Origin of the sequence: Aporhodopirellula aestuarii (genome assembly GCF_023701485.1) — a bacterium.
In the GTDB taxonomy this organism is placed as follows: Bacteria; Planctomycetota; Planctomycetia; order Pirellulales; family Pirellulaceae; genus Rhodopirellula; species Rhodopirellula aestuarii.
This window is the reverse complement of record NZ_JAMQBK010000066.1, coordinates 1-46,237: the sequence shown is the minus strand read 5'-3', so window position 1 is coordinate 46,237 and position 46,237 is coordinate 1. Positions and strand designations below refer to the sequence as shown.

The 46,237-nt window shown below is 56.6% G+C and carries 39 protein-coding genes; 21 read left to right on the top strand and 18 right to left on the bottom strand.

Translation table 11 applies throughout. From position 1 onward, the window contains the following. Positions 1-489: 489 nt before the first annotated feature. The gene (locus NB063_RS24720) at positions 490-1,128 is read right to left on the bottom strand and encodes a superoxide dismutase family protein (RefSeq protein WP_250931711.1); all 639 of its coding nucleotides are present in this window, start codon (positions 1,126-1,128) and stop codon (positions 490-492) included. A gap of 182 nt (positions 1,129-1,310) precedes the next feature. Continuing rightward, positions 1,311-5,093 carry a circumsporozoite protein-membrane associated protein gene (locus NB063_RS24715; protein WP_250931710.1) on the bottom strand — a complete coding sequence of 1,261 codons (3,783 nt, stop codon included), beginning with the start codon at positions 5,091-5,093 and terminating at the stop codon, positions 1,311-1,313. Positions 5,094-5,719: 626 nt separating this feature from the next. On the opposite strand from NB063_RS24715, the gene NB063_RS24710 reads away from it, so the two are divergent. The 8 genes from NB063_RS24710 (at position 5,720) to NB063_RS24675 (ending at position 14,716) form a co-directional block, all read left to right on the top strand. Then, a complete protein-coding gene (locus NB063_RS24710) occupies positions 5,720-6,871 on the top strand; it encodes a helix-turn-helix domain-containing protein (RefSeq protein WP_250931709.1) in 1,152 nt (383 codons plus the stop codon). A 77-nt stretch (positions 6,872-6,948) separates the two neighbouring features. After that, on the top strand, positions 6,949-7,965 hold the full coding sequence (locus tag NB063_RS24705; protein WP_250931708.1) for an aspartate-semialdehyde dehydrogenase: 1,017 nt from the start codon (positions 6,949-6,951) through the stop codon (positions 7,963-7,965). An 11-nt stretch (positions 7,966-7,976) separates the two neighbouring features. Then, the gene (locus NB063_RS24700) at positions 7,977-8,279 is read left to right on the top strand and encodes a P-II family nitrogen regulator (protein WP_250931707.1); all 303 of its coding nucleotides are present in this window, start codon (positions 7,977-7,979) and stop codon (positions 8,277-8,279) included. Positions 8,280-8,416: 137 nt separating this feature from the next. Next, on the top strand, positions 8,417-9,355 hold the full coding sequence (locus NB063_RS24695; protein WP_250931706.1) for a hypothetical protein: 939 nt from the start codon (positions 8,417-8,419) through the stop codon (positions 9,353-9,355). After that, the gene (locus NB063_RS24690; protein ID WP_250931705.1) at positions 9,352-10,344 is read left to right on the top strand and encodes a hypothetical protein; all 993 of its coding nucleotides are present in this window, start codon (positions 9,352-9,354) and stop codon (positions 10,342-10,344) included. The genes NB063_RS24695 and NB063_RS24690 overlap by 4 nt, the downstream gene beginning before the upstream one ends. Positions 10,345-10,480: 136 nt before the next feature. Further along, positions 10,481-11,749, top strand: a complete 1,269-nt coding sequence (locus tag NB063_RS24685) for a 1-acyl-sn-glycerol-3-phosphate acyltransferase (protein WP_250931704.1) — start codon at positions 10,481-10,483, stop codon at positions 11,747-11,749. Positions 11,750-11,865: 116 nt separating this feature from the next. Further along, on the top strand, positions 11,866-13,287 hold the full coding sequence (locus tag NB063_RS24680) for a cytochrome c (RefSeq protein ID WP_250931703.1): 1,422 nt from the start codon (positions 11,866-11,868) through the stop codon (positions 13,285-13,287). A 112-nt stretch (positions 13,288-13,399) separates the two neighbouring features. After that, the gene (locus tag NB063_RS24675) at positions 13,400-14,716 is read left to right on the top strand and encodes an APC family permease (RefSeq protein ID WP_250931702.1); all 1,317 of its coding nucleotides are present in this window, start codon (positions 13,400-13,402) and stop codon (positions 14,714-14,716) included. Here the strand turns inward: NB063_RS24675 and NB063_RS24670 are convergent. The 3 genes from NB063_RS24670 to NB063_RS24660 all read right to left on the bottom strand — a co-directional run bounded on the left by NB063_RS24670 (position 14,691) and on the right by NB063_RS24660 (position 17,466). Continuing rightward, positions 14,691-15,686: an SMP-30/gluconolactonase/LRE family protein gene (locus NB063_RS24670; RefSeq protein WP_250931701.1), complete on the bottom strand. Its 996-nt coding sequence runs from the start codon at positions 15,684-15,686 to the stop codon at positions 14,691-14,693. The two genes, NB063_RS24675 and NB063_RS24670, sit on opposite strands and share 26 nt — an antisense overlap. Positions 15,687-15,766: 80 nt before the next feature. Next, entirely contained in the window at positions 15,767-16,456 is a 690-nt protein-coding gene (locus NB063_RS24665; protein WP_250931700.1) for a DUF2461 domain-containing protein, read from the bottom strand. Beyond that, positions 16,456-17,466 carry a DUF4261 domain-containing protein gene (locus tag NB063_RS24660; RefSeq protein ID WP_250931699.1) on the bottom strand — a complete coding sequence of 337 codons (1,011 nt, stop codon included), beginning with the start codon at positions 17,464-17,466 and terminating at the stop codon, positions 16,456-16,458. The genes NB063_RS24665 and NB063_RS24660 overlap by 1 nt, the downstream gene beginning before the upstream one ends. A 192-nt stretch (positions 17,467-17,658) precedes the next feature. On the opposite strand from NB063_RS24660, the gene NB063_RS24655 reads away from it, so the two are divergent. Then, on the top strand, positions 17,659-18,615 hold the full coding sequence (locus NB063_RS24655) for a YdcF family protein (protein ID WP_250931698.1): 957 nt from the start codon (positions 17,659-17,661) through the stop codon (positions 18,613-18,615). Here the strand turns inward: NB063_RS24655 and NB063_RS24650 are convergent. Continuing rightward, a complete protein-coding gene (locus NB063_RS24650; RefSeq protein WP_250931696.1) occupies positions 18,604-19,350 on the bottom strand; it encodes a hypothetical protein in 747 nt (248 codons plus the stop codon). The genes NB063_RS24655 and NB063_RS24650 overlap by 12 nt on opposite strands. 166 nt (positions 19,351-19,516) lie before the next feature. On the opposite strand from NB063_RS24650, the gene NB063_RS24645 reads away from it, so the two are divergent. Continuing rightward, positions 19,517-20,104: a hypothetical protein gene (locus NB063_RS24645; RefSeq protein ID WP_250931694.1), complete on the top strand. Its 588-nt coding sequence runs from the start codon at positions 19,517-19,519 to the stop codon at positions 20,102-20,104. A gap of 200 nt (positions 20,105-20,304) precedes the next feature. Here NB063_RS24645 and NB063_RS24640 read toward each other — a convergent pair whose 3' ends face one another. Beyond that, complete coding sequence (locus NB063_RS24640) at positions 20,305-21,198, bottom strand: cation diffusion facilitator family transporter (RefSeq protein WP_250931692.1); 894 nt, start codon at positions 21,196-21,198, stop codon at positions 20,305-20,307. A 338-nt stretch (positions 21,199-21,536) separates the two neighbouring features. Here NB063_RS24640 and NB063_RS24635 point away from each other — a divergent pair, with 338 nt between their 5' ends. Continuing rightward, complete coding sequence (locus tag NB063_RS24635) at positions 21,537-22,829, top strand: MgtC/SapB family protein (protein WP_250931690.1); 1,293 nt, start codon at positions 21,537-21,539, stop codon at positions 22,827-22,829. 36 nt (positions 22,830-22,865) lie between these two features. Here NB063_RS24635 and NB063_RS24630 read toward each other — a convergent pair whose 3' ends face one another. Then, positions 22,866-23,762: an alpha/beta hydrolase gene (locus tag NB063_RS24630; RefSeq protein WP_250931688.1), complete on the bottom strand. Its 897-nt coding sequence runs from the start codon at positions 23,760-23,762 to the stop codon at positions 22,866-22,868. Positions 23,763-23,884: 122 nt separating this feature from the next. Further along, the gene (locus NB063_RS24625; protein ID WP_250931686.1) at positions 23,885-25,681 is read right to left on the bottom strand and encodes an arylsulfatase; all 1,797 of its coding nucleotides are present in this window, start codon (positions 25,679-25,681) and stop codon (positions 23,885-23,887) included. A 396-nt stretch (positions 25,682-26,077) separates the two neighbouring features. Between NB063_RS24625 and NB063_RS24620 the strand changes: the two genes are divergently transcribed. Next, a complete protein-coding gene (locus NB063_RS24620; protein WP_250931685.1) occupies positions 26,078-27,538 on the top strand; it encodes a protein adenylyltransferase SelO in 1,461 nt (486 codons plus the stop codon). A 545-nt stretch (positions 27,539-28,083) separates the two neighbouring features. Further along, the gene (locus NB063_RS24615) at positions 28,084-29,571 is read left to right on the top strand and encodes a DUF1570 domain-containing protein (protein WP_250931684.1); all 1,488 of its coding nucleotides are present in this window, start codon (positions 28,084-28,086) and stop codon (positions 29,569-29,571) included. Positions 29,572-29,626: 55 nt separating this feature from the next. Here the strand turns inward: NB063_RS24615 and NB063_RS24610 are convergent, their stop codons facing one another. Then, positions 29,627-30,484, bottom strand: a complete 858-nt coding sequence (locus NB063_RS24610; RefSeq protein ID WP_250931683.1) for an SDR family oxidoreductase — start codon at positions 30,482-30,484, stop codon at positions 29,627-29,629. A gap of 675 nt (positions 30,485-31,159) precedes the next feature. On the opposite strand from NB063_RS24610, the gene NB063_RS24605 reads away from it, so the two are divergent. After that, complete coding sequence (locus NB063_RS24605; RefSeq protein WP_250931682.1) at positions 31,160-32,008, top strand: dienelactone hydrolase family protein; 849 nt, start codon at positions 31,160-31,162, stop codon at positions 32,006-32,008. 21 nt (positions 32,009-32,029) lie between these two features. On the opposite strand, the gene NB063_RS24600 is transcribed toward NB063_RS24605, so the two are convergent. The 4 genes from NB063_RS24600 to NB063_RS32335 form a co-directional block, all read right to left on the bottom strand. Next, a complete protein-coding gene (locus NB063_RS24600) occupies positions 32,030-32,185 on the bottom strand; it encodes a hypothetical protein (protein ID WP_250931681.1) in 156 nt (51 codons plus the stop codon). Between the two features lie 56 nt (positions 32,186-32,241). Next, positions 32,242-32,631 (bottom strand): hypothetical protein, encoded by a 390-nt coding sequence (locus tag NB063_RS24595; protein ID WP_250931680.1) that lies wholly within the window; start codon positions 32,629-32,631, stop codon positions 32,242-32,244. Positions 32,632-32,827: 196 nt separating this feature from the next. After that, entirely contained in the window at positions 32,828-33,808 is a 981-nt protein-coding gene (locus tag NB063_RS24590) for a ThuA domain-containing protein (protein ID WP_250931679.1), read from the bottom strand. A 196-nt stretch (positions 33,809-34,004) separates the two neighbouring features. Beyond that, positions 34,005-34,127: a hypothetical protein gene (locus tag NB063_RS32335; RefSeq protein WP_261367574.1), complete on the bottom strand. Its 123-nt coding sequence runs from the start codon at positions 34,125-34,127 to the stop codon at positions 34,005-34,007. A 339-nt stretch (positions 34,128-34,466) separates the two neighbouring features. On the opposite strand from NB063_RS32335, the gene NB063_RS24585 reads away from it, so the two are divergent. Next, the gene (locus NB063_RS24585; protein WP_250931678.1) at positions 34,467-35,000 is read left to right on the top strand and encodes a type 2 periplasmic-binding domain-containing protein; all 534 of its coding nucleotides are present in this window, start codon (positions 34,467-34,469) and stop codon (positions 34,998-35,000) included. A 34-nt stretch (positions 35,001-35,034) separates the two neighbouring features. Here the strand turns inward: NB063_RS24585 and NB063_RS24580 are convergent, their stop codons facing one another. After that, positions 35,035-38,268: a hypothetical protein gene (locus NB063_RS24580; RefSeq protein ID WP_250931677.1), complete on the bottom strand. Its 3,234-nt coding sequence runs from the start codon at positions 38,266-38,268 to the stop codon at positions 35,035-35,037. Between the two features lie 44 nt (positions 38,269-38,312). On the opposite strand from NB063_RS24580, the gene NB063_RS24575 reads away from it, so the two are divergent. The 5 genes from NB063_RS24575 to NB063_RS24555 all read left to right on the top strand — a co-directional run bounded on the left by NB063_RS24575 (position 38,313) and on the right by NB063_RS24555 (position 43,712). Continuing rightward, a complete protein-coding gene (locus NB063_RS24575; RefSeq protein WP_250931676.1) occupies positions 38,313-39,269 on the top strand; it encodes a sugar phosphate isomerase/epimerase family protein in 957 nt (318 codons plus the stop codon). 128 nt (positions 39,270-39,397) lie between these two features. Further along, on the top strand, positions 39,398-40,687 hold the full coding sequence (locus NB063_RS24570; protein ID WP_250931675.1) for a 6-phosphofructokinase: 1,290 nt from the start codon (positions 39,398-39,400) through the stop codon (positions 40,685-40,687). 387 nt (positions 40,688-41,074) lie between these two features. Further along, positions 41,075-41,842 (top strand): DUF726 domain-containing protein, encoded by a 768-nt coding sequence (locus NB063_RS24565; protein ID WP_250931674.1) that lies wholly within the window; start codon positions 41,075-41,077, stop codon positions 41,840-41,842. After that, a complete protein-coding gene (locus tag NB063_RS24560) occupies positions 41,839-43,503 on the top strand; it encodes an ATP-binding cassette domain-containing protein (protein ID WP_250931673.1) in 1,665 nt (554 codons plus the stop codon). Before NB063_RS24565 ends, NB063_RS24560 begins: the two co-directional genes overlap by 4 nt. A 35-nt stretch (positions 43,504-43,538) precedes the next feature. Continuing rightward, entirely contained in the window at positions 43,539-43,712 is a 174-nt protein-coding gene (locus tag NB063_RS24555; RefSeq protein WP_250931672.1) for a hypothetical protein, read from the top strand. Between the two features lie 264 nt (positions 43,713-43,976). Here NB063_RS24555 and NB063_RS24550 read toward each other — a convergent pair whose 3' ends face one another. From NB063_RS24550 to NB063_RS24540, 3 genes are all read right to left on the bottom strand, one after another. Then, entirely contained in the window at positions 43,977-44,375 is a 399-nt protein-coding gene (locus NB063_RS24550; RefSeq protein WP_250931671.1) for a thioredoxin domain-containing protein, read from the bottom strand. A 240-nt stretch (positions 44,376-44,615) separates the two neighbouring features. Continuing rightward, positions 44,616-45,206 carry a hypothetical protein gene (locus NB063_RS24545; RefSeq protein ID WP_250931670.1) on the bottom strand — a complete coding sequence of 197 codons (591 nt, stop codon included), beginning with the start codon at positions 45,204-45,206 and terminating at the stop codon, positions 44,616-44,618. A gap of 523 nt (positions 45,207-45,729) precedes the next feature. After that, positions 45,730-46,071: a DUF2004 domain-containing protein gene (locus NB063_RS24540; protein WP_250931669.1), complete on the bottom strand. Its 342-nt coding sequence runs from the start codon at positions 46,069-46,071 to the stop codon at positions 45,730-45,732. 2 nt (positions 46,072-46,073) lie between these two features. Between NB063_RS24540 and NB063_RS24535 the strand changes: the two genes are divergently transcribed. Continuing rightward, positions 46,074-46,223, top strand: a complete 150-nt coding sequence (locus NB063_RS24535) for a hypothetical protein (RefSeq protein WP_250931668.1) — start codon at positions 46,074-46,076, stop codon at positions 46,221-46,223. Positions 46,224-46,237: the final 14 nt, after the last annotated feature.

Genomic DNA, 46,237 nt, shown 5'->3' with positions numbered 1-46,237 from the left:
CTTAGGCACCTTGGTCCGGCCTACGCCTCTCCTCTTACCGGACGGCTTGCGGACTGTTGAGTTAGTCGTTTCGCAAACATGAGTGAGCCGACAGCGCTAGCTGCGGGCGTCCAATGCGCGCATCGTAGCCGTACGGCCCGCGGCTAGCGCCGACGGCTCACTAAATCAACAGCCCGCTTGCGCCGTTCCGCTACTTTTGAAATCCCGCACTAATTAAATCAAAGTCGCGATATCGACGGCATGCGATGGTCCCGGACGCCAGTCCGGGTTTGAGTGCGTGACAAGGCATTGGCGAAATATTGGATACAACCAAAAAAAGAGCCCACGGCGACTGCCGTGGGCTCCGGTTTGGGTGCGTGTGATTCCAGGGTTGGGCGAACCGTCGTGCTCGGCCATCCGACGATGGCTGTGCAGGATTCGCCGCTGAAAGAATCGCACGCCGCGACGGATGGATCATCCGTCGTTATTCAAAACGAGACTGTGTCTCGATTACTTGCTCTCGATCTTGCCGAACGCGACTCGTCCGCCCGCGTCGCCGCTCGGTTGCGTGAATTTGTCCTCTCCTTCGTGGATCATGAGCGATCGACCGATGATCGAGTTCTCGCCTCGCAACGAGATCACGTCATCCTGAATGTCGATTTTTGCAACTCCGTCCTCATTCGCTTCGATGTTTCCGAGGTCGCCGACGTGTCGTTCCTCATCAGAAGGTTTGCCGTGAGGTTCGTTGGTTGGGTTGAAGTGTCCGCCCGCGGATTTTCCTGTTTCAGTGTCAGATAGGTCACCTTTCTCGTGAATATGAAACCCATGCAATCCTGGTTTGAGACCGCGGACCTCGCCGGTGATTTTGACCGTGTTGTCTTCTTGGCGGAAATCGATCGTGCCTTCCACGCCGCTGTTGCCGATCGCGACCAGCGTCGTGGTAGCTTGGATCACTTCCGCCGAGCCGTCGATGTCTGAGGTGACGTCGGTGTGTGCGGTTGGATCGGCGTGCGGGGCGGTGTCGTGGGTAACGACGGGCGTCGTTGTGTCGTCGGTCAAACTGGTGTCGTCGGTGGCACTGTCGCATCCCGCCATCGCAACAACCACGAATGACGACGCGAGTAGGTGCAGCGGTTTTCGAAAGTTCATTTTGTATCCTCAGGTGCTTTGGTATCGAGATGTTCAGCACATCGAAGAATTGCTGAACGACACCTGTCTGAGTTGCAAAAGATATGCCAGTTCGTGTGCCGGCCAATGACCGCGAGCGTGATTCGATCGATCGAATCACGCTACGAGGTCAATGGTCTTGCACGGCCGCGGACCTTGTCGTGCTACGGCCGCGAGAGGCCACGTCGGAACGCTTCGAAAGCGTCGCGAATGTCGGCCGGGGCGGGGCGACGGTTGCCCGAATCGCGTAGGCCGCGAATGTCGTCGGATTGGTCGCGGCGATTGGATTGCGTTGACTCTGGTGGCCTCATGCCGAGGCTTCGAAGGGCTTCTTCGATTTCATTTGGCGGAGGTGTGTCCGCACGTGGTCCTTGATCGATCGGTTTGATCGATTCCCAGCGCTGACGGAAACGTTTGAGGTCTTGCTCGGTCCACTTCAAGCGATCAAGCAACTCCGGATCGGGATCGGCGCGGGTTTCATCGAGGTAGTCGAGCACCATGTCCGTGGCCGCTTTGGTGTACTCCAAATCGACAGGGTCGGGTAGCTCGTTTTCGATCGGGAGATCGTCGCCAGTTCCGCCGCCGGATCGTCCAGAGCCACCGCCTTGAGCGGATTCACTGCTCGATTCATCGCTGATATCGTTGTTGGATGGTGAAGACTGGCCGGGCTCGCCGCTACCGCTATTCGCGGTACTCGCGTCGCCAAATGGTTCGTCTTCACTGCCGGCTTGTGGGTCGGTGCCAGGATTTTGCTTGGATTGCGGGTTGGTGTCAGAGCCGTCGTTGGACTTCGAACGTGGATCGGATCGATTGCTGTTTCCTGCGTCAGGCTTCCCTCCATCCGTGTCGGCATCGCCGGTAGATTGGGCATCGTCGCTTGGATCTTGGTCGGCCTGGCCCTTGCCGTTTTCTCCTTGGTCGTTCTGTCCCGGATTGCCTTTCTGTGCGCCTCCGTCTTGGGATTCGCTGCTCGTTCCTGGCTCTTGTCCTTCGGCGGATTGTTCGTTTGAGCTACCGTTTTCGCCAGTCTGGTCATTGTCTTGCGATTGACCCGGGTCGCCGTCGGTTTGACCGGGATCGCTTTCGGCTTTTTGACCGTTGCCGGGATCGGATTGCTCGCCGCCTCCTTTTTCGCCGCTGCCGTTGTCGCTCTCGTTCCTTTGGTTCATCGAGGACGGATCGTCACCACGCGGCGATTTACCACTTGGAGATTGGCTGTTCTCGCCATCTCGTTTTTGCGTTTGATCGTCTTCGTTTGTCGCCGGATCTTGTCCCGCGTCATTTTTCGGCGCGCCGTTTCCTTCAGTTCCCTTTTGATCTTCTGGTTTTTGAGATCCGGTTTGGTTACCGTTTGGATCGGCAGTCCCGTTTTCGGCTGATTGGTTTTGGCCGGTCTCTCCCTCGTTGTTTATCGAGTCATCTTGAGATTCCGGTGTGCCATTGTTTTCTTGGTTCGCCATTTGGTTTTGGGAACCATTTTGACGATTGTCTGGTGAGGACGAATTCTGGCCGTTTGCAGAGTCGCTGCCTGTTTGGTCGTTCTCCGGTGAACCGTCTGGTTCAGCTTGCTGCGACGTTCCGTCCTGGTTGCCGGATTGGCCTTTCTGTTTGTCTTTCAGGTATTCCTGAATGCGTTCAAAGGCTTCGCCGTCGTCCTGAGGTGGTTGTTCACGCGCTGCGTCGGATGAATCGGAACGTTGCCCTTGTCGTGGCTTTCCACCTTGTTTGCCAGAACCCGATTCGCCATCAGTCGAAGTTTCTCCGCCCGCGTCGGTCGACTGGTCGTTGTTTGGCTGTTGGTTGCCAGTGTTTTGTCCGCTTTGAGGGTCCCGTTCGCCTGACTCCGCCGAACCGCCATCTTGAGGCATGTTCTGCTGCTGCCTTTCTCCCTGCTGTCCCTCACCCTGCTGGCCTTCACCCTGCTGTCCTTCACCCTGCTGTCCTTCTCCCTGCTGTCCTTTCCCCTGCTGTCCTTTCCCCTGCTGTCCTTTCCCCTGCTGTCCCTCTCCCTGCTGACCTTCGCCCTGTTGAGCCTTCCCTGATTGACCGCCTCCGGATTGTCCTTGCTCGCCTCCGCCTGACTGGTTTTCTCCTGTTTGATTCGAAGCGTCGCGTCCACCTTGCGGTTGGTCTTGCGCCGGAGCTTGAGACGCCGGGTCACCCGAGGCGGCGGTGATGCGTAGGAGGACGGGTGGAGTGCGGGTGACGCCGGGAACGATCGATGGATCGTTGGGGTCAATGCGGTTGTCGGTCGCGATTGCAACCACTTCGACTTCGTCGCCGACGTTCAAACCGCTTCCACGACTCGCTTGAATTCCTCCGCCACGTCCGACGACGATCATTCGCGATGGGCGAAAGCGATATTCGATCACTTGGTTGCCGCGTTTTCCGCCGGGTTCTTTCCAGAGGCTGGAGCGGGCGATGAGATCGATGCCGCGGTGGATTTCGATTTCGACCTCCGCCAATCCGAAGTCGACGTCAGCGGCGTGGATTTCGAATAATTGTTCGGCATCGATGGGGACGTCCTTTGCGGATTGCTGTGGGACGACGATCGTGATCTCAGGTGGCAAGTCTTCGATGACGCGAATCGGGTAGATGATCGGATCGGCATTGGTTTGGCCGGCGTCATCCCAAACTCGGACTCGGTAATCTTGCAGTTCGACGGCACCGCCGCGGCGGGATCGCAACGGAAATGCAAACGCCACCGTTGTACCATCAGTGGAAATCGTCATCTCACTCGCGCCGGCGGTTGCCTGCAGGTCTTGGCCGACTTTGCGAGGGTTGAATTCGATAATCGCTCGCGAAATCGGGCGGTTCACGACGGCGCTGAGTTCGACCAGAGTACCGTCGACACCTTGGATCGAGCCGGTATGCCCGGTGTGTTTTGTCTTGCCGGTGTAGGCTGGCGGCGTGTAAACGACTTCGCGAACTTGGACAACTGGCGTATCTCGGATCGTGACGTCGAACGGACCCGCGGACGCGTCACCGGCGAGGATGTGATATTGCCGCGTCCCGTGGGCGTGGTGAGAAATGGGAACCGAAGCGGAGAAGCGATCCGATGGGCCGTTTGCTTCGTTGGCGATCAAGCGAATTTGTTGCGAGACGGCTGTGTCCGACGCGGTGGTGCTCACGGCGGTAGCTTTGGCGTCCGCGTTATTGGCGGATGCCCAACGAAAATAAACGGGTTCGTCGTCGCGGAGATGCTTGACTGTCGCCGAAATTTCGAGGCTGCGTCCTGCCAAGCTCTCGGTGTCTCCCGGTGACACGTCCGTGATTTGGACGCGGCGTGGGGCATCAAGCGTGCTCAGTGGCTGGACAAGCCTCGCTGCCGACTGAATCGAATTCTTTGGTGAGATGATCGAATACATTGCGAGGGCGGCGATCAACGCGATGGTGGCCGCCCACCAGGACATCAGTCCGGTCGCTTCACTAGGCGGAGCGTCCGTGTGTTTGAGTTTCGCCGCGACGCTGGCACCGACCGACTGGACGACTCGATCGGCGAGTTGTCCGCGAGGGTGGGTGGCCCGTTGTTGTCTCAAACTGACATAACTGGACAGGGAGTGCCCCAGTTCCGGGTGATCACGCTCAAGGGCTCGTGCGGCGTAGTCTTCGCGGATGCGAAGGTGCACGACTGGCCATAGCCTGAAATACGCGTATGCGGCGGTGGAACCTATCAAGCCGATTGCGATCAGGCTTCGGCCGAGGACGCCGGGAGACCAAATCCATTGGTCCATCACCAGCCACACCAGCCCGACCGCCATGGCCGCAATGACCAGAGTCAGCACGCGGCGCGTCAGCTCGGCCCGCCAAAGTGCGGACTGAGCCGAAGCGATTCGTTCAAGAACGAATGATTCGATCGATCCACCCGGGGCGGGGTGCGGTGCTGCGTCCGAATTCCGAATTTTCGGATTTCGATTTTCGGTGACTTGGGGGACTGATGGAGACAATTGCGAGCAGATGAGTTAGGTGCGAAGGGTTGGTTGCGTCTCGTTGGTCGTCAGGTAAAGGTGTCGATTAGCGTCTTGGGGAGTCGTCGCGTCGTCGGGTTAAGGTGACCTAAAACGACAATAAGCAAAATCGATTGATATTTATTAAAAAAAGTGTGTAGGTGAACGGCGGATCAGGCCCATGTTTGAGTATTTGACCGCTAGTTAGTCCTGCCGATGCGAAGGTTTCTTTCGTGAGGTTTGAACTCAACTTCCATTTTACCGCTGTTGCTAGTGGTTATGAGCATTCGTTTTGGGTTGGTTTTCGGTTTTTAGCCCGAAGTCACGGGCGGCTCGTCCTAAATTCCGGATGATCGTGCCGAAACCACCGACATGTTCACCGCTAGCGGGCATAATTCGAATAGGATATTGCATAAGAACTGCGAGATTTGGATTGATGTTCAATTTCCTTTAAGCAGGCGACTTCCCCCTTCCGGATGAATCGTACAAGATATGTCTTGAAGGTTTTGGTGATTGAGCAGCATTTTTCCCTTGTCGTTTCACGACTCGGTGTAGATGCCGTGACAATAGGCGACACCGTAGTCCTTTTTCCCTCCTCTCCCTCCTTCGTTCTCTGAAAAATACTTATGAGATACGCTTTTCGGCTTGCAGAACTCCTCGGGCACACCCCCGACCGTCGCAAACGGCCAGGAACGATCAAAGCGATCGTTGAACACACTGGGCTCGATCGTCACCAAGTCGCTTCGTTGCTCAAGAACGAAGCCAAGTACATCCCATTGGATGCACTTTCACGCTTGTGTGATTATTTGATCGACCAAGGTCATGCAACGGCAGAGGAATTGCCTGGTGCGTTGTTCGCGATCAACGCAGAGAACTTTTGGGAGTTGTTGGCTCGTCGAAGCGATATCGAAATCGTCGTCGGCGTCCGGCAGGGCGAAGGCGAAGCATCGCCTGAAAACGCGATGGTCGTCGCGAGCGACTCGGTGCTGGTTGGCGAACTGCTAAACGGCATCTCAACACTCGGCGGTGTTGCGAAACACTTTGGCGAAAGCAGCGGAACGGAATCGGTCGGACGTCCGGCGGAAGTGCCGAGCCCCGATCGGATTCAACAATCGCTGGTATGGAGCCCGGGCCAAGTTTCGTTGGAAGACGCCCGGACGCGAGCGACCGAGGTCTTCGAAGGTTTTCAGAACGCCACCGGCGATCGCGGGATCATCTGCATCGGCAGTGTGAAGAGTAACCCAACGGTGGAATTGTTGTTCTCCGATGCATTCGGCTGCACTCCGTTTGTTACCGAAGACGATGTCGATGACGTGTCGGCACGGTCCTGTCCATTCTTTCTACGATATCGTGACAGCGATCCGAAACCAGACGGAGCGTCGGCGGGGATGCGTTTGAGCAAGAACGAAGACGCACCTCACCCCGGTTTCTATTACGAGAAAGACGACGGTACTTGGGAATACGCTGGCGGAAACGGGAAAGACACCGCGCTAGTGTTCTATCTGTTCCGCGAAGCACTCGGCCGTTTGGACATGGTCCTCAGCGGTTTCTCGGGACGTGCGACTCGTTTGCTCGCCAAGACACTCGCCATCCGCGCCGAAGAATTCTGGCCACCTGTTTACGCAGAAAACGGTATCCAAGTGGGTGCGTTTTTGGTGCAGTATGAAGACGCCGAAGGCAAGACTGAGCGTTCGGACCTGCTGCACAACACCGGTGGGGCCGCGAAGATTATGCCTTTGCCACGGGAAGCGATCGCACGCCGCTTCAATCGTCGCTAAGCTATCGTCAAATACCATCGCCGGCGTTGCTGAGACGTTCGGACAAAACCATCCTCTGACCCATTACGTTTGCTATCGTGTTTGATTGTGTTGCTTTGGTCGGTGCCACGGGCGCCGTTGGTCGAATCGTCTTGGACCAGCTTCACGCTCGGAAATTTCCGATGCGTCGGTTGCGGTTGTTGGCATCGGCTCGAAGTGCTGGCACGAAAGTTCGCTTTGGCGACGAGGAAATCACCGTCGAACTGCTCGAACCCTCGGCCTTCGCCGGCGTGGATCTGGTGATCGCCAGCACGCCTGATGAAGTCTCCGCCGAGTTCGCCCCGTGGGCGGTTGAAGCGGGTGCGGTTGTGGTCGACGAGAGCGGTTATTGGCGGATGGACCCCAAGGTTCCGCTGATCATTCCTGAGGTCAATCCACAGGCGATCGAGAACCATCAAGGGATCATCGCGAGTCCCAATTGCAGTACCACGCAAATGGTCGTTGCGTTGGCCCCGATTCATGCCGCCGTCGGCGTTCGTCGGGTCGTCGTGAGCACGTATCAAGCGACCAGTGGTGCGGGTTTGGCAGGAAATGTCGAATTGGAATCCAGTATTCGGGCGTCGCTAGACGGTGGGACGCATCAACCCTCGACGTTCCAGCACCCGATCGGGTTTAACCTGATCCCGCAAATCGGTTCTCAGAAGCACTGCGGCTACACCAGCGAAGAGATGAAGATGGTGTACGAGACTCGCAAGATTTTGGGCGACGAGTCGATCGCGGTTTGCCCCACGGCGGTTCGAGTCCCGGTTGCGATCGGGCATAGCGAATCGATCTTGGTCGAAACGAAGAAGCCGCTCACCGCTGACGAGGCTCGCGAGCTTTGGAACGCGGCCGAAGGTGTCACAGTGGTCGACGATCTCGTTAATCACGTTTATCCGATGCCGCGTGACTGCGATGGTCGGGATGATGTGTTTGTGGGACGGATTCGCCAAGACATCAGTTCCGAATCCGGAATCGCGTTTTGGTGTGTGAGTGATAACTTGCGAAAAGGCGCCGCAACCAACGCGGTCCAGATCGCTGAGTTGCTCGCTCGCAAAACGGTAGCGAGCTCATAGAACGCAATGCGATGAAGCAAGTCGTCACCGTTGTCGCTCCTCATCTCGCTGAACAAGTCCTGATCGCGCTGCAACGCGCACCCCTGGAAGGACTCAGTGTATTTGAGGTGAAGGGCTACGGGCGACAGAAGAGCTATCTCGATCAGTACCAAGACACCGAGTACTCGGAAGCCTTTGTGCCGAAAGTGCAAATCACGTTGTGGGTCGACGACTCACGTCTCGAAGGCGTTCTCGAAAAGATTGTTTCGGTAACGCGAACAGGTCGAATCGGCGACGGGAAGATCATGGTGATGCCGGTTCACAGTTTTCTGTGATTTGGAGCGCCCCGCGTGGCGGTGAGGTGGGCCTACCTACAAGAGACGATGTCACTGAAAAGATTCAGTGACGAAATCGAACATCGCCGCAGTCACGATTCCCCCTCCGTGACCGATTGCCCGACGCATTGAAACCGATGGCATCCACTGTATCGAACCCGCCGACGTCCACGGAAATTGCCTGCCAATCGTGCGGCGCGATCTTGCTGATTGATGCGACGGTTCGATCGACGACCTGTCCCTATTGCGCATCGCCATCGATCATCAGGCGACCGCCGACACCGAATCGTCCCTCGCCGTCGTTTCTCGTCGGGTTCACGATCAATCATGAGCGGGCGACTCAGTTGGTGCGGACGTGGTTGTCGAAAAGTCACCTGTTCGCACGGTCCGATTTCAAGTCGGCGGTGCCCGAGCTTACGCACGGAATCTACTTGCCTGCCTACTTGTACGGCGCCGTCGCACACGCCGACTATTCGGCGAGCATTGGCGAGAACTACACCGAGACGGAAACCTACACGACGACCGATTCCCAAGGCAAAAGCGTCCGTCGCACCCGGACAGTTACGAAGACGGAGTGGCGACCGCTCTCGGGACGATACGTTTGTTACGTTGTCGACGTGTTGGTGACCGCATCGGGCGGCGTGAGTAACGAAGCGTTGGAAGCGATCGAACCGTTCGATCTCCGCTCTTTGCGAGCATATTCCGATTCATTCATTGCGGGCTGGTTAGCTGAAGAACCGTCGCGAACTCAGGCGGAGTGTTTTCGTTTCGCGCACGATGAAACGGTTGCGTTGGTGGAACGTCGCTTGAAGGGTTTTATGCCCGGCGACAGTCACCGCAATCTCCAATTTCAAACCAACTTGAACAACGAAGTCATTAATCTCGTGTTGTTGCCGGTTTGGTCGTATGCGGTGCGTTACGCCGAAGATCGCCCGCCCGTTCAAATCCTCGTTAACGGCCAAACCGGACGTGTCGGCGGCAAGGTTCCGGTATCAACGACGAAGGTCGCCTTTGCCGTTCTAGCCGTCATTGGGGTATTGCTGTTGTTGGCCTTATTAATGAGCTTGGCATCATGATGGACAACACACAGCCCATTGATGTCATCGAGGTACCGCACTGCGAGCGGTGTGAGTCGCCGCTGGAGGCCGGCGATCTCCGCTGTGCGATCTGTGGTGCGGCGGCACCGCAATCCGTTTCGACGAAACAAACCAAAATCGCCGTCAACGTGCTTCGCTGCACCGGATGTGGCGCCGCGATCACGTACGATCCCAATCGTCAGGCTCCGTCGTGCTCCTTCTGCGGCGAGGTGATGCAGGTCGAGACGATCGTAGATCCGATGGAGCAAACCGAGTTCTACTTGCCGATGACGGTCAGCATCGAGGAGGCTCGAGCGGCGCTAAAAGGTTGGCTCGATACGCGAGGTTGGTTTCGCCCGTCGGATTTGTCCGCAGCTTCGCAGCTCACCGAAATCAAACCCCTGTGGTGGGTCGCGTGGATCTTTGATGCCGACGCGCTTGTCAGTTGGACGGCGGACTCCAATGCGGGTTCAGGCAGGTCTTCGTGGGCACCCCACGCCGGACAAACGGAACTGCGTTTTGACAACATGCTAGTTTCGGGATCTCGAGGTTTGACTGATAAGGAGGCCTACGCGATCACGCCGGGAATGCAATTGGGATCAGGAAAGACTTACGTTGAAGGCGGCGGAGATCAGCCCACGCTGGAGCGATTCGACGTTCCGAGAAGCCAAGCACGGCAACAGGTATTGGCGGCGATCGAAGCGACCGCAGCCGATCGAATTCAACAGCACCACATTCCCGGGACGCGTTTCCGCAAAGTGCGTGTTTCGCTGGTTCTGCGTCGGCTGATCACGCAGCGTTATTCTCTGCCCGCCTACGTGCTCGCGTATCGCTATCGAAATGAACTTTACCGGGTTGTGATTTGCGGCCAGAACGCGAGTTACATTGTTGGTTCGTCTCCGTTTTCCTACGCAAAATTGTTCGCTCTCATCGGCGGGACCTTGTTATTGGGATTGTTCCTGTTGATCGTGATGGCTGCGGCGTCGTAGTTCCGAGGGGCGGCATTCGTGAAGCCAAAAACACGTTAGAATTCCGGTTCTCGGCGCAGGAGTCCGCTCCCGGTGGGCTCTGAGTGTTGCAGCGGCGCAGTTTATCCGTCATTACTAGTTTCCTGTTTTTGTCTTCATGACCGTTATTCTCGAGCGTCCCTACACTTTCGTTCCGCCTCATCGCGGAAATCTTTGGCCGACGGCAATTCAGAAACTGCGATTGATCGATCGTCACCTGCGAAATCGTGAATCGGTGGTCAGTTACGAACTGCGGCACGCGGATCGGCTGGCGGAATCACTCGCCGCGGGACACGGAATCGTCTTGGCTCCCAACCATTGTCGGTACGCCGACCCGATCGTTTTGGGGTGGTTGGCACGCCAGGTCAACACGCACTTGTACGCCATGGCCTCGTGGCACTTGTTCAACACCAACTCGTTCGAAGCCTTTGCACTGCGTCGAATGGGGGCGTTCAGCATCTATCGCGAAGGAAACGACCGGCAAGCGATTGAGACTTCGATCGAGATCATCGCCAACGCCGAACGGCCGCTCGTGTTGTTTCCCGAAGGCACAACCAACCGCACCAACGATCTGCTTAAACCGTTGCTCGATGGAGTCAGCTTCATTGCCCGGGCGGCGGCAAAGAAACGAGAAAAAGCGGGGCTGGGCAAAGTCGTGATGCATCCCGTGGGGCTGAAATACCTTTGTGTCGGTGACGCCTGGAAGTGGGCCGACGAAAAACTTCGTGATCTCGAAGTCGCACTGAGTTGGCAACCGCGGCCGGCGAGCACCAATCCGCAGGCGATTTTGGAGCGATTGTTTCGGGTCTCCGAGGCGTACCTCGCGTTGAAAGAGATCGAGCACGTCGGCAAAGCATCGGCGGGAGATTTACGACCACGCCGCGATGAGTTGATTCACTTTCTGCTGTCGCGGAGCGAGAGTCGTTACGGTTTGCCGACGGTGCGTGACGCGTGTGTTCGGGAGCGTGTACGAAAGGTCCGCGCCGCGGTGGCCACGGCCTATTTTGCCCCGGATCCCGAAACCGGAGCGGTTATCGAGCGTGATCCGGCACAATACCGCATCGATTCCGAAGCAGCCGATCTGGCTCAATTCTTATTGTCGTTCCCAGACCAATATCTCACTCCTGGTCAAATCACCGATACTCGGATTGTTGAGACGATCCAGCGGATCCAAGAGGCGATCTATGGGAAAGCGAACGAGACGATGCCGATGAGCGTGATCATCGAAGTTGACCACGCGATCGAGGTGTCGTCGAAACGGGGACCGCGGGGAGAACCCGATCCGCTACTCTGCCAACTCGAGTCGCGATTGCGTACAATGATGGAGGCACTCTCGAAAGAAGCTCGTGACTTTGAGCAGACCGATCATGCAGTGTCGAGCCGCTAGGAAGCACGCACCCAAAGACGCAGCTTCTTGCCGCTGACAACGGTGTGACTGGATCTCAACTGACCACGCTCACACCCTCCCCATTTGTTCCCTCGGTGCCGGTTGTAGGATGAATCATGACCTTGCTGAATTACACGAAAACGAACCGTCCGCGTCGAAACGCCCGCGAATCGACATCCCTTAATCGGTCAAATCGTTGCGGCAAATCGTCTCGTTCGTTGCCAGCCGTTCTCACCAAATTGGCGACCGTGGGATCGTTGTTGTTCGTCTTGCCGATGCTCGGTGGCTGTAGCAAGGAACCCGCGCCGCTCGAATTCGAGCCGAATCTTGTTCATGCGATGAAGTATCAGATCAAGGAAGGGATCCCGATGGACCAGGCGAGCGATGATGCGTTCTGGTTGGTGACGGAAATGTTCGGCACTCCGGAAGATCCGAAGTTGCCCGAAATCGTGACCGAGGATGAAGACCTCGCTTCACTCGTGTCGATTGAGAACCTTCGCCGTGCTTCGGGGCGAGTTGGCGAAGAAGGCCGTGGGCTGTACCAAACTCATTGTGTCACGTGCCATGGGACAACCGGTAACGGGCGGGGTGAACTGTCGGCGACCATGAGCCCCTATCCTCGCGACTATCGCAAAGGTGTCTTCAAGTTCAAGTCGACCGAGCGTGGCGAGAAACCCACTCGCGAGGACCTCGCGGGATTAATTAAGAATGGGATCAACGGATCGCGAATGGTCGCAATTCCGAACCTGACCGATGAAGATGTGGAAGCGCTCGTTGATTACGTCATCTATTTGTCGTGGCGTGGTGAACTCGAGCGGATGTTGATCGACGATGCCGTCTATGAGTTGGACTTCGAAGAAGGCGATCGGATCATCAACCCGGCAGACCGAAATTCGGCGGACGAAGAGGCTAAGGAAGCTTTTGAGGATTCCTGGGAGTTGGCCGAGGATTTTGCAGTCGAGATCGGTGAAGCATGGCTAGAAGCCCCTGACGCGATTGTCGAAGTTCCCGATCCACCCGCCGATTTTGTCGTTCCCGATTCCTACGAAGAGTTCGTCGCCGCGATGGCCGATGAACGCGCCGAAACGTTGACGGCATCGGTCGAACGTGGCCGTGAATTGTTTAAAGGAAAAATCGCTGCTTGCAGCAAGTGTCACGGGGAAACCGGGCGGGGCGATGGTCAAAACACCGACTACGACGATTGGACGAAGGAATGGACGCTCGGCATTGGTATCAAGCCTGAGAACCGTGACGAGTTGATCAAACTGCTCGCCCGCGGTGCTCTTCCACCAGTTAATGCCAAGCCGCGAAACTTTGCACTCGGTGCGTTCCACGGCGGTGCACGCGCGAAAGACTTGTTCATGCGGATCACACAGGGGATCGAAGGTTCGCCGATGCCAGCGGTCACGTTTGTTGAGGGTGAGTTTGAAGAAGAAGATGTGTGGCACCTCATTAACTTCATCCGGTCGCTCCAAGAAGCCCCCGAAGAAGAGTCCCCAACTGACGCGGCACCCGCTCAGACGCCTCAACAGACTTAAGCCTCGGTTCAGCATTCACCGCGCCCTCTGTCCTCCTACACTGTCGGTAGCGGTGGATGTGATTTTTTGAGGTCGTACGTGATGAGACGAATTGAGACACGCGAAAGAATTCATGCTCAGACCGCTGACTCCGGATTCCGCACACGCACCGTTGGGACAGTGGTCGCTCGCGACGTTAGTGATCGCCAGCATGATTGGTGCGGGTGTGTTCACGACGAGCGGATTCGCGATGGGGGATCTCGGCGATCCGCGTCTCGTGATGATTGCCTGGGCGATCGGCGGAGTGATCGCAATCAGCGGGGCGATCAGTTACGGCCAATTGGCTCGGTTGTTGACCGATAACGGCGGCGAATACCTGTTTCTTTCCCGTTTTGTTCATCCATCGATCGGGTTCGTTGCCGGTTGGGTTTCAGTCTTGGCGGGGTTCACCGGCGCGGGGGCTCTGGCCGCGATCGCGATGGAATCTTACGCGATCTCTGATGCCGAGCGTCCCGAATGGCTGCCTCCGGGAACGATTGCGATTTCACTCGTTTTGGTGTGCACGATCGCTCATGCGTTCCACACTGGGCGTGGGGCAATCCGACACAACTCGCTCGTGGCGGTAAAACTCCTGCTCATCGGATGGTTCGTTGCATGGTCGCTGTTGGCGTGGCCGCAGTGGCATGTCGCTTCCACGCCATTGCCACCCATGCCGGCCCCGGTGCCGCTGACTCTCGCCACGAGTGTGATGTGGATCTCGCTGAGTTATTGCGGGTTTAATGCGGCAATTTACGTCGGTCGGGAGGCCAAGCAGGGATGGAGTGATATCGCCGGTGCGATGGTCAAGGCGACTATCGGCGTAACCATTCTGTATCTCGTTCTCAACGCCATCATGGTTTTCGGGCCGGCGCCCGATGAGATCGCGGGGCAACAAAACGTGGCAGCGATTGCCGCCAAGTCGATCGGGGGAACCGGTCTGGCGTCGTTGGTGCGGTTCGCGATCTGTCTTGGTCTTGCTTCGAGCGTGTCGTCGACAATCATGGCGGGGCCACGTGTTTACGCAAAAATGGCGTCCGATGGAGTGCTGCCGCCTTGGTTCGATGCGGAGAAGTCACCACCCACGAGGTCGGTGCTTTTGCAAGGCATGGCGATCGCCGTGGTTGTCGTTTTTGCTAGCTTGCAAGACCTGTTGTCTTACCTCAGCCTGACGTTGTCCCTGTGTTCGGCTGCCACGGTTGCGGTTTTGCTAGTGAGCGGTCGACGCGGTAACCCGATCAGCAGTATTGGGCTGATCTCAGCCTGGTTCTACGTGATCGCGACCGCGGTGATCATCGGACTTGCGGCATGGCATCGACCCAAAAACGTGATCGCGACCGTGTTGACGGTGGTTTCTGGTTTGGTCCTGTACGCAATCTCGAGACGCGTCAGCAAGGATAGGACGGCGTCGTAAAACCGGACGGAATATCGAAGTCGGTTTCAGCTACAAAAATCTGTCCCGCCTGCGGGCATCCTGCGAGTTCTTCATCGGGCATCCCTTCGACAGCGGTCGTGATCACCAGTCGCATGCGGTCACCGCGAGGAACGAGAGCGGGGCAGGTGTTACGGGGCGATCCTGGAGTCCGCCAAACACATTTCAGTTCGCCCGTTGCGAGGTCGTACCAGCGTGTTTGTCCAAACTCGGCGACTTCAGGTAAGTAGATTGAAACGATCACACCACTACCATCGGGAGTTAAAACAGCTCCGTCGGGAACACCCGGATCGTCCGTTAAATCAATAAGCGTTTTTTCCTCCCCGATCGTGCCGGCGTCGACGTCCAAGTCGTACTCCACAATGAGCTTTGTCGGCGAATCGATGTCAATCAATTTGAGGCGACCTGAATCGTCGGTGCGGATCATTTTTCCGTTGCTGCAAACTTGATCGTCTCGCAAACGAATCAGTGCCTTGTCGCTCGCACGGTAGAGATACAGCCCCGCTTTCTTTTCCGAAAAATCGAGATCTTTGGTTCCGAAGATCAGATTGTCTCCGCAGATCACGCCATCATTGATGATCGTGTTGTCGACGTCCGCATCGATGTTTTCGCAGAATGGCGACCAGGATAGGTCGACGGTGTCAAAAATACCGAGTGAACGTTCGACGCCCGCAACAAACCTTGTCGGCATCGTATGGTTTGAGTCACTCTGGCACGCGAACGCGAACCCGGGACGGCCTGGTAAATCAAACGAAGTGTTCTCACAACTGTCGAGATTGAGCAGGTTGATCGAACCCTGTGTCGATGATTTGCCATGTTGAATCGCAACCCACGACAGCCAACCATCAACGGACAAGGCAATTGGTCCTTCGGGAAGAAATCGAAGTGAATCTCGATCAGGAATCGATAACGCGGTTGCTTCGCGAACGACTGGACCAGAGATCGGGCTCATGAACCGTACCTGAAGGCTGGAATGGGGCGGGAGTGGAACGCTCGGCTTGCTCGCACAAGCCTGTCGTGGGGCGACTGAGTTCAGTAGGGGACGTCGATGGCGTCGCAAAGGAAACGCATCAGCGGTTTGGCATCGCGAAGGAGCCCGATGATCTTGGGAACGATATCGGGTTTCGTGAAGTCGGTAGGCGACAGCGGAGCGACCGCGATGAAGTCGATGCGTCTCAGGTCGATTATCTCGGGATGATCTTTGTCGTAGTCGCGTGGAGACGTTTTAAGCGATTCACCCGAAAGCTGGAACGACTCACGGAACTTGCGGTTGTCGCGAGCTCGTCGCCACGCTTTGGGATTGTGAGCGATCGCTTTCCGGATCGCCGCGAGAGTCTCCCGCTGGGGACGCCAGCATCCCGCCGCGACAAAACACTCGTCATAGGCGAGATGAATGTACGCGCCGGGGGCGTGAATGTCTTTATCTGCTTGATGACGCAACGAAATGCCGACGTTCGTTTTGTAGGGCGTTTTGTCCTTTGAAAAACGAGTGTCTCGGTGGATTCTCATTAATGAACCGCCGCTGCGTTTGGCAATCGCCTGGAGCATCGGTGCGGACCGGCGGAGCGGCTTTTCTAGTTGGCCGATCAGGTCCAAGACCGGTTCCCGCAGATCACGTTCATAGCGATCTTTGTTAGCGGCAAACCAGTCCCGGTCGTTGTTGCGAGACAGATCGTCGAGAAACTCAAACAGCTTCAATGAAATCGGTGACGCCGCTGGCATCAGTTCGATTCCTCGGTCGCTCCGCCCTCACCCTCCGGTGCAGGTGTTGGTTCGTCATTCATGCCTGCAACCGCACATTGGGGTGGGACTTCACGTCCGTCCTGCGGCAGGCAACGCAGCACGCTGCGCTGTGGCGAGCTGATGCTGCCTTCAACTTCCCATACTCTCCAAATCACGTCGCCAGGTCCTTCCATCGAATCACCGCTTTCGATCGGTTCTTCGGTTTCCTCGAGAAAACAAGTGACCAAGCGAAGAAATTGTTCGACTTCGGCGAACTCGTACGACTCCGCGTGGAAGCAAGCTTCGACGTCCAGCAGATCGAGCTGTGCATTACCCACCGTGTCCATCGTCGCCCATTCGTCGTCGAGACGGAACAATCGAACGTTGGACCAGAGATCCAAAGGCGGGAAGTCGTTTTCCTCGGCGTATTCGAAGCTCTCGTTGAGTGTGGTCAGATCCCTCAGGACCTCGCCGTTGGGGTTGAAGTAACAGATCGCTTGCGGCAATTCCGTGATCGCGGCGGCGATTTCGGTGACGAGGGCGAGTTCATCGAACGGTTCATAACCTTCCGGCAGGATCGGTGCGTCGTCGTCCTGGCCGAGAACGTAGGAGCTGCGAACGCGGACAAAAGCTTTGGGTTGGTCGCCGATTTCACGTCCCTCTTCCCAAACCCAAGATTGTTCAGCTGCCCGTTGGAGCGAACCGGGGAAGTTGTGGGGGCCGAAGTTTCCGAGCCCCCAGGCTTCGTTGATCTTTCGTTCGATCTCCGTTTCGCTATCGGCGTCGCCCATCGAATCGGGCCACGGCTGATCGACCACGTCAACGACGACCTTGCCGCTGCCGTCTTCGTCCATGTTCATCAAGACGGCTGGGCCGAGAAACGTCCAGTCCTCGGAACTCTCAGTCGGCTCGGATGGGTAGAACTCGTCGATTGCCTCCGCAACCTGTTGGATACTCACGTTTTCACGCAATAGAACCACGATGCCTTGGGTGAAAAGTCCCTTAGCCATAAAGAATCCTCGATTGGTAGTTGTTCGCCCGATCATTCGGACGCAGGTAAAACGGGCATCGCAGTGGTGAACACCAAAACGGCAAGTTTAGGTGGAGATCACGGCGGGAGAAACCGGTCTTCAACCCGCTTCGCGCCTCTGTCGGAGTGATTAATCTGCGGTACTCCCCCCACTTTGCCAGGATCTGAGCGAATGAAAAAACCGACCGACTCCGCCATCGACATTGATAGGGTGCCCCACAGCGACTTGCGACGCCTGCTAACGGTAGCGGCAATTACGAGTTTACTGCCCGTGGGATTGGTTTTGGCGACCTATCTGCAACAGGGATTCGTTGCGGCGGGGCGTGGCGCGACTAATCTGGTGATGCCGGTTTCGCTAGTGTGGCTCTCGCTATTGGCGGCAACGCTGTGGCATGCGTATTCTTCGCATCGCGGGAAAACCGTCATTTTTTTTACATTGTTTATCGCGTGGACGGTCGTCGGCAACTGCCGTTTTAGCCAAACGCTGATGTCTTGCGTTGAAGCTCCGCTGATCGTAGACCCGCACCCAGCGCTGGAACAAAGGGTCAGAAAAGATGGTGAGGGATCGCCCGAGTTGCCGCTTGATGCGGTCGTGGCATTGGGTGGGTGCGCGCGACTGGTGATGGATGGGTTCGGTGAAGTCACCAGTGATGGCGAACGCATCGTTTCCGCTGCTCAGGCGTATCACGCGGGGGCCACGAAAACGATCATCACCACGGGCTCGTCGACCGACGGGATCGGCGATCCGTGGAAACTGGGGCGGGACCTGCTGATTTCGCTAAACGTGCCCGCGGAACACATTTTCTCGATTGAGGAGCAGAATACGTCGCAGGAAATGGCGTCGCTCGCGGCTTTTCTAAAAGATCCGCCGGCAGATTGGCTCGCCCAAATCGGCCGTCCGGCAAGCGATTCTCAGCGTGTCGGATTGATTACAAGTGCGTTTCACATTCCGCGGGCCATTCGATTGGCCAAATCAAATGGCCTCGAACTGCTCCCGCTACCCTGTGCCTTTCGCAGTGAGCGAACTGAAAAGCCGTTCGTGGCCGCGGAGTTGGTTCCCAACAGCGAAAGTCACGTCAACTTCTCGCTCGCGGCAAAGGAATTGCTGGCCCGAATCCTAGGACGCTGAGTCCGCTCGGCCGCTGCGAATGATCGGAAACCATCGCAGCACCCAGATCGTGATCGATACGGCGAGCGAGGTCGTGACGGTGACGCAGAACAGCAGGCCGCTGAGCGTGATGGATTCCGCAGTGTGGTTGATCAGAGACCACCAGGAAAAGCATCCCGCGGAGGTTGCCAGCAGCCCGATCGCAAGTTCGCAGCCGTGCCCGACCAAGCGTTCGTCATTGCGGTAGGCCGAAGCACGCAGAAAACCCAGTACCGCCGCTTCGCTGGCCATCCACATCGCAAACAGCACAGCCAGGAACAACGGCATCAGGTTGAATGAGAAGGAGGGCGCGCGGACGGAAAGCAGCATCCAGAATCCGGCACCCCCAACCAGAATCTTCAGAAAATTGGCCAGCCCTAAATAGAATCGTTCGCGACGTGGCGTGAAACTGCATCCGACACCACCCACCAAACCAACACCCATCAACGCGGCAAGCAAAATGAGATGCCCGTGATATTCGCGAAAATAGCGGGCCAGCCCAGCAGCGTCACTCATCCAGACGGACATCGCCAACGACAACCAGGCCGGCAGCAAGGCGACGAAATAGCCGATCAGCAGCATTTGTCCGATCCGCGAGAGCCTTCGTGATAATTGGTCGATTTCCTCTTTCGGCGCATCGGCGACGATCGTCTCGGATGGCTTATTGCCGTTTTCCTCGACGAAACCGCTGGATTGATAGGGATTGGGGGCACTCATGGCGGGTCGGATTTGGCAAAACGGACGAATTTCCGGAATTATCCGCAAGACCGGCACAGTTTGACACGATAGAAGTACTATGCAAGCGAACTGCAAGCAAACTGCATCGGCAGCACGTAGGCAGCTTGCTTTATCGAACACGATGAAACCACGGAAGGTTGCTCGGATGACCCGGTTATTGAACTCAACTCTGTCTCGCATCAGTCTCTGGACGCTCGCGATGGTGACAATCGCCTCGACCGGATGTTACGGTCTGGGAGGCAATAACATCAACTTAGGGTTCCTTGAGTATCCTATTCCCGTCAGCCCGTACTATCAGTTCTTGCAAGAACAAAAGTTCCACAACAAAGAACGCTACGACCGCGTGCCGATCCTCGGCCCGACGACTTCAGGCGGGGCTCCCGTGGCATTGGATCCGCCAAGTGACGATGAAGTCATGCAGGCTCTTGAGCAGGCACGACCGGTTCAAGGCGGGATTCCGTTGCTTTGGGAGAAACAACGCAACGATGTGCGGATCATCAAAGAGAAGATTGCCGACTACATCGACCCGCCACGTTTCTATCCTTTGATCGGACCGGCTCAGCTGCACCACGCTCACTACAAGTGCACGGTTTACTTCGACGAGCGTACCACGGTAGGGTACCCGGTCCCGCACACGTTGCATGACCGCGAAGCAATCGAAGTGGTCTATGTCGACCATAACCACTTCCACATGGTCGGAGACGTCGAGCCCTATACCACGCCAAACCTGTAGGCGGCGTCACAGCGGGACATTAATCGCAAATATTCGCCTGAATCGAGTACGGCTTCCAAAAGCCGTCCTCGTCCTCAGGCGATTATGCGTTTTCGCCTGAACGATACGGCGGGGCCCTGACGCATAATCCGCGTCACTACACACCCCAAACTTGAACACGTGTCTCGCATCGAGGCTGCGTAATAGCCGCACTTGGTTCGTCACCCGGTCGCCGAGTAGGGTTCCAGGTGCACCAACACGTCGCGAAGGGTTGGGTATTCTTTGAGCAGCAGCGACTTCGCCTCGTGGCCGATCCGATGCCCGTCGGCAACCGTGCGTTCCGGGGCAACCTGCACGTGGATGTCCGCAAACATCTCCAAGCCTGACTTGCGAACCCACAGCTTTTCGACGCCCAGCACCCCGTCGACTTGTTGTGCCGTGTTTCGAATCGCGGCGACGATCTCGTCGTCCGCCTGCGCGTCCATCAATTCATGAGTGCTTTGTCGCAACAGTCCGAACGCGGTCCAAAGAATCGCGGCGACGACCACCATCGCCGCGGCATCGTCGGCCCACATATATGACTCACCGCCCATCCGAACCGTTGCCAATCCGATGAGAACTGCCAGCGAACACAACGCATCGCTGCGGTGATCCCAGGCATTTGCGATGATCGCTAGCGAACCGGTTCGTTTGCCCACCTTCATTTTGTAGCGGTACAAGACTTCTTTGATCACGACGTTGCTGCCCGCGATTGCCAATGTCCATGCCGGAGGAACCATGTGAGACGTCGAAAAGCGGTCAACAGCTTCCCAACCGATCCATAACGCCGACACGATGATCAGAACGGCGACGTTCGAACCCGCCACCGCTTCAATGCGTGTGTGCCCATACGGATGCTCGGCGTCAGCAGGTTTCTGAGCAACCCGCAACGCAAACAGGACAACGCATGACGTCAGCACATCACCCATGGAATTCGCCGCGTCAGACAACAACGCAAACGAATGTCCAATGATACCGCCCACGAGTTTGGAAATCGCCAAACCGAGGTTGACGATCAATCCAATCGCCGCAGCGTGTGTTGCGTCACGATAGGGCGAATGTTCGATGTGCGTCATGTCACGGTTTCAATTTGTTTTCTCCATCGACGAACAACTGAAACTCGCCTCCACGACTGCTTGGGGTGGCGTGTTGTGATTGTCCGTCAAGCTCCCGAACGCATTGTCGCATGCGCACACCGGTCGGATACCCCTATCCTCCGGTCTGCGTCATTGACGACCATGCGGTGATCATTGTCAAGGGCATCCGCAAACGGCCGTTGAAAGACAGATCAGCAAACGTTGAATGCCGCCTCACCATGCGACATGGATTTTCGACGCACGACGAGGCGGCTAAGTTAGACTGCTGGTGTTTGTTAACGCATTCTCGACGTTTACCCGGTTAGCTGCCTGCTTCCATGCAAATTTATCAAGCTATCGCCATTTCTCTGGGCCTCGGACTGTTGGTTGGTCTCCAACGGCAATGGAAGGTTTCCGAAATTGCGGGCATTCGAACGTTTCCGCTGATTGCAATTTTTGGAACGCTGTGCACGTTGGTCGGTGAAGACAGCCGGGGCTGGATGTGCGCCGCGGGACTCTTGGCAATCGCGGTCCTACTGACGATCGCAAACGTTTCCAAGATTCGTTCGGGGGATTTCGATGCAGGCATGACTACGGAAGTCGCTGCATTGTTGATGTTCGGTATCGGTTGTGCAATCGGCGTTGGCCAGACCGGACCGGGGATCGTCATCGCTGGCATCGCCGCCGTGTTACTTCATTGGAAACAGAGACTGCATGGCCTCGTGGACGCGATGACCGACAAAGATCTGCGCGCGGTCATGAATCTCGCGTTGATCGGTTTGGTCATCCTGCCAATCCTGCCGGACGAGACATATGGACCGTATGACGTGTTGAATCCATACGACATCTGGCGGATGGTCGTCCTGATCGTTGGAATCAGTATGGTGGGTTATGTCGCGTACAAAATCTTGGGAACACGGGTCGGAGCGATTTTGGGTGGCGTGTTGGGTGGTCTGATATCCAGCACCGCGACGACGGTGAGTTACGCCCGGCAAACCAAAAATTCACCCAGCATCAGTGCGATGGCGGCACTTGTGATTTTGATTGCGTCCGCGATCGTCAACGTGCGAGTGTTGATCGAGATCGGAGTCGTTGCGCCGAGGCTGCTAAGTGTTGCGGCATTGCCTATGTCGGTGATGTTGCTGGTGATGGTGATTGAATGCGTCCTGTTGTATCTGCCGATTCGCAAGATGGATTCCGACCCGCCGGATCACGACAATCCTGCCCAGCTCAAACCCGCAATCTTCTTCGGCTTTCTGTATGCCGTTGTCTTGTTCGTCGTGGCGGCGGCGCGAGAAATCTTCGGCGACCAAGCTCTCTACTGGATAGCCGGTATTTCGGGGCTCACCGACGTCGATGCGATCACGCTTTCGACCGCCAAGATGTTTAACGACAACCACGTGGAGGCGGCCACCGCCTGGCGTGTGATCTTGCTCGCAACAATGTCCAACTTGTTCTTTAAAGCCGGCGCAGTTGCATTGTTGGGCAGTCGCAAGTTGTTGATCTATGTTGTTGTGACCTTTGGCATTGCTGCGATAGCCGGTGGGTTGCTGCTCGCGTATTGGCCGGAGTTTGACGCCGCGTCGTTTGGTGGCGGAAAGGTCATGGAGGTCGCGCTGGCGGCGGGCTAATCGATCAGGCGAAATGGCGAGACCGACACCGCCGATTCAGTGAGGGGCTCGCAAGTGTTCGCGGAGGAACCGCGTTGCCTTGCGCAGATTGGCATCGTTGAAAAATATTGTGCTGCCGTGCCCCGCATGTTCAATGACGACTAGCTCAACAGGCAGGCCTATTTCGGAATACCGTTTTGCGATTTGTTCGCTTTGGTCCAACAGCACCGTCGTGTCGGATGTTCCGTGAAAAACCAACAAGGGAGGATCATCCGAGGATACATACTGCGTGGGACTGGCGAATTTCTCGGATTCGATATCGAGCCTCTTTCCGTCAACACCGCCCAGTAACGCGAAACTGCCTGACTCGTCAGTGTAGGCCCGCTCGGGTTGAGTTTCCCCTCGCAAAACAAAGTCGGACGGGCCGTAATAATCGATCACAGCCTGGACGGTTGACGACGTTTCCAGATTGCCTCCGACGGTTCTTTCCAATTCGGTCACCCCGCCGCTCGTGCCCAGCAACAATGCGAGGTGACCGCCGGCGGAAGAACCCGCGACCGCAATCCGGTCGGCGTTGTAACCGTATCGACTCGCGTTCGCGCGTAGCCAACGGATGGCGGCTTTGCAGTCGTGAATTTGTGCTGGGAAGGTCGCTGTGTTTGTGAATCGATAGGTGATGCTGGCCAGGGCAAAGCGATTGTTCGCCACATCCCGAATCCGAGGACTGTTTTTTGATCCACCACGCCACCCTCCACCATGAATCCAAACAACGAGCGGGCACGCCGTGTCGCTTGGCGGAAGATACAGATTGAGCGTCAGCGGTTTGCCATCGACTTCGGCAAACACAATGTCGCGTTTGATGTCCAAGGCGTTGCTTTCGTTTGCTCGCAACGAAACCGTCAAGCAATGAACGACGATCACCGCGCAGAGAAAAACATGTTTGGTCTGCTTCATGAAATGTCTCGTCGTGAGTCCACAAGGGAGCGAGTTGAATTCATCGATGCCATCAAAAGACACTGGCCTCGGTCCGTACGAACAGAGGCCAGCGCGGTGTCTCGCGTGCAACGACAAGGAAATCAATCGAGACTGGTGACCACCACGTAGTACGCGCCCAGTTCGCCTTCCTCAATTTCGAAGATTGGGGCGAGTTGATGCGATCCCGATTTGAGTTCCGTGACGAAACTCACCTCTTCGGCACCCGGTCCGACCGGTTTGCGATCGAGGTCTTGGTTATCGATTCGTAGGACCGCATGAGTGGCGCCGATGGCGCTGCCAGGGGTTTCGCGAAACGCCTCCGAGGCACCCGGAACGGGTTCACCAGCGGGAAGTGCTGCGTTGATCGCCGCTCCCGACTCGGCCGGCCAGCGGCGGAGTGAAACTTGGTACTTGCCATCCTTGATCACCTTAACGGCCCAGTGACCGAGGTGTTTGAGTTTTTCCGAATCCGGGTGTTTGCGATCGGCAGCGCGGATCGAACCCTGGTGCCACGGTGGATAGATCTCTTGGATCCAGTCGTGGGCGGTCAGGCTGACGACGGGATGATCAGCGTGGCCGAGGTAGATTTCGGTCGTTTGTGAGAAAGTGGGTTCGAGATCGGCCCACCACTTTTCATAGAACTCCCGCATCGTCGTCACGACTTCCGGGTGTTCCTTCGCAATGTTATTTTCCTGTCCGGGATCGACGCCGATCTCGTAAAGTTCTTTGCCGTTGATGAGTCGGTATTTCTTCGACATCACCGATGAACTTCGCCATTTCATCGGATCGCGAACGCGTTGCGAGTCACTGATCACAAAACGCTCGGGCCAATCAACATCTTTGGTGGGGTCGAGTAACGCGGCGATGGAGACGCCATCGAATTTGACGTCATCGGGCTTCTTCACACCGGTCATTTCAAGTAGCGTCGGCACAATATCGACCACGTGTGTCAGTTCATCGACGTCGTGTTGTTCGGTGATGCCTCCCGCGGGCCAGTGCAGATAGAACGGTACGCGGTGTCCACCGTCGTACGGGCTGCCTTTGCCGGCTCGCATGCCCGCGTTGTAAACCTTCGCACCGGTAGCGGTCCCGTTGTCTGTGGTAAAGACAAAAATCGTGTCTTCGGTGATTCCGAGCTCATCGAGTAGTTGGCGTGTCTTCCCAACGTTATCGTCGATATTGGTGATCATTCCGTAGAACGCGGCGATCTTGTCGGACTGATCCTTGTACATGTCCAGATACTTCTGTGGGCAGTGCAGCGGTCCGTGGGGCGCGTTGGTCGCGATGTAGGCCAAAAATGGTTTCTTTTCTTTGGCACACTTACTAATAAACGCGTTGGCTTGCTCGAAGAACACGTCCGTGCAAAAACCTTCGGCGGGAACGATCTTGCCGTTGTGGAAATACGAACCGTCGAAGTACGCGTTGTTCCAAATGTCAGGGGTTTGGCCGATTCCACCACCACCATGCCGGTAGACTTCCGTAAAACCGCGGTCCTCGGGACGGTAGGGATAGTTGTCTCCGAGGTGCCACTTTCCGAACATGCCAGTTTGATAGCCGGCATCGGAGAACATTTGAGCGACGGTCACTTCGTTCTCACGCAGCATCGATCGACCCATGATCGTGTGCCATACACCGGTTCGGTTCGTCCAGTGACCGGTCAACAGCGAACAGCGTGTGGGGGAACAAGTCGGAGCGACGTGGTAATCGCTGAGCCCCGAGCTTTCGGATGCCAAGTGATCAATGTTCGGAGTCTTGATGATCGGGTTACCGGTGCACGCCAGGTCACCGTAGCCTTGGTCATCCGAGATGACGAACACAATGTTAGTGGCAGATGCGGTAAGCGATCCGCAGAGGACCATCCCTGCGGTGAGCAGGAGGAGCCGAAGGTTGGTTGTCATGAGTTGTCGCGACTGAGGAGGGATTGGGGGATCGGAAGTCGTATGCCGTTGGCAAAACCGTACGCGTCCAAATCGTACCGCCGTTCAGCTGTGCCGTGTTCACTGGAGCACAGCGTTTGACGTCCTGGTGAACAAAATGCTGCATTCGAAGGATGCCACCAGCAGTATCGACCAGCGACGGCGGCGAAACGGTCATCGACGAGCGTAATCTATCGACCTTGGGCGGGCAAGTTTTCCGCTTTTTTGGGTGTAAACGCTAAGCTTCCTTGACGTTTGGAGCCGCTTTTTCCCGGGACGGTCCGTTTTCCGGAAGCTGCTACAATGCCGGGCTGTTTCCCTTCGCCTATTGAGTGCGATTACCAAAACGATCGCCTGCCTCCGACTGATTGCTTCGACGTGCCTTTTCGTTTCGACAATACCTACGCCCGTTTGCCTGATGCTTTTTACGCCTCGGTGACGCCGAGCCCTGTGAGCAATCCGTCAATCATTCGCGTCAATCACGATCTCGCGGCTGAACTTGGGATCGACGCCGCCATTCTGGATTCGAAGGAGGGGGCCGCAATCTTGTCTGGCAATCAACTCGCCGAGGGCTCCGAGCCGATAGCGATGGCGTATTGCGGGCATCAGTTTGGTGGTTTCTCGCCGCAACTGGGTGACGGTCGGGCGATATTGCTCGGTGAAGTCGTCCGCCCCGACGGCGTTCGTTTCGACATTCATCTCAAAGGTTCCGGCCCCACGCCCTTTTCACGCGGAGGTGATGGGCGGTCTGCACTCGGACCGGTCCTGCGGGAATACATCGTCTCCGAAGCGATGGCGTCGCTCGGTGTGCCGACGACCCGAGCACTCGCAGCGGTGGTCAGTGGAGATCGCGTCTACCGTGAATGCCCAATGGCCGGCGGAGTTTTCACGCGGGTAGCTCGGTCGCACGTCCGAATCGGAACCTTTCAGTGGTTTGCCGCACGCGAAGATCAAGCGAACTTAAAAATACTCGCCGACTACGTTATCAATCGACACTATCCCGAAGCTGTCGATTCCGAGCAGCCTTACCTCTCGTTGCTGGAAGGCGTCATTGAACGACAAGCCAAGTTGATCGCGCATTGGATGCAACTCGGTTTCATTCATGGCGTGATGAATACCGACAACATGAGCGTGTCGGGAGAGACGATTGATTATGGACCGTGTGCGTTCATGGATACGTTTCATCCGGCGAAGACATTCAGTTCGATTGACCATCAAGGTCGATACGCGTTCGCGAAGCAATCATCGATCGGGCAATGGAATCTCAGCCGATTCGCCGAAACCCTTTTGCCGCTGCTCGACGACGATTCACCGCGGGCGGTTTTGATCGCCGAGGCTGCGCTCGAGGCGTATAGCGAAATTCATTACGCGGAGTTGCAAAAACGCTTCTTTGGAAAAATCGGTATCGTGGACGGAAGCCAAGGAGATTGGGCGCTCGTCGAAACGCTACTTTCCACAATGGCGGAAAACTCAGCCGACTTCACGCTGGTGTTTCGTCATCTCGCGGACGCGATCGAGCAAGATGACATCAGTCTGCTCGAAACATTTTTCGATCAACCCGATGCGATCACGTCGTGGTTTGCGGCTTGGCAAAGTCGATTGCGACAGGGAGATGTTGACGCAGCGATTTCGCTGATGCGGCGCAGCAATCCCGTTTACATTCCGCGGAATCATCGCGTCGAACAAGCGATCGCGGCGGCCTATGAAGGCGACTTCAGTTTGTTTCATCGTCTTACCGACGTGTTACAGAAACCGTTTACGCCTCGAGAGGAATTTGCCGAGTACGAAGATGCACCGCAAGGCGATGAAGTGGTGCAAGCGACTTTCTGCGGCACGTGACGCGTTTTTTGCGAGACCGGTTTGTTGCGATAGTGGGTCGCATCCGATTCTCGCGACATTCGTTGTGTGCGAAGATGGCAGTCGGGTTTCGAGTTGCCCTGTTTCATCGCGCTCACGGCGGATTTATTATTAGACTGGTCTACCGGCCAAACACGAACGCCGGGCTTTGTTAAAGTGATGCTTGAGGATTGCAGGAACCGGAGGTCTTGCGCCCAGCCGCTAAAAAACTTAGCGGAACGGCGCGAGCCGTCCGGTGTCACCACGAGTTTTTATGGCGACAAACATCTGGTGTTTTGATTGATTTAAACTTGGGGACTTGCGGAACCGGAAAGCTTGCGTCCTAGCGCTAAAAAATTTAGCGGAACGGCGCGAGCCGTCCGGTGCCACGCGAAGTCTCAAGGCTGCAAACCACTAGGTGACCGTTTTATCCGAGATCTGTTTCGCAATTTGGACAAATGCCAATCGCACGACGACGCGATTGACATTTTTTTCTGCGACCTCCGTTGCATACGACGTCGTCATTTCTGAAGAACCAGGGGCCCCAGATGTTTCGCTTCGCAACTCTCATCATCTTTCTCGTTGCGTCGGTCACGGCGACGTTCACTCAGGCCCAATTTGATCCATTAGGCGGACTTCGACAAAGGCTCGAAGATCAACGTCGTCGGATGGAACAGTCGATGCGTGAGATGGAAGAGCGACGCAAAGACATGGAAGCGAGTCTGCGTGGCGCCTCAGGAACTCCGTTTGGTGGTTCAGCGATGCCTGCTGACGCGATGCCCGCTCAAGCGGCGGATGATTCCGACGGACTGCGATTAACCCCGGGCGAGATCACTTATTCCAACGGGGAATCGATCCTCGTTCGTGATGAAGAGGGGGAAGAGATTGTCTGCCGGTTGCATGTTAGTATCGGCGACACCCATGTTGTCATGCTGCCTGACGGACGATTGAAGTCGTTCCCAATCGAAGAGACTCGTGCGACTGAGAAGCCTTTTGTGCCGATGGACATGGACTCGATCGAAGCGAAATTGTTGAAGGACCCGAAGCTGGCGGGATTTAAAACGATTCGCAGTCGTCGTTTCCTGTATCTCTACAACTCAAGCGAGCTGTTTATTCGGTCGTCTCGAACGATTTTAGAGTCGATGTACCCAGCGGTGCGAAAGTATTTCGAGCGATCCGGGATCGATGTCCACGAACCGGAGTTGCCGTTGGTGGTGATCGCGTTTGCCACCGATGATCAGTTTCAAGAGTACCGGCGGATGCCTAAGGGCGTTGTGGCTTACTATGACGCCGAGACCAATGCCGCGTTCATTTACGAACGATCCGATCTATCCGACCATGCGCCTGAGATTGCAGTCAAGAATGCGATCTCGACCATCGCTCACGAGGGAGCCCATCAAATCCTTCATAACATTGGTGTGCAACAACGACTCTCACGCTGGCCGTTGTGGTTGAGCGAAGGGTTGGCGGAATTCTACGCACCGACTTCCGTTCAAAAAGGCATTCGTTGGAGCGGGCTTGGATCGGCAAACCAGTTGAGAATGATGGAGATTTCGAGAGACTGGGAAGCGAATCAGCCCCGTGGTACGGGAAAGACGATCCAACGCATCACGTCGTCGGATGAACTGGACTCGCTCGACTATGCCTACGCCTGGGGGCTGATTCACATGCTGTCGCGGCGACATCAGAAGGAGTTGTTCGCCTGCGTTCTCGACTGCAGTCGACTGCGTCCACTCGAAGGAATCGAACAGATTTCGGATCAGGTCGCGTCGCCGAGTGAAGTCTTCACCAAGCATTTTGGTGAGGACTATCCCGACATCGAACAGGAAATGACCAAACACCTGATGGGCTTGAACTATGTCGATCCGATCAAAAATCAGACTCACTATTTAGTGATTTATGGCGGGACCGTGGCGTTGACCAGTTCACCGGAGGCGGTCAAAGAGATGCAGCGTCGCTCGGGTGGGCGTTCTCAGGTGAGAACATTTCCCAATCGGCTTATGGCCGAGAAAGCGATGGCGGCGATCTCACGATAACGCGCGTCATTTCGTTGCCTGAAAGATGCAATTCTCACGCCGCCCAAGGTCGAGTTTATGCGGAGGCATTCTCGGTGAGGAGCTGCTCGAGATACTCTCGCGGGGTGAGTGCCGGACGTCCCGTTAGTCGTTGCACCGTGTCACTGACGATTGACATTTCACCTTCGGCGATCGACTTGTAGCTGCTGATCCATCCATCGAGTTCGACTTTGGTGGCGTGGAATTTCGCTCGTGATCGGTAGGCTTCTTCGATCGTTTCCTCTTCGTATCTCACCGGTTCGCCAGTGATGTCCGACAACAGCCGTGCGGCGTCATGAAGGTCGATCAGTTCGGGACCGGTCACGTCGAGACGCTCGGTCGTGCCGATCTCATTTTGGATCACCGAGGTCGCCACGGCAGCGACGTCCGTTCTCGCGACAGGAGCAAACTTGCCGCTCCCCCCAGGGCCGCGGATCACGCCATCGGTAACCATCAATGGAAGCATGTCGGTGTAAAAGTTATCCCGGAGCGAAATGAACGGGATCCCGGCCTCTTCAATTGCCAACTCGGTGTCGTAATGGTCACGGGCCAACGTAAACGTCGCATCGCGGGAGGCATTAATTAACGAGGTGTAAACAATCCGATTAACACCCGCTCGTCGGCACGCCTCCACTGCAGATCGATGATAATTTCGCCGTTGGTCCGACTCGGGTAGAGAAACGAGAAAAACTGTGTCGACGTCCTCAACCGCTTGGGTAAATGCGTCGGTATCCTGATAGACGGCTTCGCGAACATCGGCGCCAGGAAAGTGTGAAGCACGAGTGGCATCGCGAACGATTAAGCGTACAGGAATTTCGGCTGCCGCCACGTCGCGGGCGACCTCGGCGCCGAGCGATCCGGTTGCGCCAGTAATGGCTACCAGTTTGCGATTCATGGGAGATCTCGGTTGGCAACACCCCGATGTAGTGTCGCTGGATACTGGATGCGTGACATTGCACGAACAGACTATCGGAGATGACGAAGACCTGGAACAGGATAGTCGGTCGGCAACTCATGGTAGGCGACCGTCAGCAAAAAGCACAACAAATCTGCAAGCCGAGCGAGGGGGGATTTTTTGCTCCGCCGATTTTCCTCTTCCTGTCACTACGGATTACCGGCGTACAGCGTATTGGCGAGAACAGATCTCGCGGAGTTGAGACTCGATCGACCAACCGTCACGTTACCGCCGGTGTCGAGTTCACAGTAGAACGTGTTGCTAATTTCCTCGAAGCAGCACAGAGTCCGCGAAACGCTTCGACTCCTGCGCTCCCACACGTGACCTTCGGCAATCGCGGGCATTGCTAGATGACGAGCCGGCGACACCTTCGTTTGTGTCGCCAGAAGGGGCAACGGATGAACAGTCCGATCCCGTGGCCGAACCACTCGTGGGGATCCGATTGATAGATGTCGAGTTTACAACATGCGATAATGCGGCGATGTTAGAACGGGTGTTTTGAGCTCCGTTCTTTCATGACCATCCCGAGTGGGAGCCGTATCGCATTCGTGCTTCGGTTGCGAGTTACTTGTACGGTGAATCACGTTTCTACCTAGATCCCCAGAGAGGCTGTTGATGTGCGATCAAGATCATTTTGAGGAAGACCTGAAGAAGTATTCGCGTCGTGATCTGGGCGCGTTGGCCGCGGCTGGGATTGGAGCCGCCATGATGCTGCCGCGGGCAGCGAACGCTGCCGAGGTGAGCGCGAGTGATGTGAGCATCACGACGCCCGACGGTAGATGCGACGCGTATTTCGTGGCACCGACGAATGGTTCGCACGCGGCTGTCTTGGTGTGGCCGGATATCTTTGGATTGCGACCGGCCTTTCGCCAGATGGGCCAAAGGCTTGCCGAGTCAGGCTACAGCGTTCTGGTGGTGAACCCGTTCTATCGGACCCAATCGGCACCCACAGCCGCGAACGGCGCGAACACTCCAATTCCAGACGTGATCCCGCTCGCGCGCTCCCTCAACGCCACCACACATTCGACGGACGCCAAAGCGTTCACGGCGTGGCTTGACGCTCAGCCCCAAGTGGACAAGAGCAAGAAAATGGGGACAACCGGATATTGCATGGGTGGCCCGATCGTCATGCGAACCGCGGCTGCGGTTCCCGAGCGTGTCGGTGCTGCGGCGACGTTCCACGGGGGCGGGTTGGTCACGGATCAACCGGACAGCCCACATTTGCTGATCCCGCAAATGAAAGCGCAATTCCTGGTTGCCATCGCGGAAAATGATGACGAGCGTGACCCGGAATCGAAACAAATTCTGAAAGACAAATTTGCTGAGGCGGGGCTGAAGGCCGAGGTCGAAGTCTACCCGGCCGGACACGGTTGGTGCCCGCCCGACACAAGGGTTCACAATTACGAGCAAGCCGAAAAGGCCTGGGCGAGAATGCTGGCGTTATTTGAACGGGCTCTCGTGTAAACGCCGCGAAACTTGAACGACTCATGTCTTGGGATGTTGCCGCGCCGCCGATAGATCGCTCGATTGAGTTCCGATTTCGGTTGTGTTGCCTGACTTCGATGCCATCACTTTTTCGATCATGGGCGTCAGGTCATCCGACATGCGTTTTTGCAAACCGTCGCCGCGGATCGACAGCAAGATGTGGTTTGCGTGCGGCGAAACATCGTTCGCATGCCTCGCTTAGTTCGAGCGTCTCAACCAAATCGTTCGGGACGGGCAAATCCCCAGGAAGCTGCCATCGCGTCGGCGGCTTCTTCGATGTCGGTGATTTCGCCCCAGCCTCCGTTCCTCAAATACGCGTGGGCGAACTCGTGAGCGATCACGTACCATGCGAAGGGTTCAGAAGCATTGCTCAATTTCAGACGCAGCACCACACAGCGACTGCCGTTTCCGTTGAGCCCCGGGGCCGGCATCAGGAATGACCATCCGACACCGGGTTGATAATTGTCGATCGTGATCCGGAAACGCGGATCGTCTAGGAAATCCTCTTGCACCTCGGCTGGTAATCGATCCAGCACATGCAGCAACCGTTGCCGAAGCACCGGGTGTTCCGAGAAGGGAGCGAGAAAATCTGCGAAACGCATGTGTCAATCTGTTTTCGTATCCAACCAGTCGGCGGCAAGTTTGCCATCGAGAGAAATGCACGTTGTCGCGGCATGTTATCACAAGCCCCGCGTGCTGACTCTCCCACTGCTAGCGGTACGATCACGGCACTACTTAAACGCTGCCCCACGCACCAGCACGCGGCGACAGCGTTGGAAATGCAAGTTTGTCGGCTGACTATTGGTAGTCGCGTTTGCTGGACTCAAACGCCTTCGGGAAGTCTTCGGGGATATCGGTAAGGGTCACTTCACCCGACGCTGCCCATTCGGTCCCGCGGAGCAATAGGGTATGAAAACCGACGCATTCCATCGTTTTGTCGTCGTGTCCTAGCGGCGTGTGGAAAATCCTTCCTTTGCCATATTCGATGGTCATGGTCGTCGGTTCGTGACGACCGGTGCCTTTGTATTTCGGGTCAGCGTAAGCGGTCGCCAGAACGGTCATATTCTCCGCCGGACCACGAAGTTTCTGATACAGTTCGTCTTTGACATGCATCCAGGCACGAGGCATTCCCTTTGTGATCGGGTGATCCGGTACACGCACGACGATCTGATATTCGTGAGCGGGGCCGTGGTCGCCACCGCTGCCCGGGGACGTATCACGGACGAGTTTGTCGGAGTCATCGTAATACACGTATGGCCCCGACTTTTCGTTGCGTCCGTCCCATCCGCCGAGGCCGATCATCTGATTGAACTCGGTCCAGCCACCGAATGAATTGTCGGCCGCGTGGATGATTACCATTCCGCCTCCGTTGGATACGTAAGACTCCAACGCCTTCTGGGTCTCTTCCGGCCACGGTGCGGCTTTCCATCCGAAATTACTCAGCACGACATCGTAGGCAGAAAAGTTTGGTTTGAAATCGGGATCGCTTTTTGGTTTTGACAAGTCTTCGTACGTCTTGCCAGCGTCAAGCGGGAACTGTTTGAGCAAGTCGCCGCCTTTCCACGTGTACTTCGTGCGGGCGACATCGACGGTGAAACGTCCAGAATCCTCCATGTACTTCTTCATCATCGCCGTGGTTTTGGGCCATGCGGCATGGTTGTTTTGGCCATCGATGATCAATACCTTCAATTTCTCATCAGCGGATGTTGCTTGATTCGAGAAAATAGCAGGGGCGATCGAAAAAATCGCTGCTGCAACGACAAAGATGATTCGGTTCATGGGGCTGGTTCCGTGGGGAAAATAATGAGCGTGATACATCGACACGCATTCGGTTCGGTGGCGGGGAGGCGAAATCAGCAGGCAAAAGCAATTCGGCTGAACGCGTCGAACCAACAATTTAATCCATTTGTTGGCCAAAGTGAGTCAGAAGCCCATTTGTGCGGCGAAAAGCCCAAGGCGACGCCTGATACCTGTTTCATCGGGCGGGGACGCCGCTCAGGCGGCGAATCAACGCTTCGACGGCAGACGTCACCTTCAAGCTGACACCACTGTCATTTGCGATCGGGCAGCGACCGTACGAACCTTTTAAACTGCTCACCAACCCCATCGGCTTTCAATGACATATTCTCGCGGGACAGCGCAACTTCTGACGTCGCTCGACTATTCAGGTAGCTCGGTCCCCCGGGACGTCGATTGTTTTAGTGCTCTTTTTGGCGGAACGGCACGAGCCGTCCGGTCCCGAGTTATCAGACGGTTCGCGCCGTTCCGCTACATTTGGAATCCCGCAGTAATTCAATCAACGTCTCTCTGAGACCGAGAATACCAGGCGTTACCCGCTTCCGGAGCCTCAGAGAAGCTCAGCTACGTGCGAGGCGAAAACTCCAATACGTCCGCCAGAAAGTGACGCTATTCAGCTCGACAAGACCGAGGAAACGTAATGACTCATGGTGCAATCACGCTGATCTTAGCCAGCATCGTCGCAATCACGGCATCCGCCGCACACGCCGAGGGTCCCGTGCGTGTGGACGGGACGTCGCATCTGAGCGAGCTCACGAAAGCTTGGGTCGAAGCCGCGAAGGATACGAATTTTCAGCTGACGATTACCAACCGAGAAGCTGGGACGGGCGGCGGATTCAAGGGTTTCTCGCAAACCCTCGTCGACATCAACAAGGCGGCGCGGGGGATGAAAGACAATGAGCGTCGGATCTGCGAACAGCAAAACCTTCGATGGATCGAACTGATCGTCGCGCATCAGAGAGAGGGGACCGAGACATTGCGACTATTCGTTAATAAGAACTCGCTCCGCCGTGAAAGTGTTCGTGACTTCCTGCGGTATTGTCTCTCCGACCACGCTCAAGAATTGGCTGCGTTCCACGCTACTGCCCTCTCGACTGAGGAAGTGCGAAACTCACGGGGCCTGCTTACCGAAGCGATCGAAGCAGCGGCGGACCTCACCGACAGGGATGAGTAGAACGAACCACAAACGGTAGCGTGGCACTTCAGCGCTACGGCACAACTGTGAACGTGTGGTTGATCACCCGGTTGCCTTCTTGTTCGATTGCTCTGAGTAGCATCTGCTGGCCGACCAAGTTCTGACCATTCGGCCAATCAATATTTCGTTCGGAGGTTTCGCCCGGACCAATTGCGAGTACGCGACGTTCATACTGCCGAGTGCTGCCCGCGAACAGCAGGCAATCAAAATTAGCTGTTCGGCGCGTTTGGTTGGTCATTTCAATCTTGACCCTTAACCGATCGCCCATCAATCGAGATGTCACGACGAGATCAAACCCCTCCGGGCCGACCTCAATCTGTCGATACACGCGTATTTTTGTCGGTGGCGAAGTCGCGAACTGGATTGCGATCGGCAATTCGAATCGACCGATTGTCGCATTGTTGCCTAAGACGACGGTAAAGTTGCTCTGTCCCTTTTCGAACGAGTTTAAGTCCCACTCTTGTTCGACCGGCGAAATCGACCACGCCGGTGGCGGTTCGAGTGCAATGCTTCCGACGAGCGATTGACCGATTGGGTTTTTGTAGCGAATGCTGATCGATTGTTCGCGTCCGAGTAACGCGTCGATCCTTCGTTCGTCGATGTCCACCGACATCCGAAACTCTGCTAGTGCGGGATCGATGCCGACCAAAAATTTGGGCACGCGATCGACTTCTACCCGATGGATCAGTTGTCCGTCGACTAATTCGGTGTCCAGTTCGCTGCGCCGGCCCCATACGTCAACTTGATAGACGTTATCGCCAAGGAACAGCCGTTCCGTTCGAGGCGTGTCCCCCCAAATCAGAATAACCGATGAGTGGCTGCTCCGGAAAACGATGTTATTCGAACCGCCCCGCATGCGAAGCGAGCCGATGTTCCGGGCCCGCCCCAGCAATAGGCTGGTCGTTCTCCACGGTAAGAGCAGATCATCGGGATGCCAGTCGGACTTAACCAAGGTCGATTCGGGGGCGAACGGACGGCGTACAAAGGCAGCTTCGACCTTGTGTCCACGCACCGTGGCCATCCGCAGAACGAGATCCGCGATGCGGGTGTCGCGGTCGTATCGCTTTGCCGGCAGCGGATCGATCGTGATCCAGGTGTCACCCTGACGTCCACCTCTGTTTGGTGTTGGAAGAACTGCAGACGATGAGCGTGTCGAGGGAGCGGATGTGAATGACAACGGTGCCGACGGCATGGGCGGATAGCGTGTCTCTCCTGCCCGCGCCTCCTCCATGTCGAGCATCGTGTCCAACTCGGTGGCCGTGAGCGGTTGCCCCGTGTGCCGGATGACGCCCTTCCATGAATCACCGCTGATGTTGGGCGATTGATCGAGCCAAGTCCAAGGGACGACGATCTCGAGGGGCTGGCCGAAGCCTTGCAAACCTTCCGCGAGGATGGAGATTTTGTCCGCAAGGTCGGGAAGTTCTTGGAAACTGAAGTCCGTGTCGTCGCCGATCTGCCACATTCGGATCCGGAATGTCATCCGATTCATGATCGTGTCGAGTTGCGGACGCCAAACCACGGGATCGTTCAAAAAGGTCGCCGCGCGCTGGTCGCTACGTTCGCGGAGGCGATACTCTTTCTGGAATTCGTCCTTGGGCTGGTCTAACAATCCGACCGGCTGAATGCCAACGTCTCGGAGCCGTGAGGCGAGGGTCGCCGCCGTGTCCGCTGACAACGTGTCGTCAGGTGCGAACCAGACTGGGAGTTTTGCCCATCCGACACCCACGTTTCGAAGCCATTGCGAGATGACTTTGCCGGACACATCCTTGGTTCGATATCGTTCGACCAACTCAGGCGGCATCGTCCATCCGAACGGGAGCGACTCCAATTCCGACTCGGCGCTCGTGAACGCGGAAAACCCGTTTGCCGCGTCGTTGCCGGGTGCATCCGACGTTGAAGGGGGCGACCATTCACGTGGATCATCGGTTAATCGGTCCACGACCACAAACGTGGACCGATTCGATAGCGACGCCCCGCGTTCATTTTCCATGGCCGCATCGACGATGTAATATCCCGGTGGCAGAGCACCAAGGGCCCAATCGAACCACAACGAATCGCGGTCTGCCCCGCTCGCTCCACTGTTGGTAGAAAAGACAATCTCACCTGGGGCGACCGGTGCGGCGGTGTTCTCCGGCGCAGGTGAATTGATGTCCTGGATGGTGAGCTCTTTGCTCGCACTTTGCAATTCGTTTTCATTGTGGTCGAGCAGTCTCAATCGAACCCGAGTCGGCTCGCTCGGCAATCCCATCAATTGAGTTGTCGCCGTGATAGACTCACCGCGCCGGTAGACGCCAAACGGATGATCCGTCGTGATCTTCATTTGCGGGAATTGTCGAAACGTGATGTTGTCGAACGACACAACTCCGCGGATGTCTTGTAGCCCATCTTCGCCGCCCATCACGTTCAACGTCACACGCATTTTGCGGGCGCCGCGGGGTGGCATCAGGGATTCGATGACCAGCGATCGCCAGCGTGGTGTTCGTGTCACCGCCGGCGTCGAGTTCCGCTGCAGCTCATTGTCCTCTTCGTCGTAGAAAATCACCTGCGCGTAGACCGAATCATGTGTCAAATTCTGGGTGAATACATCGACGCTAAACCGGTATTGGAATCGACGACTGGTCGGGAGACTCGGCGACGTGATCCGCGCTTGGCCGCCATCGAGCTTCACCGTGACGCAGCGATCGACCAAAAGATCGTTGAGCGATGGGGGCAGCGGCGGCAGCTTTTCGGCACCCGGCAACCACCTCAACGCACGGCGAACCTGTGGCCATTTCAACAAAATCGCCGTGTCGAGGGCGAGCACGTTCGATTCCAGCTCTTCGTCACGCGCGGAGATGAGAATCCGTACGTATTCCGGGTAACCGGTTTCGACATGCCGGGTGAACAGGTCCGGCCAGCGGTCGAAGTCGACGTCCCCCGAACGCGAAAAATCCCAGCGATACGTTTTTAGACCTGCTGGGCCGATGTGTTCGATCACGCCACCCGCGTCGGGAAGAGTCGAATTGACCGGATGACCGGCCTCGATGCCAGCCGCTGCCTCGGTGGTGCCTTCGGTCGCTCTCGCGTAAGCTGTCGCTTGTTCGGCGACGAGCGATGAGCGGGAGTTCGACACAGCCCCGAGCAACGCTGCCAGGGCTAGCACGAGGGCGAGCTTCGGCCGTGGCCGCATGATCGCAGCCGCGACCGGGACAGCCGCGGAGACTTCCCCGCGACGCCATCGGCGATCAACATCGGCTCGTATTTTCATACGCGTCACGAAGAACTGTCTGTAAACGAAAAGAGGCGACAAAATTGGCTGAGATTAAGATTGCCGTGCGTGTGGATTCGATCGGCAACGTCAATCCGTCGGCTGCGTCACTGCGCCGTGTACTAAGTTGGGTTGCGTCAACGGGCGCAACCAGCGTCGAATTATGCGGACGACGGGTTTTGAACGTATCTGAGTTATCGGATACTGCTGTGCGAACCTTGCGGAAAATCCTGGATGATCTGAATTTGCAGATCGCATCGATTCGGTTCCCCACCCAGCACGGATTCGATCATTTAGAAAATCTCGATCGCCGGATCGAGGCGACCAAGACGGCGATGCGGGCCGCCTACCGGCTCGGGGCTCCGCTCGTTGTCAACCAGATCGGACCCGTACCACCCCCGCCAAAACCGGGCACCGCGGGGAAGACACAATCCTCGGCATCTGCGGGGGGGCCGCTGATCACATCCGCGCTGCCTCCTGAAGGTTTGAGCATCAGCGAAGCACAGGCCTGGGTTTCGGGCGTCCAATCGACCTCACCAACCCACAACGCGACCGTGGATCCTCGCTGGGACACGCTCCGCGAAGTGCTCGACGATCTCGGCCGATTCGGAGCTCGCGTCGGATCCTTCTTTGCCGCTGAAACCGGTACTGAACCGGGCGAACACCTCGCTCGCCTGATCGACATGAGTTCCGAAGCCTATATCGCGGTCGCTCTCAATCCCGGCCAATTGATCATCAATCGACACAGCGTCTCGGATGCCGTGGCGGCTTTGAAGGATCGAATCCGGATTGTCAACGCCGTCGATGGGGTCCTCGATTTGTCTGCGGGGCGTGGTATCGCCGTTCCGGTCGGTCAAGGCACGGCAGATTTCCCATCGCTGATCGGTCAACTCGAAGACATTCCGTACCGCGGCCCCTTCGTCGTCGGTCGCGCCAACATGCCTGCCGAGACGGCCGCTCAAGAAATCGTGCAGAGCGTGGAGTATTTGCGAAACTTGTAACCTCGCACTCTGACGCGTTCCCCGGTCGCCCTGCAAATCGGATATCTTGGCGAGCGTCCGTAAATGCTTAGAATCTCGGACGCCAAACTCCAAAACCCTCCATTTCCCTCCAACCTCGAAGTGACGCCGTGCCTGATTTGGCTCATCATAACCTCGACATCAAACGCGTCGCCATTCTGTTCGCCGGCGGTCCCGCACCCGCGGCCAATGCTGTGATTAGCACGGCCGCGTTCTCTTTCCTGGAAGAGGGCGCCCAGGTATATGGGATCAAACATGGTTATAGCCGATTGGCCGAATACACCGCTGCCGGGCCGCTCACCGAAGGCGAAGACTACGTCCGGTTCACTCACGACACACTAATCAACGCCCGCAGCAGCCGCGGGATCATGATCGGAACCGCCCGAACCAACCCAGGGAAACATGTCAACAGTCCTGCGCACCTGAAGGATCCCGAACTCGTCGCACCACTGCGAAGAGTTTATGAAGGTTTGTGCTCGCTCGAAATCGACGCGTTGATCTCCATCGGTGGCGATGACACGTTGAAGACTGCAAACAAACTCAAAATGTTTCAGGACAACTTGCCGGGCGACGCCCGAAGATTCCCGGTGGTCCATTTGCCCAAGACGATCGATAACGATTACTCGGGGATCGACTTCACGTTTGGATTTTTCACCGCCGTCGAAACGCTGGCCGAAGAAATCCGGAACCTGAACTTTGACGCCGCCGCCGGTCGTGCGTATTTCCTCTGTGAAGCGATGGGCCGAAGCGCCGGATGGTTGGCCTATGGCGCTGCCATCGCCGGCGAAGCCAGTATGGTGCTCAGTGTTGAAGACATCACCGGCGCACTGGCGGACGAAGAAGTCGTGAACGCTGACAGTGGCGCGACCCGCAAAGTCATGGCGATCGACCGTGTCATCGATCGGATGGTCGACATGATGCTGGCTCGGGAACGAGAAGGTCGGCCTTACGGCACAATCGTGATCGCTGAAGGCATGGCCGAGTTCTTGCCATCGAAGTATCTCGAAGGCATCACCCGAGACGACCACGGCCACATCAACATCTCGCTGATTAACCTGTCGGCATTGATCTCACGCTTGCTCGCCGAGCGATACACCGAACGCACGGGCAAGCATCGGAAAGTCAACGGATTGCAACTCGGTTACGAAGCCCGATGTGCACCGCCACACGCCTATGACGTGATCCTCGGTTCGCAATTGGGGGTCGGGGCCTATCGCGCCCTCGTCGAAGAGAAACTCAACGGTGTCATGGTGTCATCGTCAGGGCAATTTGATTTGCACTACGTTCCATTTGACGAACTCGTCGACCCGCAAACTTTGGTGACCAAAGTTCGCTTTATCGAGCAAAACTCCGACTTCCATCGTCTCGCCCGCTTCCTCGAAGCCTGCGTCGATAACTGAGTACGTTCCGGCATCTTCAGGACATGAAACGGCAGTGGTGACACTGCCGTTTTTCATTGACACAAGTAGTGTTTAAGAACCTTTTGCCCGCGTTTTTCGAGGTCTCACATAAAACTTCGGTTTTTCATCGTTCGTAATGCAAAGACGGCGAACGTCTCATCGAATAGCCAGAAACGCCGCTTCCCAAAACATTCCGATCCAAAAGCGTCAACGAAGAATCGGGGTGAGGATTGAACCCACCCGCTTACCCACGCCTCGTTAACGTCGCGTCCGCCAGCGTTTTTACGCACCGTTTTCGTCGTGGCGGGCACTCTTGTAGCGGCCGAGAAACCGACTCGGTTAGAATTGAGTTCTCCCCCACATTCACCAGGAAACCGCTTTTTCGTCATGACCGTTCGTTTGCATCCCATCACCGAATCGAGCCGCGGGCCCATTCATTTGGTCATCGCCGGGTACCGTTCGCGTCCGGATGCGGGGGCGATCGAAGCGGCAGGTTTACTCGGTTCGACCTATGCGGTTCATTGGGCAGCGGGAAAGTGGGCCGAGGCGGGAGCTTCCGTTGGCGTGATCGCCCGTGGGGTGCGAGTGGGAGTGCCCGCTCTGCGAACGGGGAAGATGTTGATCGGCATCGGATCGATTGCAGGATGCGCCGGCGGCGCCCTCGTCTTGGGTGCTGGGCAGTTTCGGCATCGGTATTGGTGTGCCGCGCGCGACGGTCAGCGTCTGCCCGCACTCCTGCGTGACATTCCCGGTATCCATCGTCGCCCGCTGTACTTGTACGGCCATTCGCTTGGTACCGTCGTCGCCCGGGCCGCTCTCGAGACCATCGATGATTGCCGACTGCGTGTCGAAGACGTTGTGTTGATGGGCGGGATGGCATCTCGTCAAGGCTGGGAATCGTTGACCGAACGATTCAGAGGCCGCTTGATCAATTTGTACTCGCCACGCGACCGGATTCTTTCAATCGCGCCGGTCTGGGATCGAGTGGTTGGGACTGGCAAAGTCGTCGTCGAGGGGACCGAAACGTTACCGACCGAGCGGATCGTGAACTACGATCTTTGTGAACGGTTGCCGAGCCAGTTCAATGCGATTGCCCATCACAGCGGATATTGGAAGCACTTCGGCGGCTACATCAGCCGGGACGATCGGTCATGAGCGAAGAGGTGCAGGACGCACTTGAGATTTCCGATCTGAATGTCAACGCTGCTGGTAACGATCTGTTACGCGGTGTGTCGGTGTCGGTGCCCGGTGGCAAGATCACCGTCCTGGTCGGTGGCAGTGGTGCGGGCAAATCGGTGCTGTTGCGTCTGCTCGCGGGAATCTTGCCGCGACAGCATTCGCCTGTTTATTGGGAAGGGAACGTCCGCCTCGGTGACGTGCCGTTGGATTCGCATTCACGCGGCAGGACCGGGATCGTCTTCCAGCAATTCGCGTTATTTGATGAGCTAACTCCGACAGCGAACGTGCAGTTCGCGATTGATCATCGCGCCGATCGCGCGCTACCGCCTCGCTACACGGCGTCACAGTGGCTCGAACTGCTCGGCGTGCCCGCATCGCCACCTGTTGCCGCACTTAGCGGGGGACAAAAACAGCGACTGGCGATCGCGCGAACCCTCGCCGCTGATCCTCAGATCATCCTCTACGACGAACCCACTTCGGGGCTCGATGCCGCTACCGGTCGTCGAGTTGCGGAGCTGATCCGAGAGACGCAGAGCCGATTCGGCCGAACCAGCCTCGTGGTCACCCATGATTACGCGGGCCTGCTCAAGATCGCCGACGAAGTCTTATTGCTTGATTCGCAAGCAAAAACGATCACGCGAGTTCCGCCAGAACGGTGGAGTGAAATCCCCGACCGCATGCAAGCGGTCGCGTTGCCCTCCCGAACCGACGACGCAGAAATCTCTGAGGACGGCGAACAGGGACGAAGTTCTAGCCGGGGTCGCCTGCAACGAGTCGGATCCGTTTTGCGGAAGGGTGTCGCCGACTTTTTTGGTGCAACGGGTGGTACATTGATTGCCGCGGTGCGATTGCCGTTTGATTCGTTGCCGGTTGTGCCGCGTCCTCGTTGGGCGGGCCGATTTCTGCTGCACTATCTCGCGCTCGTGGGCGGTCCGACCGGCTGTTTGTATTTGGTGATCGCCGGCTTGATCGTCGGATTCACCACGACCTATTTCACGCTCCGTTTTCTGCCCTTTCGCTTGTACACGCAGCCGCTCCTGATCGACGAGTTGCTCGCCTCGATCGGATTTGCCCTGTACCGCATCCTCGTACCGGTACTCGCTACCGTCTTGATCGCGGCTCGTTGCGGTGCGGCGGTGGCGGCGGACGTGGGTGTGAAGCAATACGGTGGCCAAATCGACGCATTAAAAACCTTCGGAATCCGCGCCGCCGCCTACCTGCTCGTGCCGATCATGGGGGCTTTCCTGATCGCGACACCGATCCTCGAGTGGCTCGCGTTCACAGCGTCACACTGGATCAGCCGGATGACGTTTGTGATTTGCTACCCCGAGATCGGGATCCATTTCTGGAACCAGCATTTCTTTCGCGCGATCACGCTTTCCCCTGACTCGCTCGGCAACGCCGCGTGGGGATCCAGCCTCCCGGTGCTCGGTTGGTTCTTGCTCGGCAAAGGCTGGGGCTGGGTGCTGCTCAAAAACACGTTGTGCGGCTTCGGCACCGCCGGAATCGCCTACCATCAAGGCATCACGCCGAAACAATCGGCCAGCGACGTCAGTCACTGCATTACCGCGACAGTATTGTGGGCGACGTTGTATGTCTTAGTTGTCCATTTTGTGATAGCCTTGTTAGAGTTTTAAGCATCCTGGAACCACGCACAGACATCGAAGGCGGTATGGACAAGAAAGCGAAGAAGCGACTGGACGTTATCAACAAGAAACTGCAAACCTTGCGGCCGCGACTGGCCGGTTCGAAGGAGCAAGCTGACGACCCCAGCGAACTGGCGGAACTCGAAGCCGAAATTTCCAGCCTCGAAAACGAAGCGGCCGAGCTGCGGAAGTCAAAATAGCGGCCAGCGTCACGTTGATCATCGCTGCTCGTAAACCGTCCACGCGATACCCGTCGTATAGACCATTCTGCGTGGGGAACCTCAGCAGGTTTGCGGAAGTGCTCCACTTAACGTGGAGTAATCGCTTGGCCAACGCACGTTGACGAGCATGCGACCACGTCGCCGAGGCTCTCTGAGACTCGGAATCAACGGCATCGTCGTCATGTCAGTCTCCGAGAGACTGACCTACGTGGATGGGCAAATGGCGTTGACGCGAAAAAACAGCTAGTCGCTTGTCGACTCATCAACTGGACCACGAGAGATGAGTCTGAGCAATTCCTGAGCGAGTCGGTCTGCATTGCGCAGCCCACAAATACTGCCGGTATGTCGCCCGCCTACAAACACGGCGAGCCAAGGAAGATTCAAGACCCCCACAGATTTCGCAAGTTCAAAACACGATGGGGCGTCGACGTTGCAGGACGCATACTGCACCTCGATCGGTAATCGACCACGAATCTCCATTAGCCGTGAATCCATGGTACGGTCGACGAGATTCCAGATGGCCCAGAAATGCACGATGACGACCCGGTGTGTGCTCAATATTTGAAAAACGGTTTCCGAAGTCACCGCTGGCGTGGACGGCGAAAACTCATCTCGTAGCTCATTGCTTGGACGGTCGTTCATCACCAGCTCTCCGCTTCGCCCATCGAAATACTTTGCCAACGCTACCGACGAAAAGAACGAGGATGCGTGGCCCGCAGAAGGATACTATCAACGCAGCAAGACGCTGCCGCCCCTGGTCGAAGCGAGCGATTCCGAACCACGCAACCTTGTGCTGGCGTCGGCTCGCGTCGCCCAACGAGGGCAGTGTCCCCGAAGGCCCTATGCGTCTCACCATCTTATCCGGTGATTGCCACAATGGGACTACCAGAAGAACGGGCGGGGCTGGAGCGTTTCACCTCCGGAGATTCGATCAATCGCGGATTTTCGTTTGTGTTCCACTGGGATCACGTTCGCAATCTCTATCGCGGATTTCTGATCAAACGCGTTGACCAGCAGGGCGACATCGACCAGGGCACGGACAACACGCCAGTGAGAATCAGCGGCGGTCGCCTTGAGTGCCGTGATGGCAGGGGCGGCCGTTCGCAATCCGTGTGGTAGCACCGCGTGAATAAGAAGCACAATGGCTTCGGCGCGGCTGGCAGTGGGGCGAACCTCCCTTGAAAGCCGCAAGGCGGTTGTCAGTAATGACGAAATTCGCTCGCCGTGTCCCGTTTCATGTAACGCACGCAACGGCCATGCAAGAGCCATCGTATCTACGTAAAAGTCAGACGATGTGCCCGCTGATTTGGTTGTTTGGTCGATGACACGCGAGACTTCGGCTGCTGGAGCGTAGCGTGCAACCCAACCAAACGATTGAATTCGTTCGCGAACGTCTGAGATTGAGCAAGCGAGTTTGAACGCACCAGCGAAGTCAGTCTTCGTAAGCTTTGCGACGCGATCTCGCTGGTTCATTAAGACGACTTCGAGGGGACAACGGAATCTCGCTACGACACCGCTTAGCTACAGAACTGAGTCCAACGAACGGCCGCGGGCTGGCGGTAAGGCGGCGTTACTCGCCATGGATGATGGGGGCTATTCTCTTGTAATGCGACAGCCGCACAATCAGAGAAGTTGCACAGACTGCAATAAGCCAAAAACTTCCAAGGACAAACCAATTCGCAATGAGTAGGAGGTACAGTCCAGCACCCACACCAAGTAATTCAAGTGGCACGACGACCATCTCCCACCATACAGCGTGGCGAATCGCGAGCCCACGCGGATTTGTTTGCTGGTTCACGATTCTTCTCCTTGCTCAGGATGGCAGATACAGGAACATGTTTACGACTTCGGCCTCAACGACGTGAACGAGTCGATACTACGCCAAATTGTACCAAGGACAGCCCGCGACCCCAAACGTGGAAGGTGTGCCAAAGGCCTCCGTGCAAAACCCAGGTTGTCCGACATGTCGCCGACAAAATGGTCGGCAGTTCGATGGTCAGCTCTCCATGGATACGCCCGAAACGTTTCCATTGTCATCGAATTCAACGCTGATGACGTAGTTCGTGACATCGTCCGGCAATGTAAAGTCGAAGGTGTCGATGCCATCATCATCGTCCTCGCCCCAGTGTGATTGCAGGACGAGAATGTCGAGAACCTGAGTCGGTGCTGGGTGTGCAACACCGCAATGTTTGAGCCAAAATGCTTCTCCGATTTCGTCCAGGTGATGCGAAACGAAAAGCGTCGCACTGTGTTCGCCTGCAGCGGTACCGTGGGCGCGACGTATTGCGTCCATCGCCATCTGGCGTCGGCGTTCGATCTCGTCGGGAGTTGCCGTCATCTATGGTAGCCAATCGAGTGATCCATGTCACACAGCGGAAGGTGATTGCGTCGCCGTTTTGCACCGAAGCGAAAGGTATGGAACTTCGAAAGATCTTACCAAACGCATCGTCCGTCGCCAAACAGCAAAGCGTCAGCGGCGTGGCTCGCTAAGCAGGTACATAGAA

Bases quoted from the DNA above. Each gene is read 5' to 3' on its own strand.
- NB063_RS24720 (WP_250931711.1), bottom strand. From the start codon at position 1,128: ATGAACTTTCGAAAACCGCTGCACCTACTCGCGTCGTCATTCGTGGTT.
- NB063_RS24710 (WP_250931709.1), top strand. From the start codon at position 5,720: ATGAGATACGCTTTTCGGCTTGCAGAACTCCTCGGGCACACCCCCGAC.
- NB063_RS24700 (WP_250931707.1), top strand. From the start codon at position 7,977: ATGAAGCAAGTCGTCACCGTTGTCGCTCCTCATCTCGCTGAACAAGTC.
- NB063_RS24695 (WP_250931706.1), top strand. From the start codon at position 8,417: ATGGCATCCACTGTATCGAACCCGCCGACGTCCACGGAAATTGCCTGC.
- NB063_RS24690 (WP_250931705.1), top strand. From the start codon at position 9,352: ATGATGGACAACACACAGCCCATTGATGTCATCGAGGTACCGCACTGC.
- NB063_RS24685 (WP_250931704.1), top strand. From the start codon at position 10,481: ATGACCGTTATTCTCGAGCGTCCCTACACTTTCGTTCCGCCTCATCGC.
- NB063_RS24680 (WP_250931703.1), top strand. From the start codon at position 11,866: ATGACCTTGCTGAATTACACGAAAACGAACCGTCCGCGTCGAAACGCC.
- NB063_RS24675 (WP_250931702.1), top strand. From the start codon at position 13,400: ATGCTCAGACCGCTGACTCCGGATTCCGCACACGCACCGTTGGGACAG.
- NB063_RS24670 (WP_250931701.1), bottom strand. From the start codon at position 15,686: ATGAGCCCGATCTCTGGTCCAGTCGTTCGCGAAGCAACCGCGTTATCG.
- NB063_RS24665 (WP_250931700.1), bottom strand. From the start codon at position 16,456: ATGCCAGCGGCGTCACCGATTTCATTGAAGCTGTTTGAGTTTCTCGAC.
- NB063_RS24660 (WP_250931699.1), bottom strand. From the start codon at position 17,466: ATGGCTAAGGGACTTTTCACCCAAGGCATCGTGGTTCTATTGCGTGAA.
- NB063_RS24655 (WP_250931698.1), top strand. From the start codon at position 17,659: ATGAAAAAACCGACCGACTCCGCCATCGACATTGATAGGGTGCCCCAC.
- NB063_RS24650 (WP_250931696.1), bottom strand. From the start codon at position 19,350: ATGAGTGCCCCCAATCCCTATCAATCCAGCGGTTTCGTCGAGGAAAAC.
- NB063_RS24645 (WP_250931694.1), top strand. From the start codon at position 19,517: ATGACCCGGTTATTGAACTCAACTCTGTCTCGCATCAGTCTCTGGACG.
- NB063_RS24640 (WP_250931692.1), bottom strand. From the start codon at position 21,198: ATGACGCACATCGAACATTCGCCCTATCGTGACGCAACACACGCTGCG.
- NB063_RS24635 (WP_250931690.1), top strand. From the start codon at position 21,537: ATGCAAATTTATCAAGCTATCGCCATTTCTCTGGGCCTCGGACTGTTG.
- NB063_RS24630 (WP_250931688.1), bottom strand. From the start codon at position 23,762: ATGAAGCAGACCAAACATGTTTTTCTCTGCGCGGTGATCGTCGTTCAT.
- NB063_RS24625 (WP_250931686.1), bottom strand. From the start codon at position 25,681: ATGACAACCAACCTTCGGCTCCTCCTGCTCACCGCAGGGATGGTCCTC.
- NB063_RS24615 (WP_250931684.1), top strand. From the start codon at position 28,084: ATGTTTCGCTTCGCAACTCTCATCATCTTTCTCGTTGCGTCGGTCACG.
- NB063_RS24610 (WP_250931683.1), bottom strand. From the start codon at position 30,484: ATGAATCGCAAACTGGTAGCCATTACTGGCGCAACCGGATCGCTCGGC.
- NB063_RS24605 (WP_250931682.1), top strand. From the start codon at position 31,160: ATGTGCGATCAAGATCATTTTGAGGAAGACCTGAAGAAGTATTCGCGT.
- NB063_RS24595 (WP_250931680.1), bottom strand. From the start codon at position 32,631: ATGCGTTTCGCAGATTTTCTCGCTCCCTTCTCGGAACACCCGGTGCTT.
- NB063_RS24590 (WP_250931679.1), bottom strand. From the start codon at position 33,808: ATGAACCGAATCATCTTTGTCGTTGCAGCAGCGATTTTTTCGATCGCC.
- NB063_RS24585 (WP_250931678.1), top strand. From the start codon at position 34,467: ATGACTCATGGTGCAATCACGCTGATCTTAGCCAGCATCGTCGCAATC.
- NB063_RS24580 (WP_250931677.1), bottom strand. From the start codon at position 38,268: ATGAAAATACGAGCCGATGTTGATCGCCGATGGCGTCGCGGGGAAGTC.
- NB063_RS24565 (WP_250931674.1), top strand. From the start codon at position 41,075: ATGACCGTTCGTTTGCATCCCATCACCGAATCGAGCCGCGGGCCCATT.
- NB063_RS24560 (WP_250931673.1), top strand. From the start codon at position 41,839: ATGAGCGAAGAGGTGCAGGACGCACTTGAGATTTCCGATCTGAATGTC.
- NB063_RS24555 (WP_250931672.1), top strand. From the start codon at position 43,539: ATGGACAAGAAAGCGAAGAAGCGACTGGACGTTATCAACAAGAAACTG.
- NB063_RS24550 (WP_250931671.1), bottom strand. From the start codon at position 44,375: ATGAACGACCGTCCAAGCAATGAGCTACGAGATGAGTTTTCGCCGTCC.
- NB063_RS24545 (WP_250931670.1), bottom strand. From the start codon at position 45,206: ATGAACCAGCGAGATCGCGTCGCAAAGCTTACGAAGACTGACTTCGCT.
- NB063_RS24540 (WP_250931669.1), bottom strand. From the start codon at position 46,071: ATGACGGCAACTCCCGACGAGATCGAACGCCGACGCCAGATGGCGATG.
- NB063_RS24535 (WP_250931668.1), top strand. From the start codon at position 46,074: ATGGTAGCCAATCGAGTGATCCATGTCACACAGCGGAAGGTGATTGCG.